The sequence below is a fragment of the Psychromonas arctica DSM 14288 genome, assembly GCF_000482725.1.
Classification (GTDB): domain Bacteria; phylum Pseudomonadota; class Gammaproteobacteria; order Enterobacterales; family Psychromonadaceae; genus Psychromonas; species Psychromonas arctica.
Genome location: NZ_AXWP01000001.1, coordinates 128,394 through 186,064, shown reverse-complemented (window position 1 = coordinate 186,064; position 57,671 = coordinate 128,394). Strand labels below are relative to the sequence as shown.

The window sequence follows — 57,671 nt, the reverse complement described above, 5'->3', positions numbered from 1 at the left end:
CTTTGACCTTGCTGGTCTTGTTGGTTCTGCTGATCCTGTTGCTGTTTTTGCTCTTGCTGCTCTAGTAATTTCTCAACTGCTTCTTTATTGGCTTTAGCTTGAGCAAAGTCTGGCTGGAGTGCTAATGCCTGCTGATAACTTTCTAATGCTTGTTGATACTTTTTCTGCATAGCTTGTGTATTGCCTAAGTTATAAAGTGTCGTTGCATTTTTGGGATCTACTCTTGTTTGTTGTGAATAAATTGCTTCAGCTTGTTTATATTGTTTATTCTTGAATAGTGCCGCGGCTTTCCAATCTGGATTGTGAAAGTTGTCACTGGCTTGTGTATAGTCGCCATCTCGCAAAGCCTGATAGGCATTCTGCTCACTATTTTTCCATATTGACGCTTCTACTTTCGGTGTTGTTAATGGCAAAGTGAGCGCTAATAATGCAACATAAAAAGTACCTTTCCTAAATAACAATAAAAATAGGGGGAAAAGTAATAAACTTAACCAATAACCATCATCAATCAATTGTTTACTAGCCATGTTTTTAGCATTTTTCTGGTTCTCTTTTACTGCTTTATTGGTGTCATAATGATTCGCTAGTAAAGGAATTTCTTGTCCCTTAGCATCGAAAGTTAAATACAAACCATCACTCATATTAGCGATCGGATAAAGCTTATCTGCTTCTAGTTTTGGTATAACGATATTACCCGCATCATCTTTTAATAAGCTGCCATCAGGTAATGTGATCGCAGCCCCTGCAGGTGTAGCCATTGCTAATACTGATACCATCCATTTTGTACCTGTAATGAGATCCTTCATTTTATTCAAACTTTGTTGATCAAACCCGTCACTAATAAAGACAATTTGTCCCTGTTGATACCCAGCATTTTCGAGTAATGAAATCGCTTTTTGTAGCGCGAGGTCAGGTCGAGAACCTTTCACTGGCATTAACTCCGGAGAAAGGTGCGGAATATGATTAATAATGGCATTACTATCTATGGTGATAGGGGTGATAGTAAAGGCATCACCGGCATAGGCTATCAGGCCTTTTTCACCTTCCGACCATTGTTTTAATAGCTCGATTGCTTTGTATTTAGCGCGGCTTAATCGGTTAGGTTTAATATCCGTTGCATACATCGAATAGGATAAATCGAGTGCAATGACTTGTGCTTTTTGTATTTCATAAACAGGTAATTCAACACTACGCAGGCTCGGCCCTGATAATGCAATACAGGCAATGGCAGATAATATAGTGATGACTAGGCGATTATTTTTGCTGGTTTCAGGCAAGGTAACCAAATGTTCACTTAAATGATTGGCAATAATACCGGTTTGTTTATGTTGACTTCGCTGATAACGCCATAAACTATAGACGGCGATAATGATTAACCCAATTAGCCAATAAGGACGAATAAAGCTTAATGGGCCAAAAGTGCTGGCTAAGGTGTCATTAAAGTTCATCTTCACCCCTTAGTTTTAATGAAATAATTACCATTGATAAAATCAATATTGCCAACGATAAAGGCCAAAAAAACAAGTTTTTCTCTGGTCTAAACTCTAAAAACTCACTATCTACGGGTTGTAATTGGTTAATCGTATCGTAAATTTTTTGTAAGTCTTCCTGGTTTCTGGCTCTAAAGTATTGCCCATTAGTTAATGTTGCAATCTTAGTTAATGTTTTTTCATCTAAGTCCGCAGAAGGGTTAACACGTTGGTTGCCAAAGAAACCACGTTTAATCATTTCATCGGCACCAATACCAATGGTATATATTTTAATATTATTTTTAGCGGCTTGTTGCGCTGCGGCAATCGGTTTAATTTTACCCGCTGTATTTGCGCCATCGGTCAGTAATATTAAAACACGTTGTTCATTTTTATTTTCTACAAAGCGCTTAATGGCCATTGCGATCGACTCTCCGATCGCGGTACGGTTCCCTACTAGGCCGATTTGTGTTTCATCTACCATGGTGGAAACAGTCTCCACATCAAAGGTTAACGGAGTCTGTAAATAAGCATGGTCGGCAAACAAAATAAGCCCTAAGCGATCACCTTGTCGTGTTTTAACAAAGTCTTTAACGATTGATTTTACTAAGGTTAAACGATTTACCGTTTTACCATTTAATGGCATATCCACTTCATCCATACTGCCTGATAAATCCAAAGATAAAATCATATCGCGGCTTTGTTGTTGAATGCGAATAGGTTGATCGTACCAAATAGGTTTAGCGATGGTGGCAAGTAATAAAAGCCATAACAACCAAGGAATAACAAAACTGATCAGAGGATTTCTTTTAGTCGTTTTTTGTTGCTGTAAACCATCAGCAAGCGGGATCCATACCTGTGTGTAAGATTGTTTTTTAGGGCTTAGAAAATAACGGACTAATAAAGGCAGTGGTAATAATAGAAAAACCCACCAGTATACAAATTCAAACATCTTTTTTACCTGCTAACTGCTTATTTTTTAAAGCTAACGTTTGACGTGCTTTAAACTGTGTTGGAAATGCTTGTATCCATTTTTTGGCAGAGAGAAAATCCTTTTCAGTACAAGAGGAGTTATCTTGATATAAACGACGGCAAAACTCATCCTGATTATTGAACAGAGTAACACCTTGTTGCGTATGGTGTGCTTGTAAAAAGTTAAACCATGCTTGTCCAGTAATCGATGCGATTTGTTCACGAGGGTAATAATGTAAACATAAGCCTTTTAATAATTGGTTTAATTGTGCAAAGCTGGCGTTATCCTTTTGTAATTGCTGCAATGATGCCAAGGCTTGTTTCACTATTCTTTTCTTTTTGATATAGCGTTTAACTAAAAAAAACGTTAACCAGCTAACGGCAATGACCGCAACCAAAATTAACCAATAAATAGGTGCTGGAGGCCAAGCAGACGGCACATCGACAGGCAATATTATTTGTTCAAATGGGTTATTGGGCGTAGGCATTAAATTGCTCCAATAATGGCACTGCTGCACTGATATGGTAATGTGCAATACCATACTTAAGTAAATTATTTTCCATTAATTGCTGACGTTGACTAGCAGCTTCTTGGTAAGATTGTTGTTGTCGTTGATTACGTAAAAAACCACTGCCCTTGATTGAATTAATTTTTAAACCCGCTTGTAACGCTTGTTTGGGTAAGTGAGATTCAAGAGGGTCACTAATTTGCCAGACAGTGACCTGATTATGCCGCCGCATTAAATTAATAAGTTTATAACAGGCTGAATCTAATTGAGAAAAGTCACTGATCAAATGAACTTGGCTACCTGTTTGTACTAAATGAGATAGCCGTTTTAGCTGTAAAAAAAGTGATTGTTGCTGTGCTGTTTTAAACGCTATTTTTTTACATAACGTTTGGCTTTGATGTAAAAATGCCATTAAGCCTTTATTACGTGATGTTGGTTTTAGCTCTGCAACCTGCTGTTGATTAAATACAATCCCACCCAAACGGTCATTTCGCTGCTTGGCTTGCCAACTTAATAGGGCGGCTAAATGGCAGGCTTGTACAGATTTGAATACTAATTGGCTGCCAAAAATCATACTATCGGAAACATCAACTAATAAAAAAACTGGGCGTTCTTTTTCTTCTTGAAATAATTTAGTGTGTGCTTTGCCTGTTCTTGCGGTTACAGCCCAATCAATGGCACGTACATCATCACCAGGTTGGTAATGACGTACTTCAGCAAACTCCATACCACGGCCTTTAATATTCGCTAAATAGTTACCAGAGAGTTGGCGTGTTGCTGGTAAGCGTTTTGCATTAAGCGAAAGTTTACCGTGCTGTTTATAACTGAGCAATTCAGTTAATTGCACATCCACCCCTGTGGTATAAGGCGTATTAGTAAAAATAGCGGGCACGTTATTATCCATTATCCTGCAATAGCCACCTGATTAACGATTTCTTGAATAACTTGATTGGCACTGACACCTTGCGCTTCAGCTTCATAACTTAAAATAAGACGATGGCGTAACACTGGGTATAAGTTACTAATGATATCTTCTGGCATTACATAGTCACGGTCATTTAACCAAGCGCGTGCTTTGGCGGTACGCATTAAAGCCAGTGTTGCACGCGGGCTCGCACCATAGCTTATCCATTGTGCTAACTGCTCACCAAAACGAGCTGGCTGGCGCGTTGCAATAATTAAATCAATCAGATATTGCTCTAGGTGCGGAGCAATACTCACTTTCATGACCTCTTCACGCATGGCAAAAATTTGTTCATTTAATAGGGGAGTAACTTCCGCTACTTTCTCTTTCAAAATCTCTTTTTGGTTCAACTGTAGAATCGCGCGTTCGGTTTGTGCATCCGGATAATCCAGTTGAATATGCATAATAAAACGATCTAATTGTGCTTCAGGTAAGGGATAAGTGCCTTCCTGCTCAAGCGGATTCTGTGTTGCCATCACTAAAAATAGCTCCGGTAACGGATAGGTTGTTTTACCAACGGTTACCTGCCGTTCTGCCATTGCTTCAAGTAATGCCGATTGTACTTTAGCCGGTGCTCGATTAATTTCATCAGCTAAGATCAGATTATGAAAAATCGGACCTTTTTCAAAAATAAATTGACCCGTTTCCTGACGAAAAATATCAGTACCTGTGACATCAGAAGGTAATAAGTCGGGGGTAAATTGAATACGGTGGAAGTCACCTTCAATACCATCAGATAATGCATTGATAGCACGTGTTTTTGCTAAACCAGGTGGGCTTTCAACTAAAATATGTCCATCGGCTAATAAGGCAATTAATAAGCTATCAACTAACTCGCTTTGCCCTAGTATCATTTGATTTAAATAGTGACGTAATTGATTTAATTGTTGTTTTGCCATTGTGAGTATCTTCATTAATTTATTTTGAGGAAAATATACTGCCTATAAAGGGCAAGTTCAAGACCCAAAAGTTCAATCCTTATAAACAATAAGTTACAATTATTTCTTTAAAGTACTTAAAAATATTGTAATAGATCAAAAGCTTTGCTGAAAAAAAATTTTTATTGTTTTATTTAGGCTATATTGATTGTATTACTTTATTCATTAATTATTTAAGGGAACCGCTATGAGTCAATTAGAATCAATCATTTGGCATGTACTAGGTTATATGGCTATGCCAACTATTTTTGTAGCTGGTTTTGTTGCTGTATTTATAGGTGCTGTTGCTATTTTAAAAATCTCAGGTGATACACCTGTCGAAGATTAATCAAAGCATGTTAATGCTACCTATAAAGATAGCTATCAATTGTTTATAATGATTAAGCTCCATTTAATGTAATGGGGCTTTTTTTTGCTCAGGAGAAATAAGTTTATGCAGATATATATAATGCGCCACGGACAGGCAGAGATGATGGCTTATTCAGATGCTGAGCGTAATTTGACCGATATCGGTCGTTTAGAGTCTGAATTAATGGCTAAATATTTAGTGGAACAGGATGTGTCACTAGATGCCGTATTAGTCAGTCCCTATGTTAGAGCGCAGCAAACTTGGGAGTCTGTAAGCCCATTTTTTGAAGGGGTTACTAACATTCAAGTATTGCCTTGTTTGACCCCTAGCGGCAGCGCCCGTAAAACGGTGGATGAGTTATTAGCAATGCAAGCGCAAGGGGTGAAGTCAGTGATGATTATTTCTCACCTACCTTTAGTGGGTTACATTGTAGGGGAACTTGCACCTGCGGCTGGCGTACCTGCTTTTTCAACGTCAGCGGTTGGACACCTTTCTTTGAGTGATGAAGATGGTTTTGCCGAGTTATTAAGTTTGACAACGGTTCCTCAAATAAGCGATTAAGATTGCTCAAACAAGAGTAATGAATAACAACTGTCTCAGCCCTAAAAGTGTGTTGCTGAGATGGTAAGTTATTATTATTCCAATCAATAGATTTGCTCGGTTTAAAATACCCGAAATCCGAAATCCGAAATCTTAAAGTATTAAATCAATTGTCTAGCCATCTCTTTTGCGAGCAAGGCTGATTGTTTTATCCCTCGAGTGTGAGCCATCACAATCGCCCCTTCAATCAATAAACCTATTTGGTCCGCTTTGTGGCTGTCTTGTTCTGCTAATTGCGCAGCGATAATATCTACAATCGCTTGTTTGTGTTTTGCAGCAAATAGATTGATTGGATGATTAGGATCGGCATATTCCGCACTAACATTAATAAAGTTACAGCCAAAGAAAGTTTCACTATTAAACCACTCATTTAAATCATCAAAAATAGCCAATAGTTTTTCACTAGCTGCTTTATCCGTTGCCGCATTAGTTGATGCGTTATTCATGAGTTGTTGGTCCGTTAAGTCATGCTTTAACTGTGATTTATTACTGTCATCAATGGTTGATTGAAGTCTTGTAATCACTTGTTCATGACGAAGTTGTAGCGCAGCTAAAATTAACGCCTCTTTACTACGAAAATGTTTGTATAGGGTTGCTTTGGAAACCCCTGATTCCGCTAAAATCAAATCAATACCCGTTGCATGGTAGCCATATTGATTAAACAGAGTCAGCGCAGTTTCGATCAAATGTTGTTTTCTTGGTTGCATATTATCGCTAGTCCTTTAGACCACCATTTTATTTTTAGTAAGTATAACCAATTTAAACTTGACGTAAACAGTTCTGTTCACCTATAGTAAGTGAACAGATTTGTTCACTCTAATTTATAAAACTAAAAGGGCTTCATTATGTGCACTACTTCATCATCAAACACAGCATCAAACACAACTACAAACAGCGGTGTAACGGCTATTACTACTTTAGGTATTCACCATCTTGGTCTGAGCGTTACCAATATTAAAGAGGTGGCCAGCTTTTTCATTGAGCAATTAAATTTTAAACAGGTCGGTGAAAAACCTGACTACCCAGCTATTTTTATCTCTGATGGTACGGTGATGTTGACGTTATGGCAGATTAAAGATGTTGATAATAGAGTGGAATTTGACCGCACAAAAAATGTAGGCCTGCATCATTTTGCCTTGAAAGTTAGCACTATCGATCAGTTACAAGCCGTTTATCAAAACCTGACTAAACTCGATAATGTTGAGATTGAATTTGCACCAGAAGCCTTAGGTGCTTCACCTTTTCAACACATGATGTGTTTGATCCCAGGTGGCATTAGACTTGAACTTATTAGTGAATAGTAAGTTAACAAAAAAATCTAATTATAAGTGAGCTAATCAAATGAATAAACTAGTGGTCAATAGCTGGCATCAAGGTGAATTATCGGTACAAAAACGTGCGGGTACAGCGCAAAAAATGGCAGAAATTGGCCCTAAATTTATTCGAGAATTTATGCCACAACAACATCGTGATTTTTTTCAATCTCTATCGATGATATATATCGGTTATAGTGATTCAAAGTCGGAAACTCGCGCCAGTCTATTATTTGGTGAACCCGGCTTTATAACTTCTTCCAGTGAAACCACCTTGCAGATCAATACACAATATTCACTTAATGATTTTAATAATAATCATCTTAATGTGGGTGATAGGATTGGGTTATTGGGGATTGAGTTTATCAGTAAAAGGCGCAATCGACTCAACGCGGTGATTACCGATATCAACCAAAAAAATATTCAAGTTAAGGTATTACAAAGCTACGGCAATTGTCCTAAATATATTCAACCTAAAATACTGGTAACGAATCCACATTATGATGCTCAATCAACTAGTTCGACCGTATCACTAACGCAAAACATTCAAGAATTGATAATTAATGCAGATGCCTTTTTTATTGCCAGCCGCTTTGATGATGGACAAGCATTAAATAATCGAGGTGTTGATATTTCTCATCGTGGTGGTGTGCCTGGTTTCATTACCATTAATGAAAAAGGACAGTTATTAGTGCCTGATTACGTTGGTAATGGTTTTTTTAATACCTTAGGTAATTTGTTAGAAAATCCTATCGCGAGTTTATTATTTTGCGATTGGCAGCAGGGACATGCCTATCAAATAGCGGTATCAAGTGAAATTTTGTGGTCAGAGCAAAGCCTGCAAAGTATTCAAGTGAATACGCAGAAAAAAATAGCACGCACACTTTGTTTTACTCCAATTAAAATAGAAAAATTAACCGATAGCTTGGCGTATCGAGTTATTTAATCGTGATGTTTTATTATCTCCTATTTGGTTAAAGTATTAATTAATTCATATTTCTGTCATAGAACCTCCATACTATTTAATCTGAAAAACAGCTTTGTCTCAGCTGAAACGTTAACTTTCTGATATTAAAAAATATTCACGTTTATTATTTCTGAAATTATTTTCTTAATTTTTTCGTTGAAATATTATTCAATTAACTTAATATATATGGATATTCGTATATGTGGATGTAGATATGTTACCCAATCAGTTTTTTAAAATGTTATCCGATGAAACACGTTTACGTTGTTTGATTTTAATTGCGCGTGAAGATCGGGTCAGTGTCGGCGAATTATGTATCGCGCTGGAACAAAGCCAGCCCAAAATTTCAAGGCACTTAGCTATTTTAAGGCAGTCAGGTGTGTTACTTGATCAACGTGAAGGGCAGTGGGTGTATTACAAAGTGAATTCGGAGTTGCCTGGATGGATGCGTAAAGTCATTAGTGGGTTAACTGCATCCAATTGTTTGAAAGCAGAATATCAACAAGATATTGAAAAATTTCAACTTGCGAAACAAATCGCTAAAACAAGTTAGTCGCTAAAAATAACTTAAAATTTAATGGGTAACGCCTGTTTTTAATGCAGGCTAAGTTTAAAACAACTCAATGCTAATAAAAGCTTAATTTATAAAAGTGAGAAATGTAATGACAATTAAAGTAGGTATAAATGGGTTCGGACGTATCGGTCGTTTAGCAATGCGTGCCGCATTTGATTGGCCAGAAGTAGAATTTGTATTAATCAATGATATCGCAGGTGATGCCGCAACATTAGCGCATCTATTAGAATTCGATTCAGTGCAGGGACGCTGGCAGCATGAAGTCACTTGTACGGAAAACACCATGCAAGTTGCCGGTAAATCGATTGCGGTGACGCAGCAGGGTGAAATTGATGCAGTTGATTGGTCCGCTTGTGATGTAGTGATTGAGGCAACGGGCGTAAATCGCGATAAAGCATTATTAGATAAATATATTCAACAAGGCGTGAAACGTGTGGTGGTATCTGCACCGGTTAAACATCCTGACATCGCAAATATTGTCGTCGGTGTGAATGACCATGTGTTTGATCCGCAGTTGTATAAAATTGTTACTGCTGCGTCATGTACGACTAACTGTCTTGCGCCGATCGTTAAAGTTATTCATGAAAAAATAGGTATCAGCAATGCCGCATTTACCACTATTCATGATTTAACCAACACCCAGACTATTCTTGATGCTCCGCATAAAGATCTACGTCGTGCCCGCGCCTGTGGCATGAGCTTGATCCCAACCACAACGGGTTCAGCAAAAGCGATTGTAGAAATATTTCCAGAATTAAAAGATAAAATAAATGGCCATGCAGTGCGTGTTCCCTTAGCTAATGCCTCATTAACTGATATCGTATTTGAAGTCGCGCGTGATACCACAGTGGAAGAAGTTAATCAGTTATTAGCAGAAGCGGCTGACGGTGAACTGGCTGGTATTTTAGGATTTGAAATGCGCCCGTTAGTATCCATTGATTACCGAGGCGACCAACGTTCAACCATCGTTGATGGGTTATCTACCATGTTAATTGGTAAGCGCATGTTAAAAATCTACGCTTGGTACGATAACGAAATGGGCTATGCAACCCGTACCGCTGAGTTAATGAAAAAAGTCGCATTAGCTTAGTCGGCTTACATCGCAGGAAGCATTAGGAATAGTAGCAATGAAGTGGTTTTTAAAGCTTGATAAATCCTTAAGACAGTATCTTTTAGTGACATTTAATTACTGGAACTTCACTATCACCGATGGCGCATTACGCATGTTGGTGGTGTTGTACTTTTATCAATTGGGTTACAGCCCATTAAATATCGCATTATTGTTTTTATTTTATGAGATTTTTGGTGTGGTGACTAACCTCGTTGGAGGTTGGTTAGGTGCAAGGATAGGCTTAAATCGCACCATGAATATCGGTTTAGGTATGCAAGTGTTTGCTTTGTTGCTACTTACCGTCCCCAGTGAATGGTTAACTATCCCTTGGGTGATGATGGCACAGGCCTTGTCCGGTATTGCCAAAGACCTGAATAAAATGAGTGCCAAAAGTTCCATCAAAACCCTTATTCCTAATAACCAACAAGGTAAGCTTTATCATTGGGTTGCGGTACTAACTGGTTCTAAAAATGCTTTAAAAGGCGCAGGATTTTTCATTGGCGGTTTACTGTTAACGCTGGTGGGATTTCAAGTGGCCTTGATGATCATGGCGGGTGTATTAGCGGTGGTTTTTGTAATGAGTTTATTGTTCCTAGAAGGGGACTTAGGCAAAGCAAAAACTAAACCAAAATTTAGCCAGATGTTCTCCAAATCAGGCCCTGTGAACATATTGTCAGCGGCGCGATTATTCTTGTTTGCTTCACGTGATGTCTGGTTTGTTGTGGCTTTACCTATTTACCTGGCTAGCATTTTTGGCTGGTCACATTCAATAGTTGGTGGTTTCTTGGCTGCTTGGGTGATCGCCTACGGCATCGTGCAAGGCTTTGCCCCTAAGATCACTGCGTTCTTTGCTAAAGAGGGCTCAGCGCCAGGCGGTAAACATGCCATGTTATGGTGTGCATTATTAGCCGTTGTGACAGGTGTATTGGCAGTAGGCATTCAGCTTGAGTGGCAAGTACAAACATTGATTATCGTAGGATTATTGATTTTTGGTGCGATCTTTGCGATTAATTCATCACTTCATTCCTACTTAATCATCAGCTATGCAAAGCAAGATGGCATGTCATTAGATGTAGGTTTTTACTATATGGCGAATGCCATGGGGCGCTTAGTAGGCACCGTATTATCCGGCTGGATTTACCAAGCCTACGGCTTTGCCGCTTGTTTATGGATAGCTTTTGTATTCTTGCTGATCACTAGTGTGATCTCACTAAAGCTGCCTGTATCGGGTAATAAAGAGCGTAAATTTAACGAGTGAAAATTGCTATTTATTATCTTTAAATAAGGGCAGATGACTTCCATATATTATTAATAAGTTAATATTTATTTAGGTTCGTTTTGATTGTTTGCAAAATAAGAAGTTGTTTTTATTGAAAATAATAAACATGAAAACTCAATAATATTAATGCATCTGTTTTAGTTATAGCAATTTGCTAAATTCTAATAAGATAAATTTATAAAAAGGAGCGACTTGACACTGAATTATTATTGTAAAAGCGCTTGATCAATACAATCATGATTGCGAGTTATCCGGTGCATATCCGGCGGAATAAATTTTGTGACTTTTATTTCTTAAGCTAAAACTAGAGTGCAGTTAACAAAGATTGAATTCATCTATAATGTTTGCTAAATTAGTGCAACTCTTTAGCGTTTTTTGGATTAAATTCAAATGCTTTAATCTAGTTTGGCGTTGCGCCAAACTCTAACTTATTGAGCATATTTATAGTTGCGGAACAAAATTTCTGAACCGCAATACGTTGCTCATACTTCACATCCGCTTACGGATCAGAAATGTTGTTCCGCTAGCTTCTAGGTAAAGAGTCTTAATCACGATGTTGTGAATGCGCATCGTGATTTTCACCCCTAATTGCAAGGTAATACAAGACCTCTATATGGATTTAAATTTATATCAAAGGCTTGAGACAGATAATTGTAATCTTAATAAATTATTAAGCTCTTTACCTTCAACACATTATAAAGTTTATAAGATACCTAAACGAACAATTGGTTTTAGAACAATTGCACAGCCAACTTCTGAGATTAAAGATATTCAGCGTAAGATCATCGAAATACTTTCTCCCAAAGTACAGCTTCATCCAATTGCAACTGCCTACATTAAAGGTCAGAGTATTAAGTCTAATGCATTAAAACACGTTAATTCTGAATTTTTAATGAAAATAGATCTTGAAAATTTCTTTAATAGTATTAATCCTGAAATGTTGATGAAAGCTCTATCCAAACAAAAGGTAGAAATATCTTCAGAAGATGAGAAAATACTTAGAGAGTTGTTATTTTGGAATCGGAGTAAAAGGATAAACGGTAAAGTTGTATTAAGTGTAGGTGCGCCGAGTTCGCCATTTATATCGAATTTAATAATGTATGAGTTTGATAGTAAACTAGAATCTATGTGCACAAAAAGAAAAGTAATTTGTACAAGGTACGCGGATGACCTTACTTTTTCTACTTGTGACAAAGGGGAATTGTTTTCTTTACTACCCGAGATTAGAAAGCTGCTGTATAGAACATTTGGGAATCGTCTTGTAGTTAATGATTCTAAAACTGTTTTTTCATCAAAAAAACACAATAGGCATGTAACTGGGATTACTCTTACTAATAGTAATCGGCTTTCAATCGGACGAGAAAAGAAAAGATATATATCTGCATTAATACACAAATTTAAAAATAAAAAGCTTGATGAGCAAGACATAATGCATTTGAAAGGCTTGTTGTCTTATGCTGTCCATATAGAGGATATTTTTGTTCATAGAATGGGTAAAAAATATGGTTATGAAACTTTGGAAGCGATCAAGAAGTTTTCATTAGGAGAGTGCAATGAATGATTACGAGCCTAGAGGTATTAGAGAGTTAATAAGAAAGTCTAAAGCAGGTCATTATACATCCTCTTATCAGCTTATTGAGATCTACTATGAAGGTATTGCGGGTATTAAGAAGGACTTGGATAAAGCTCAGTATTATAAGGAACTCTTTATTCAGCAATTTACTCATTACCAATTTAGACTTGCCTCAATTAAGTTAGTCAATTTTAAAGGGTTTAATGATTTAGAGCTTGATTTTTCTGTTAATAATAACACAACAGTGTTGGTCGGAAATAATGGGAGTGGTAAGTCTACTATTCTCGATGCAATACAAAAAGTTTTAACCCATATTTCTTCAAGGTTAACAACTCGCTCGTATAATGGTGAACAGATTGATGAAATAGAGATCAACAATAATGCTAATTTTACAACGGTGACTCCAGTATTTTCTATTGATGACCGCTTATTTAAGATGGAGTTGTCACAAAGCAGGGCACTATCAACTCCTAAAGTAAAAAGTAAATATACTGAAATTAATGACTTAGGGAAATTTTTAGGAGAAGCAAATTCCATAGATAAAAAATTCCCTTATCCCTTGCTGGCGTGCTACACGGTGGAAAGGGCAAATGATGTGACGACTAAAGACATAGAAAATTCAGATGAGATATTGGATAGTCATATATGGGATAAATCTAAAGGATATAGCAAGAGTTTAAGTGGAAAGGCTGATTTTAAGTTGTTTTTTAGATGGTATAAAGAACTTGTCGAAGCTGACAATGAAGATAACTCTGAAATCAAGGTATTGAAGGCTAAAATAAAATCAAAAGAAGAAGAGTTTAATAGTCCTTTGCTGAAAGAGCTAATTGCTAATTCTAAAGACTCTGATACTAGCCGGGCTCTGGTCGCTCGGCATCATGAAGACATAAAAAAACTAACGTTTGAATTGAATAATTTTTCAAATTTAACTACACATACTCTGGAATTTGTATCTAAGGCTATTTATATATTTCTGCCCGGATTTTCAAATCTAAAAGTGCAAAGAAAGCCTCTTGATTTAACTATTAGAAAAAATAATAAAGAATTAAGTGTTCTCCAGTTATCTCAAGGGGAAAAAAGTATATTAGCGTTGGTCGCAGATATTGCGAGAAGACTTACACTATTGAATCCTGCTAGTGATAATCCATTAAGTGGAACAGGGATAGTCGCGATAGACGAGATAGATTTACATTTACATCCTTCATGGCAACAAAAAATAATTTCAAGATTAGAGTCTACGTTTGAAAATTTACAATTTATAGTTACGACGCATAGTCCTCAAGTATGTCATACCATTGATAGCGAATATATTTGGTTATTAAAAGAAGGTAGAAAATATCGAGCACCTAAGGGAGTACGAGGAGGGGTGTCATCTTGGGTATTAAAAAACCTTTTTGAAGTAGAAGAAAGACCTCCTGAAGATAAATTTACTCAATTGCTGTCAGAGTATAAAAAACTAGTATATGAGAATGAGTATTCTTCAGAAAGAGCTGTCAGTATTCGTCAAAGATTAAAAGAACACTTTGGTCATGACTATGATTACTTGGTTGAATTAGATATGTATATTGAAAACCGAGAGTGGGAAAAAACCTTTGATCAGAATTAATAAATCTACTGAAGAAAATGCTTTAATTAGGTTTGCATTAAGTGACCCTAATGCAACATGGGATGATTTTCGAGGAATTGATCAAGGTAATCCTTACAATTCAACTAAGAAGTTGTTATTTAAGGAGCAATCTGAACTCTGTGCGTATTGTGAAGTTAGTTTACAAGATTGCAGTGAGAACACTAAAAGGATTGAACACTTTAAATCTAAATCTGGAAACTCTAACCTAGGTGAAAATTTGCATTTAGATTGGTTTAATCTTTTAGGTGTGTGTATTGGTGGTAGTGATTTCAAAAACAAGGAAACTTATGATCTTCCCAAAAACTTGAGTTGCGACTCTCATAAAGCTCGTATCGAAGAAGTAGAAAAAATTGCAGATAAAAACTGGCTTGGAAAAGTATTATTTCCATTGGATTTACAAGAAAATAATAAACTATTTAATTTTGATAAGTCCACTGGTATGTTGATTCCTAATACAGAATATTGCGCCAATAATGAAATTCCCCATAATAAATTTGAAAGTACCTTCCAATTGGTTGAAGAAACGATACGAATTTTTAATTTGAACTGTGATAGGTTGAATAAAGCACGTCTTGTTATTTTTTATGATTTCGAAAGACAAATTAAGATTGCTAGGGGAAAGAGCGATATCAATAGAATAAAATTTTTAGCCTCAAACTGGTATGGTAGACCACCAAAGTCATTTCAGACTACAAGAAATTTTTTATTGCGAGATAATTTGATAACATCTAAAATTATAAATCTAGATTAGAGGTAGCTCTGAAGAGATATCTCTAATCCACTCATCGTTATTTCTTTATCAGTTAAACTGATGATCTGATTAGAGGCTTTTAAGTTTTCTTTCTCTGTTGTTAATACAAAGTAGTTGTGCAAGTAGTTGTGGACACCCACAAACTTTGACTAATATTCAGGCCAATTATGTGAACATCGCCGTCAATGGATGGTGGAACATTAATCAACTCAAGTTGATTTTTAGTATTAATATTTGTGTGCATGTTGCGTTATGTGCTGTTTTCTCAAGGAGGTTGGGCTGACGTGGTATCTTTAATCATAATGGCTTCAATGATTACTTTGTTTTTTACGATCGTCGCGCTGTTCTTTAAATTGAAGTATGTATTAAGCCTTTATGTCATTGGTAATATATTGGTATTTTTTATATTAGATTGGGTTTTACACCCTCTACAAAGTAGCTATATGTTTATTTATAGCCAACTACCAGCATTAATTTTATCTGTAACTGGGATTTATATCAGTCATAAATTTCAACCCCATGTGATTAATAAAGTGAAGCGTATGCAGTTAAAGTTGTTCTGTAGTTCAAAGGAATAAATAACTGGGATCAGATTAAAATTAGATAGTTAAATCTCTAAACTTAGTTTTTGATAAGTGTGGGTCGGCTACGCTCATCATTTAGAATAGATATTTCCAGCTTTGTATTTCGTCCTAACGGCGTGTTACTTTCTTTTACTTGCCCAAAATAAAGTAACCAAAGAAAAAGATACCCAAGCCATCTTTTTGATCTTGTATTATTCAACGTCTTTTTAACGCACTACTCAAAACAGCACATCCATGTGCTGATTTGAGCTATACCTGACGTCCTGTTGAACATAGTACGAAAGTACGGGATGTCCATATATGGAAACTAAGAATTCCAACTAATTATTATCAATAGCTGCATAGGTCGTACAACGGTCGGAGTGAAAGAGACTAATGCGATTAAGGCATACTTTGAACCTTCATTGTCCTAGTTGTGGACATCAATTCCTTTATTAAGTATTCCGAAACAAGCTATCTTATCGCTGAATAGTTTAAATACTAATCTTTATTAATCCAATATATAACCACTTCCTGCTTTCCCCATTGGTTTGCTTTTTCGACATTCTCTCCCATGTAGATATCAATTTTATTGGTCCAACGTTTATTCATTTTATCTAGTACTGTGTATTTTCCATCAAATCCTTCGATTCTTACTTCTTGTTGGTGAGTTAACCCCAATTTTATTAAGTCTCTTGATACTGCGATTGATTTCATTCCTGGTTTCAAGGTATCACCCCATGCCGCTAAGTTTGGTGTTGAATCAGTTTCACCCATAGTTGAGGTATAGGCACTTGCTGTTACCGTTAAAGATTGCTCTGCTTCAGCACAACCCATGATAGAGATGATGCTCATTATGGTCATAAAGTAAAAGCTTGGTTTCATAAAATGTTGTCTCTTGTAAAAATAAAGCATGTGAATCTGCTAAGTAAGTCTAGTAAGTAAACCTATTGATGGCGAGTATTTCATCCTTTCCATTTTGTAGTTCTACTTTCCATTGACCGTGCATTGTTGGCTGAATAAATTTGCTTGAGTGGCTTCTCCAACGATTACCGTTGATATTTAATTTAACTTTGGCAATCTGTTGACCATCAACACTCCAGATATAATAGAGTGTGCTATCTTTTAAGTTTTTAACTTCTGAAAATGCATAAACGGTTGCAATATTATTTTTGAAAATAATATTGTTGATTTTACCAATGGGCTCATTTTCAATAACTGATGAAGCAATAACAAAACGCGTGACATTATTCGACAGTATTTCAACATCAGATTGAGAGAATATAGCCGTATTGGCTGTATTTTCTATGCTCGGTATAGTCGAGGGGACTGATATTGGCTCAGCTTGGGTTAAACTTTTACCTTTATCTTGATTACTGTTATCGGTAGATACTGCAGTTTCGCCGTTTATTGGTTTAGCTACTTGTGCTGTAATTTCAACTTTTTCGATTTTAGCTTTATCGGATATTGTAAAGGAAGGATTGGAAGTTTCATCTTTTTCTACAGCGCTATGAGTGATGTTGTTTGTCGATGTTAACTCTGAGTTACTTGCCACAGGCATTGTCGGGTTTTTATCATTAAGGTTATTTTGCTCGGAATAATATCCACTAGCAAAAATGAATGACAAAATAGCAATGACGACAAGCAACAAAACCCCTAATATTCTCCCCCAATGATAACCATGAGTGTCTTCGTCCTGCGCTATGTTGCTCTGTTTTCGATTAAAGTTAACACGGATGGTAAATTTTTCCGATTCCATCATATTGTTATTCTCACTGAAGTTTGAGAAATAGATTGTTGTATTTAAAATGCGCTTTAAATTCAGCTATTATTTCGGGTTGTTAAAGTATGTTTTGCTTTTATTTTTCTGGTTTATGCAAATGCCTGCATCGCCCAGTGTGCTGACCCATCTAATGTGCGATCAAATATTACGATCAAGCGCTACCATCAAGGACTGCCATAAAAAGTTGCTATCAAACGTTGCCATAGGCGGGTATGTTTTTAAATATCCATAATTGTATATTTGCTGTTTTTTAAGCGCTTTAGCCATATTTATTACTTTTTGGGTGAAGAAGGGGATCACTATGAATACCCTTCTTTGATCACCATAACCCATAACGACTAGGCTCAAATATAACGTTATTCTTTACCGTAAACGTTATTTTCTTGCTCTTGCACGCGAATAAACGTCGTACGTTTAGTCAGTTCTTTGAGCTTAGCGGCGCCTACATAAGTACAGGTGGAACGAACGCCACCCATGATATCTTCAATGGTTGCGTTGACGCTGCCTTTATACGGAAGCATTACTGTTTTTCCTTCAGCTGCACGGTATTTAGCGACACCACCAGAATGTTTTTTCATTGCGCTTTGTGAAGACATGCCATAAAACTTCATGAACTGCTTACCATCCTGTTCAATTATTTCACCGCCGCTTTCTTGATGGCCTGCGAGCATTCCACCTAACATTACAAAATCAGCACCACCACCAAACGCTTTTGATACATCACCGGGGCAACTACAGCCGCCATCACCAATGATCATACCGCCTAAACCATGAGCAGAATCTGCACACTCAATAATGGCAGATAGTTGAGGATACCCAACGCCTGTTTTTACGCGTGTGGTGCATACTGAGCCAGGCCCAATACCGACTTTTACAATATCAGCACCTGCTAAAATAAGTTCTTCAACCATGTCTCCGGTAACAACGTTACCTGCACTGATGACTTTGTCAGGGAACTCTGCTCTAACACGCTCAACGTAGTCAACGAGGTGTTCAGAATAGCCATTTGCAATATCAACACAGATAAAAATGAGGTCATCTGTTAATGCCATAATCTGTTTAGTTTTTTGAAAGTCCGCCTCAGAAGTCCCTGAAGACACCATCACATTATTTAATACATTAGTATCGGTTTTATTAATAAAAGTAGCCCATTCTTCAACACTATAATGTTTGTGAATAGCGGTCATTACATTATGGGAAGCTAGCGTTTCAGCCATCTCAAAGGTTACAACTGAGTCCATATTAGCGGCAATAATAGGTACGCCTGACCATTCACGTCTACTATGTTTAAAAGTATAAGAGCGAGTCAGCTCTACTTGTGAGCGGCTTTTAAGCGTGGATCGTTTAGGACGAAAAAGTACATCTTTAAAGCCTAACTTTAAATCTTGTTCAATACGCATGGTTATTCCTTTTAAGATCAGCCTTTAATAATAATGCCTATGTCTTGATCGGCTAAAAATCGAAACACTAAAAAATGGGCAAAAAAAACCGGGGCATCTGATATTTATCAAAGGCCCCGGTTTTCAGTATTGTACGGTGTAAATTAATTATGGCAACTTATAACATGCTATTAAACAACTTGTTAATTCGTTAATTTGAAGGAGGTAACCTAATATTTACTGAAAAATAATATTTTTTTAACTAGCATAACGTCATTTTTGATTAAATTTTTCTACTTTCGGTTCCGCCTCTCTTATATGTAATGCCCCCCTCAAGATCGAATTTTTATTAATAGTACTCCTTAATATTCAGTGACAGTAAGTGAAAATTTTAAGCATGATAAAGGTGATGAAGTTCATATTATTTAAAATGAAGTTAGCCCGTTATTGATCTTAAAATACAAATATGAAAAGCTTACCACGTTGTGTGAAAAGGTTTTCACATTTTTGTTTACGTGAGGTTACAAATGAATAATGACATCGCAGGATCGTTGCTAAAATCATTGGGCGGCAAAGAAAATATAAGAGCTATGGAGCATTGCTCAACTAGATTACGAATTGTGGTTGATGACAACAGCTTGGTTGATCCCAAAGCAATCAAGAAAGTAGAAAAAGTAGCGGGTTACTTTTTTCAATTTGGCCAGCATCAAATTGTTATTGGTACAGGGTTGGTCAACGAAATTTATAGTATTTTAAAAAATATGGTCGGTGAAACTGACGATAATGCAAAAAGTGCAGCTTACGATGACTTAAATATCTTTCAAAAATCACTGCGTGCTTTAGCAGATGTTTTTGTACCATTGATACCTGTTTTAGTTGCTACTGGTCTATTTATGGGCTTACGTGGATTTGCTCAGCAATTAGGCATTACATTCTCGAGTGACTTGCTTGTTATGTCACAAATGATCACTGATACCGTCTTTATATTTCTACCTGCTCTTGTTGTATGGTCTGCGTTTAATCGATTTGGTGGTACACCGGTTATTGGTATTGTGCTTGGTTTAATGTTGATAGCACCTATGTTGCCAAATGCGTGGGACGTGGCGAGTGGTAATGCTGAAGCACTCACATTTGGTATATTTAAAGTGCAAGGTTTTCAAGGGACAATTATTCCAGCCCTTATCGTTGGTATTTTCGGGTCGTATGTAGAACGTTGGATTAAATCTTGGATGCCATCTGTCGTCGCCCTTGTATTCACTCCATTTTTAACCATTATTATTGCCGTATTTGCTGGGTTGTTAGTTATTGGCCCTGTATTTAATGTTGTAGAACATGGGGTAATGATTTCAGCTGATGCGATTATTAACTTACCATTTGGCCTAGGCGGCGCTATCTTTGGTGGTATTCAACAAGTATTGACAGTGACTGGCTTGCATCATTCATTAATGGTTGTCGAGCTTGACTTCCTTTCTTCCATTAAAGGCGTTAATCCGCTCAATGCTTTCATTACTGCTTCGATGGCTGGGCAAGCTGGTGCAGCTATCGCTTACACTATGACCATTAAAGATAAAAAAGAAAAAGCACTTAAATACTCTTCGATAATACCTTGTTTCTTTGGGATCACCGAGCCGCTACTTTTTGGTGTCACATTAACAAACTCAAAAGTATTTATCTCCGGTATTATCGGTGGCGCAATTGCAGGTACATTTGCTGCAATTACACATATTGCTCCAGCTGTAATGGGCGTTACTTTTTTACCAGCAATACCTGCGTATCTAGGTCACGGGCTAGGAATGTATTTAGCAATGATTGTTATCGGAATGGGAAGTGCAATGATTTTCACTAAAATATTAGTAAGACCAAATACGAATAGATAGGGTGCATGGCTCACTATTTAGTGAGCCATTTTTCTATCCATAGATATTTTTATCAAGCAATAAATAGCTAATATATTTATAAAGGATCAAACATGAAAGTGGTTTGTATTGGAGAGTTGCTGATCGATTTTATTTGTACAGATACAAATAAGCAGTTGCATGACGGTGTTCATTTTATCAAAAAAGCCGGTGGTGCACCTGCTAATGTTGCTGCAACCGTCAGTAAGTTAGGAGGTAAAGCAGAGTTCATCGGAAAAGTAGGAAATGATCCTTTTGGCACTTTTCTAAAGCAGGTGTTAACTGATGCTAACGTCGGAACTAAGGGGCTCTCATTTGATGCTGAACATCCTACCACATTAGCCTTTGTTTCGTTAACTGATGACGGAGAACGTGACTTTGTGTTTAATCGAGGTGCGGATGGAGAGCTTACTCGTACAGATGTATTGATAAAAACTAATCAGTCAGAAATTTATCATTTTGGCTCAGCGACGGCTCTTTTGCCTAGTGTTACACGATATACTTATATCAGTGTTATGGAAGAGTGCTCATCAAAAGGTGAGTTTGTTTCATTTGATCCTAATTACCGTTCAGCACTTTGGTTGAACGAAGATGCATTTAAAGCAGCCGTTCTACCCTGTTTAAAGTGGACACATTTATTAAAAATCAGTGAAGAAGAGTTAGTTCTTTTAGGGGGCAACAATGATAGCTCTATCGGGCTTGAATATTTACATGGGCTTGGTTGTCCTTTTATTCTGGTGACACTTGGAAAAAAGGGAACATTGGTTTCTTATAATAACCTACAAAAAATAGTACCCAGTATTTCTATCAAATCTATTGACTCTACCGGTGCTGGAGACGCTTTTATTGGCGCAATATTATATCAACTAGCAAAACATAAAAAAGTGAGTTTTGATCATTCTGAGTTATGTCAAATGGTGACGTTTGCAAACAAAGTAGGCGCATTAACTTGTACTCAAATGGGGGCAATTTCTGCCATCCCAACATTAGAACAACTAAAGGAAGTAAAATAGTATGGTTGATTTGCTATTAGAGGCAGATATCGCTGCGAGTGCTGCTCACTGTAATATTGAAGATCCATTTCGTCTTAAATACCATATAACCCCAGCAGTTGGTTTACTCAACGACCCTAATGGTTTTATAGAGCATAAAGGTATATATCATCTATTTTATCAATGGAATCCATTTGAATGCGCACATGGAAGTAAGTTTTGGGCACATTGTATTAGTGATGATTTAGTTAATTGGCGTTTGTTACCTACAGCAATGGCACCTGATCAGAATTATGATAAAAATGGTTGTTATTCTGGTAGCGCGTTTGTTAATAATGAAAAGTTGATGCTATTTTATACTGGAAATGTAAAAAATAAAGATGGGACAAGGCTATCAACTCAGTGTATTGCAGAAGCGAATAGCTTAAATGACAAGTTTATAAAAAAGGGGCCTGTGATCGATAGTCCTCCTGCAGGTTATACTGCACATTTTCGTGATCCTAAAATTTGGCATGATAATGGAGTTTGGTACTGTGTCATTGGCGCACAAACGATCGATAAAAAAGGGCAGATATTATTATATCGTTCTATCAATATAAATGATTGGGAGTTAATGGGGCCATTAGCAGGCAGTGGGCTTAATGAATTGGGTTATTTTGGTTATATGTGGGAATGCCCAGATTTCTTTGAACTCGATAATAACTACATTTTGATATGCTCACCTCAAGGGATAGAGAAGGAGGGAGATAAGTACCACAATAAATATCAATCAGGATATTTTATAGGCTCATATAATGTACAAGCTCATGAGTTTAAGCATAATGAATTTATAGAACTTGATCGCGGTTTTGAGTTTTATGCTCCGCAAACTACTACTGACTCAAAGGGACGGCGCTTAATGAGTGCGTGGATGGGAATACCTGAAGAAGATCAGCAACCCACATTAGCGTATAACTGGCTACATGCACTAACACTGGTTCGTGAGCTTAAAATTAAAAATGGTCGTTTATATCAGTACCCAGTTGAAGAATTAAAACAATTACGTCAAAACCAATTGAGTTATCAAGACATTGTAGTTAGCAACTCACAATCATTCACTCAAATACACGCACCTTGCTGTGAAATTGAAATCGAATTAAATGACATTCAGGGGGAATGTGGCGTTCATTTTAATGCTTATGAGCATTACCATATTGACCTTACATTCAACCCTAACAATAGTAAATTAAGTTTAGACCGAAATTCAACACCAAATCAATCAGGTGTACGCAGTTGCACATTGCTATCAAAGCAAAGTTTGAAGTTGCATATGTTTCTAGATAAGTCATCTATCGAAATCTTTGTTAATGATGGAGAAGAAGTTTTTACCAGTCGAGTGTTTCCATTAAGTGAAGCTCGTAATATTAGTATTTACTCCCATGGATCTTGTACAATAACAAAATTTGATAAATATGACTTATCATGAGGTAACAGGTTGACGAAAAGTATTTTGAACCTAAAAGATATTGCTAATCTAGCACAAACATCACCTTCCAGCGTATCAAGAGTGATCAACTCTTCTGGTTATGTAAAAAAAGAAGTACGTGATCGAATCCAAGTCATACTCGATGAAACAGGGTATCGGCCTAATGCATTTGCTAAGGCACTTCATAGTAAAAAAAGTCTTACAATTGGTGTTATTTTACCAAAAATTAATGCAACTTCATCCGGTGAAAATATTGCAGGTATTGATGATTATTTTTCAAAGCAAGGTTATAGCGTTATTCTCGGCAACACGAACCATTCTGTAGATAAAGAATTTGAATATCTTGACTTGTTTAAAGAAAAGCAAGTTGATGGAATCATTTTAATTGCAACAACACTCACCCCTGAACATCAAGCTCGTATTAAACGACTTCATATTCCTATTGTTATTATGGGACAAAAATCGTTAGATGGTACGCCATGTGTTGTGTTTAATGAAATAGAAGCTGCTCAAGAGTTAACCAATTATTTACTCGACAACCAACATCATAATATTGGTTATATAGGGGTTAGCGAGGAAGATATTTCAGTAGGAGTTGAGCGTAAACAAGGGTATTTGAATGCACTTGAAAAACATGGCATAAAGAAAGATGAACGACTACTCAGCATCGGAGCATTTTCTGTTATAAGTGGCTATGATGCTTGCCAGCGTATATTCGAACAATTTGGTTCTGCTCCTGATGCAATATTTGCTGCAAACGATAAGATGGCAATAGGTGCAATAAACTATATTTTGGATCAAGGCCTTTCTATACCTGAAGATGTTAGCGTATGTGGGGTAGGTGGTGGAGTGTTTGCCCAACACTACAACCCAAAAATAACCTCTCTTTTTTATGATTCTAATTCAGCCGGAAGAATAGCTGCAAATTTGTTATATCGCTTGATACAGAGTGACGAAAAAGATTTATTAAAAAACCATATTGAATTCGTTCAATATAAGTTAGTGATCAGAAATAGTGTCAAATTAAACAGTAATTGATTATCCGAAGTTATTACAACTTGTCTACCTAGATCAGCAAGTAGTCTTGTCGTGTTATATCAATAAACACCCTTTAGCAATCAAAATGCATTATTCAGTCGCTCGCTAGGATTTCAAGACAAGGCGTAACATGATGACAATGGCTAGTCCTATCGAATGTTACAATTTAGTCTTGGTTTTCGAGCTAGGGGCCGATACACTGCGCTGAATTGGTCAATATACGTAAAATATACACATAAAAACGACACTTAATCCTGCCATTGATTTCACACTAACTTTGACTAATGAAGAGTCTAACGGATACCGTTCACAAGGCTGATAAGTTATCAAAAGATGCTCTGGTTGTTTTAGTTAAAGCAATGCATCAATAAATGATTAAGTAACCTCGTTGTCGATAAGTAAAGTAAATTGTGGTGTGCGGCCACAAAAAAACCAATAAACATTTTGCATTAGCTAGGATGGCCTGCACTTTGATACTAGGCGGCAGCGCTATAGGAATTATAGATTGTTAATCGCATTATGTTTTCAACTATACTATCGACTCTTTCATTACCATTTCTGGTATGTTTTTTTTGGCTATTCTCTTTTGTCTCAAGGGAATGATTCGCTCGGAAGAACTCGATAAAGTTAAACCTGAAACACTCAAAAGTCTTGGTAAATATAGGTAGATTATCACCGTAATTTTAATCGGGTTAATGATGACACTTTATGGATAATAGTAATATTGCTCCGTACTCCTTGTGGACATGAACCGATGTAAGTTAATGAGCAAGCACTTGAAGATTAATCTGACTTTATTTTTTGTCTGGTGGAATAGGACCATGTGCTTTGGAGTGACGCATCACGACTAAGGTTTTAAAGTTTTTGACACTATTATCTTTATGAAGCACCTGTTGTGTGAATTGATCAAAGGCTTCCATATCTGCTGCGATCACTTGTAAAACTAAATCATAATCGCCTGTTACAAACCATGAGTCGATAATTTCTGGTTGTTTATTTATTCTGCTTAAAAATGCATTGACGATAGTGCTATGATCTCGTTCCAACTCAACCAATAACATCATACTTAATGGCCAGCCCATATTTTTAGGTTTGATGATGGCCATCTCTTTTTCAATAACACCACTTTTGCGTAACTCTCTTACTCGACGATAACAAGCAGGTTCAGATAGACCGATTTGTGCTGCAATCTCCGCAATCGATGCCCTAGCATCGGTTTGTAGTTGGTGAAGAATCTTAAGATCTATGTTGTCCATAATTACAAGGCCTTTTTTAAGTTAATAATGATAATTTTTATCATATTACTCGCTAAATAAACAATATTAATCACTCACTATTGATAAATTTTATCATGTAGATTTTTTAATCAAAGTGAGAAGCCTATGCGTTCTTTAATCAATCAAAATCAAACTCTGTTCGCTGTTGTAGCAATAATAGTTGCGATGCTATCAATCACAGTGGGGGCGTCATTGGCGAAGTCTATATTTTCTTTTATCAAGCCTGAAAGTGTTACTTTTATGCGCTTGAGTATGGCTGCTGTTATGTTGTTCTTTGTATGTCGTGTGTGGGAGGTTAAAATAACAGGTCAAAATATAGGCTCAGTGTTTGTTTATGGTCTCACCATTGCTGGTATGAACTTATTTTTTTATTTGGCCATTAAAACTATCCCCATTGGTGTTGCATTGGCCGTTGAATTAATTGGCCCGTTATTGGTTGCAATCTTATTTTCTAAGCACAAAAGTGATTTTGTGTGGGCGATACTCGCAGCCATAGGTATTTACCTGCTGATCCCTAATGCTTCAAGTAATGTCGTCTTGGATAGTAGGGGGTTAGTGTACGCGGCAATGGCTGGCTTCTTTTGGGGGAGTTATATTATTGTGGGTAAAAAAGCAGGATTTCAACATGGTGTTAAAGCCCCTGCATTAGGGTTAATAGTCGCGTCAATGGCGCTATTACCGGTAGCCATAGATACCTTTTCTTTAAGTGATATGAGCATTGAAATAATGGGATTATTGATTGCCATTGCATTGTTATCGAGTTTAATCCCTTTAGTTTTGGAGATGCAAGCATTACGGCATTTACCGACCAAAACCTATGGTGTACTCACAAGTGGGGAGCCTGTTTTAGGTGCACTGGCAGGTTTTTTTATTTTAAATGAGCAACTTGTTATTACACAGAGTATTGGTATTAGCATCATTGTGTTTGCCTCCATCGCTTCTGTGTTATCGCCTTCGGTTATGACGACCAAGAACGTGGCGCTAAAAATAAACGACAATAATGCAGGAGAAGTCAAACCAGTGGCAGAAAGCTTGAAGTGAGATTGTTGATAAAATAGGAGGGGAATTAATAATTTTCATTTTAATCTTACCCTCGCTATTTTTTAGCTGAGAGTCTTTGTCATTGAAAAGTGGGAATATTTGCTATAACTTGAAATGCTGCTTACAGCTTGATTATGATTGTTATATTTTTGCCGTAATAAGTTTATTTTCATTATGAGGTGGAACATTGTTAGCTAATATCCCTTTTTCATTATTAGAACTTGCGCCGATGCGCGAAGATGCAAGTGTTTCAGAAACACTTCAAAAAAGCACTCAGTATGCGCAACATGCCGATCAGCTTGGCTTTCATCGTTTTTGGCTTGCTGAGCACCATAATATGCCTGGTATTGTTTGTGCTGCAACATCGATTTTAATTGGTCATATTGCCGGTAATACCCAAAAAATCCGTGTGGGTTCAGGTGGTATTATGTTACCCAATCACTCCACCTTAGTTGTCGCAGAGCAATTTGGTACTCTAGAAAGTTTATATCCAGGACGAATTGATTTGGGGTTAGGTAGAGCACCGGGCAGTGACCCAGTAACTAGCCAAGCATTAAACAGTGATTTACGCCGTGCAGATAATTTTCCTGCTGAAGTGAGTGAGTTACAACAGCTGTTAGGTCCCTATGATGGGAAGCATGCAATTCGCGCTATACCCGGTGAAAATACAAATGTGCCGCTGTGGTTGTTAGGCTCTAGTTTATTTAGTGCACAATTAGCGGCACAAAAAGGGCTGCCTTATGTGTTTGCCGGCCATTTTGCTCCTCGATTTTTGCACGATGCCGTTGCGTTATATCGACGTGAATTTAAACCCTCTGATACCCTCAAAACGCCTTACTTTATGCTGGCATTGCCACTCGTTGCTGCCGCAATCGATGAAGAAGCTGAATATTTATCCACCACTTCAAAGCAACGTGTATTGGCATTAATGCGTGGTCAAGGTTTATGGTTAAAAGCACCTGTTAGTAGCATGGATAATTTATGGAATACACAGGAAAAAGCACAAGTAGATAACTTTTTAAGCCTTAGCGTGATAGGAAGCCCTACGAGTATCAAACACAAACTGGAAATAATCGCACAGCAATTAAATGTCGATGAATTTATATTTACAAATGATCTTTATGATAGCGAAAAACGTCATCAAGCATTGGATATATTGATGTCAATTAAGCAGTAGTTATATAGCCAGATGCTAAGAATCAGATGAATTCTGTTCTCCAGTATGTTCTATTAGGGGATGCTAAAACTTCTCAAGATGGATTCACTGATGGTTTCGAGATTGACGGCGTAACATCTCATGAAGTGAGCGCTGGTATCAGATACAACTTCTAAAGCCATTAATGTATGCCTGTAAAAAGCAGGCATACTATATTAATAAAGCTTAAAATCGGGAATGTATATTTTCGTTTTTAAGCTTAAACACTTTTCTTTAGCTGTGCTCTTTAAGTTCTCCAGCTTAACAGTCTGCGCTCTAATACACCAACAAACCAATTTATAATCACGCCCAACACAGATAAAATAAACACACCTGCAAAAAGACGTTCTAAATCATAAAGTGAGCCTGCTTCAAGTACATAAGCACCGATTCCATAAGTTGCGCCCAGCATTTCAGCGGCAACTAACAGGATGATTGATATTGCAAGAGAGATTCTGAGTCCTGACAGAATACCAGGAAGTGCACCCGGTAATACAATCTTACGCACAATCGAAACCCATGACAGTCCGAAACTTTGCCCCATGCGAATATAACCTCTATCCACATTATCGATTGCAGCATAGGTAGCAACCACAGTAGGAGTGAAAGATCCTAATGCGATTAATGCATATTTTGAACCTTCATCAATCCCGAACCAAATTACAAATAAAGGTAAAAGAGCAATTTTTGGAACCGGAAATAGGGCTGCAACTACGGGCAATGCGCCGGCTCTTACTAGATTAAATAGCCCAATTAATAATCCTACCGCAATGCCTGCCGTTATACCCATTAGCGACCCCATTAGTAAACGGGTTAATGAAGGTAGTAGGTGCTTAAATAAAAGACCAGAATGGTAAAGGTCAACAAGAGTCTGCGCTACGCCAGATGGACGAGGCAATGTTAAGTCTGAAATCCATCCAGTACTTGTTCCCCATTCAAGCAAGGCGATGATAAAAACAAAAACGAGTGGGCCAACAAAAAGGAGCGGTTTATGTGTAAAACCACCTCCTCTGAATGGGACTTCTTTGTTAACTTGATGTTTGTTAGTCGGCATTGATAAGCTCCTTGTCGGCAAGCAATGCTTCTTCTCGCATCAGGTTCCATAGGTATTTTTGTTTTTTATCTAGTTCATCTGTGTGGTTTTTTCTTTCATTTAATGGAATGTCGATCGTGACAACTTCGCTAATCGTGCCGGGCCTACGACTGAGTACGACAATTTTGTGGCCAAGGCGTACCGCTTCACTTAAATTGTGTGTCACATAACAAGCAGTAAATTTTTCTCTATCCCAAAGCGAAACTAAGTCATCCATCAATAATTCACTCGTTTGACTATCTAGTGCTGAAAGTGGCTCATCCATCAGTAAAACCGCAGGGCGAACACTTAACGCTCTGGCAATGGCGACTCTTTGTTTCATGCCACCACTGAGTTGTTTGGGCATTGCGTTGGCAAATTCACTGAGTTTGGTTCTAGTGAGCACATCATCCACAATATTTTTTATTTCTTTTTTACCAATGCCATGATCTTCAAGCACCAGTGAAATATTGTCATACACATTTCGCCATGGCAGTAGCGCAAAATCTTGAAATATATAGGTGAGCGGGTTAATGGAGTTTTCTGGTGGGCTCCCAATTTGTGTTACTTGACCACTGGAAGGCTTTTCTAAGCCCCCAATAAGTCTCAGTAATGTTGACTTGCCACATCCTGAAGGGCCAACTAAGCAAACAATCTGATGTTGATTGATTTCAAGGTTTATATTTTCTAGCACATTAACGTTGGAGTAACTATGCGAAATATTGTTGATATGTAAGTTCATAAATGACTCTAATTTAGTAGCTATCTACATAACGAGGATCCACTAACATATCCATTGTTATATTACTTTTAACCAACTTTTCTGTTTTAAACCAATTTAATTGATCCTCGATACTGGCGATGTTTAATTTTGCACCTTGATTAAGTCGCATTGCCCCATTGATGATAGAAGGAGCGGCTTTGTCATAAGGTTTATCGCTGTAAACATACTTGTGAATTAATGTAACCATGTCTTTAGAGGCTTGTTCGCCGGCACTTTTGTCAACCAGTGCAGCATTGAAATCAGCGCCTCCCTTTGAAAATGCACTAAGAAATGATTTAACCAGTTCTGGTTTGTTTCTAGCCGTGTTAGATGAAGTAAAAACGGTGGTGACTTGGTAGTTGGGAATATAGTCTGACATGTTACCAATCAACATAATATTTTTATTTTTAATCAGTTCTTTAGCAATGTGAGGTACCACCGTCCAAGCATCAATTTGTTGGGTTTTTAATGCGCCAATAATAGCCCCAATCTTTTGGAGTGGTTTCATCTTAATATCTGAGTCTAAAAAGCCTTCTTTTTGTGCTATTTTATGTGCCATATAATGAAAAGATGAGCCAGTTTGAGTGATGCCAAAGGAATGCCCTTTTAAATCTGCAGGTGTTTTAAGCCCCGCGTCATAGGCTTTTTTAGAAGCCAGGATCATTTGCCCATCGATACCATCCTCTTCATTTAATACGCCACCGATCACTTTTATAGCGCCTTTTCCTGCTAGGTTAATCAACCCACCAGAAACCGCTGTGATACCAAAATCGACATCCCCAGAAGCGATAGCGATGGCCATCGGTTGTGCGGCTTTAAAAAATTTAAATTCAACATCCAAACCCGCTTCTTTAAAGTATCCGCGTTCATAAGCGACAAAACTCGCCGCATGGGATGTCCAACGTAGTGCTCCAACCCGTATTTTTTCACTGGCTTGGGCTGCATTTATACTTAAAATAAAGGTAAGTAGGCCTAAGAGAAGTGAGCTTTTATTTATTTTTCCTATCATGGTAACCCTTAATATTAGAGTGATTTATCTATTTTTAGCGAACCTATCTAGAAAACCTATCTAAATAAGTAAATTAAGTAAATTAAGTAAATTAAATAGATAACTTAATTTATATGTGAAAGATTGGATGGTAAAAATGATGACTTTGCTATATCAAAAATTAATTTATTTTATATTAATTTACAATACATTAAACGCGCTTCATTGAGTTATTTGATAGTCGATCAAACTTATTAACTAAGTATCCGTTGCTGTTGTTTTAAACTGTGATGCTTAAAACAGATATTATGGTTCGATATTTTTAAGTATTTCCAGTTCAGCAACTGTGATTATTGAAGCAGAGGGGAAATGGTTATTGAAATAGAGAATAAGCTGTCAATGAGATAGAGAGTACTCAGTACTTTTCCCCTAAGCGAGTATTAGTTGACTTAATATCAATTAATGAATATTGATACCGGCTTGTTTACTGAGATAACTTTATTTGAGCAGCACTGCATAAATAGTACTGTATGGAATTATTTACTGGGTCGAGTTGTTTAAAATTTGTCCTTTTATGATGTTAGCCTAAACTTACATCATCATAATTTGGGCTTTATTAATAACCCCATTAAATATTAAAATAAATTCAAACAACAAGTGGACTTTTAATGACGATTAATAAACAACTCTCTATTTTAATGCTGCTTATATCGTTATTTTCTATTATTGTTGTCGCCTGTGCTTTTAAAATTTCAGATGCCGCAAGATTCCACCAACTTAATAGCCAACACTTCAATTATATCATCGAACTCAATGAGCTTATTGCTCGTTACCCTAATGCATTGCCAGAGACAGAAGCACTTAAAGCCGTCGTAATAAAAATTCAAGATCAGCCTGAAGCCTGTGTTGCACTACCTAGCAGTGTTGATCGTTTTTTAATGAGAATGATTAATGCTGAAAGTATCATCACCATTTGTAAAAAAGATATTAAAATAGCGGACGATTTATTAGAAAGCATTAAGTTGTTTGAGCTGGGGTTGATCACACCATCAGCAATGAAAATCGACCTTAATATAGGTAACAAAAAATTTAGAAGTAACTCAATCGAGTTTATTGGACCGGTTGATAAATTGAGTTACTTTATTGTCAAAGCCTCAACGATGACGACAGTGATATTATCGATTTTTCTTTTTCTAATGGCTCTGACCATTGCGCAAGCGATTTTAAAAGTGGTTAAAAGAATGCAAGAAACAAAAGATAAACTCGTTATTAGCGAAGAAAAAAATAAACAGCTTGCTCATAAAGATTCATTGACTGGATTGCCAAATCGAAATGCCTTAGACAAACAAATAAACAAAAATATTTTGATGTCCAGTATTGAAAAATTTGCCGTTTTTTTTATTGACCTAGACCGCTTTAAAGATGTGAATGATACAAGGGGCCATGCTCAAGGCGATAAATTACTGAATATAATCGCTAATCGTTTAGAGAAAGCGATGGAAGATAATGGTTATGTCTTTAGGTTCGGTGGCGATGAGTTTGTTGCTATCGTGAATTTTTCGACTGTTCAACATGACGTTGAAAAAATGGCCTCACAATTCATCAAGACGATTGCTGAGCCAGTCTTATTAGAAAACACCGATGTTTATGTTACTGCTAGTCTTGGTATTTCAATTTATCCAAGTAATGCAGATGATGCAGAATCTTTAGTTAAGTACGCTGATACAGCAATGTATGAAGCTAAAAAAGAGGGTAAAAACCAATATCTATTTTATCAGGATGCTTTTAGTCAAGAATATACTCGCCGCTTATCTTATGAATCACAATTGAGATGTGCAATAGAGAAAGATCAATTACATATTGTTTATCAGCCTATCGTTAATCTAAATAATTTTGCTACTCAAGGCACAGAAGCTTTACTGCGCTGGCAACTAAACGAAGAGACGATGGTATCTCCAGATATCTTTATTCCTATTGCTGAATATTCAGGGCAGATCATTGAGATAGGAGAGTGGGTATTGAGGAATGCTTGCCAACAGAATAAATTATGGCGTGAGAGTGGTGCGAGTAAGTTAAATATCGCGGTGAATGTTTCCCCTTATCAATTATTTAATCCCCATTTTCCTCAATTAGTACAAAAAATACTGGCTGAGTTTGATATACCACCACATTGTTTAGACCTCGAGATTACAGAAAGTATGACTGTTTCTGATAATGCGGTTTTTTTGAGAACATTAAATGAACTGTCAGAGATGGGCGTTAGATTGTTGATGGATGATTTTGGTACGGGCTATTCGTGTTTGAGTTATTTAAGACAACTTCCCTTTGACGTATTAAAAATCGATAAGAGCTTTGTCAGTGATTACGATACGATAGCCTCGACTATTATTGCCATGGGCAAACAACTAGACATGAAAATTATAGCCGAAGGGGTAGAAACCCAAAATAGCTTGGATACTCTTACACAACAACAGTGTGATTTTGCCCAAGGCTATTTTTTCCAACGCCCAATTTCAGCAGAGCAGCTCGACGTATTTAAAATATATAACAATCTAAAAAGCACTCATAATACGCATGATACAGCTTATTAAACTTTAGTTATTACATTCTAGTTATTACATTCTAGTTATTGGATCTAATTTATTAATTCTAATTTATTGTAGTCAAGTAACTAACAATTTAATTTACTAAAAATCGGTTTTTATTAATGGTGAGTGACTGTTAATAAAGGTCTTTGTTAATGATGGATATTTGTGTTTTACCCTGTTTTGTAATCTACAAAAACAGGGTGTTTTAGTTTAGCTTAGTTTGTTAACGTTAATCTTGCTAGCTTAGTATGGCAGGTACACGCACAATAAAAGCTCTGGTGTGGTCATAGATTAAGTTATACAAAAATGCATAAATTGTAATGCAAATAGTGACGCTAATATCCATCATAAGTGCTTGCCAGAAACTGATGTTCAACATCAATGCGATCACAGGGATAGTTACCACTAATAAACCCGCTTGAAATATGATCGTGTGAACAATGCGTAATGGGACTGTTCGTTTTGTTTTATCGCCTGTCACCATTCGGTCAAAACCCCAGTTATAGATAAAATTCCATGTCATTGCAATCGTTGCTACAACTATCATTGTTCCTGATAGTGATTCTGCATCATGGTTTGTAAATATGGTCAGTATAATAATCGCTAATGCGACCGCTAACACTTCAAATAATACAGCATGAAAGATACGTTCAATCGGTTTCATTCTCTAACATTCTCTCTTTAAATTTGTTGATGTAAAAGGCTCCTACACTTGCAGGATAATTAATTATAGTGATATCTATCACACAATAAAATTAACAGCCATCACGAATGGTGATAGCATGAAGGGGGGTTAATGAGAGTAAATATGATGTATAGCCTTGAACAATTAAAAATATTTGTTGCCGTTTGTGAAACGGGATCTTTTTCCGCTGCCGCTCGTCAGTTAAAGCGTGCTCAATCGGGGGTAAGCCAAGCGATTGCTAACCTAGAAATCGCGATCGACAAAACGTTATTCAGTCGAGATAAAAACATACCGAGTTTGACGCCACACGGTGAAGCCTTACTACCGATTGCAAAATCTATTTTACATCAACAACAATATTTCGATCATAAGGTTGAATCATTGGCTAAGGGTGATGAATATGAATTGGTTATTGCGATCGATGAAAGTGTCATTAATGATCAGCTAATGAAGGTAATATCGTCATTGGCTAATCAATTTCCCATTACCGAATTTGAGATTATTACTACCTCTACTTTTGATGTGGAAGAGTTAGTGAGAACGGGTGTCGCACATATAGGCATTATCTATGTTAATGGTGAATTGAAGTCCGATATGGATTTTTTTACGTTAGGGCATGCACGATTTTTAACTATCGCATCACCACAACACCCACTTTCCGCTTTGCCTTTAGTGTGTGAGGCTGATTTAAAAGCACATCGACAATGCGTACATCGTAGTGCTCAAAAAAAGGAGTTGTGGTTTAGTTATAAAATAAGCCCGACGGCTTGGTATACAAATACGCATATGAGCTTGATTGAACTTGTTAAAAACAATATTGGTTGGGCTGTTGTCCCAGAGTTATTAGCTCATCAACAGATCCAAGAAGGACATGTTATTTCATTACCTGTCTCACATGAATATGATGGTTGGCTGACCGTTGTGGGGTGTTTGGTTTCTCGCAGCCATGCATCAGGTCCGGTGTTAGAGAGCGTGATCAACCTGTTAAAAGGCTATTGTATGCTCAATAAACATTGGGTTATCAAGCAATAACCCTTTTCTATTAGCGTTTTCTTTCTTCTTTCATTTGCCAATCGGCTAATTCAACTAATACCGATAATGCCCCTTGTCCGCCGAACTCAAGCGGCGCTTGATGAAAAGCTAAAATATCAGGGTGCTGGGCTAACCATAAAGGGACTTGCTTTTTAAGTATATGTTTACCCATACCATGAATCACACTACAGCAATATAATCCCTCTTTTTTACAGCAGCTAATCAAGGCTGCTAACTCATTTTTTGCTTCCTGCTGCGTCAAACCGTGTAAATCAAGAATGATCTCTGGCGTGAAATCGCCACGACGTAATTGCTTCACCAAATATTTTTGTGCATCGGTTCTGCTATAACGTACTGGGCCTTCTTCAGGTAAATGTGGTTCAAAGGCGTCTGAGAAGTGGCTTTGCTCAAAGTTTTGTTCGCGTTTTTCTTTAATGACCGCTTTATTCTTGATGTTTTTCGGTGGCAATTTTATGGTATCCTGTAGCAATTTTTTTATACCAGCAAATTCTGCACTAAACAGTGAAAAATCATCATCATTATTTTTATCGGTCATGTTTTTTCCAAAACTAGGTAGTTGAATGTGCGAAGTTTACCTCAAGTGGAGAATAAATTGGATACGATTTTTAGTGATGAAGCGGTTGACGAACTAGTAACCATTCAAGATGTTGTACGTTGGGCGGTGACCGAGTTTAACCGTGCGGGTCTATTTTTTGGCCACGGCACTGATAATGCGTGGGATGAAGCAGTGCAATTGATTTTGCCATCGTTGAATATTGAACTGCAAAGTAATGTCATGATTTTACAATCACGTTTAACTAAACGTGAGCGTCAAATGTTAATTGATTTAGTGGTTATTCGCATTGAACAACGTATTCCTGTTCCTTATCTAACCAACAGTGCGTGGTTTGCTGGGTTAGAGTTTTATGTTGATGAGCGTACATTAGTGCCTCGTTCGCCGATTGCAGAATTAATTGAAGCTAAGTTTGAACCTTGGGTTAAAACACCACCAAAACGTATTTTAGATTTATGTACAGGAAGTGGCTGTATAGCGATTGCTTGTGCTTATGCTTTTCCTGATGCTGAAGTTGATGCGGTTGATTTATCTGAAGAGGCGTTAGAAGTTGCCGATATTAATATTCAAAATCATGGTGTTTCACAACAAGTTTTCCCTATCCAATCTGATTTATTCAGCGGTGTTGAAAACGAAAAATATGACTTAATTGTATCTAACCCGCCTTATGTTGATGCGGAGGATATGGCTAATTTACCAGAAGAATACAAGCATGAGCCTGAATTAGGGTTAGCCTGTGGTAATGATGGATTAGATTTAGTACGTAATATGCTACGTCAAGCAAGCTCAATGTTAAATGAAGAAGGGGTGTTGTTTGTAGAAGTTGGTAACTCTCAAGTTCACTTACAAGCTGCTTACCCAGAAATACCTTTCCAATGGATTGAGTTCTCTATCGGTGGGCATGGCGTATTTGTGTTAACGAAAGCACAGCTAGATACAATTAAAATCTAACAACAGCTAATTAACGCTAGGCAAGTTCTTAGATTTACTCTAAATTTCAATCTATGTGCAATTTGAGTTGTAATCTATGAAGCATTGCAACTTATAAAAAATTAACTGAAAAGGTCGAATAAAGTACCTTTTGATTTCAAAATTTATAAAGTGGGAAATTTAAAATGGCAGGAAGCAGTATTGGTCAAGTTTTTAAAGTGACAACTTTTGGTGAAAGCCATGGTGCAGCATTAGGTTGTATTATTGATGGTATTCCACCAAATTTAGAAATCACAGAAGCTGATTTACAACACGACTTAGATCGCCGTCGCCCAGGGCAATCTCGTTATACAACGATGCGCCAAGAAGGTGACCAAGTTAAAATCTTATCCGGTGTATTTGAAGGTAAAACGACAGGCTGTAGCATTGGCTTGATCATTGAAAATACAGATCAACGCTCTAAAGATTATTCTGCGATTAAAGATTTGTTTCGTCCAGGACATGCTGATTACACTTATCATCAAAAATATGGACACCGTGATTACCGTGGCGGTGGTCGCTCATCTGCACGTGAAACTGCGATGCGTGTTGCCGCTGGTGCAATTGCTAAAAAATATTTAAAAGAGCAATTTGGTGTTGAGATACGTGCTTACTTGAGTCAATTAGGTGACATCACGCCAGATATCATTGATTGGGATGAAGTAGAAAATAACCCATTTTTCTTCCCTGATGTCAGTAAAATCCCAGCACTTGAAGATTATATGAAAGCCTTAATTAAAGAAGGTAACTCAGTAGGCGCTAAAGTAACGGTTGTTGCTTCAGGCGTACCCGTTGGATTAGGCGAACCAGTATTTGATCGTTTAGATGCTGAATTAGCACATTCTTTAATGAGCATTAATGCAGTTAAAGGCGTTGAGATTGGTGATGGTTTTGCTGTTGCGAATCAAAAAGGCACTGAACATCGTGATGAAATGACACCTGAAGGTTTCTTATCTAACCATGCTGGTGGGGTGTTAGGCGGTATATCAACAGGGCAGGATATCATTGCTTCTATTGCATTAAAGCCAACATCAAGTTTAACCATTCCTGGCCGTACTATCACAACAGATGGTAAAGCAACTGAAATGATCACAAAAGGGCGTCATGATCCATGTGTAGGTATTCGCGCAGTGCCAATTGCTGAAGCACAAATGGCGATCACGTTACTTGACCATGTGTTACGTCACCGTGCACAAAACTTACATGTAACAACAAACACACCACATATCAAATAGCTTTATTTACTGGTTGTTTATGCTTAAGTTAAAAATCAGAATCCGATGCTCAAAAAGCATCGGATTTTTTATGCCTATAATAAAATCTACTGAATATTTCACCACCAAGGAAAGTCCAATAAGCGCATATTTGAACAGAATAATCCCAGCTTTTAGGCTTTCTTCTTTTACTTCGTATCTTCGTGGTTAATCGGTTTTTTATTTTAAAACCCAGGCACCAAGCCGTTGAGCTGCACAGAGAGCACCAAGAAAAGAACAAGCAGAAAATATTGAATGGTATTTATTCTCGTATTTTTTAAGGTTCCTTCTTCTCCCTTCGTGCCTTAGTGGTTAAATCGCTTTTGATTTTAGAAACAAAAGCAACCACGAAGGCGCTGTGCTGCACAGAGAACACGAAGAAAAGAACAAGCAGAAAATATTGAATGGTATTTGTTCTCGTAATTTTTAAGGTTTTCTTCTTTTCACTTCGTGCCTTCGTGGTTAAATAGCTTTTTATTTTAGAAACAAAGGTAACCTCAAAGCCGCTGTGCTGCACAGAGAGCATGAAGAAGAGAATAAACAGAAAATATTGAATGGTATTTGTTCTCGTAATTTTTAAGGTTTTCTTCTTTTCACTTCGTGGTTACATCGTTTTTTATTTTAGAAACAAAGGTAACCACGAAGCCGCTGTGCTGCACAGAGAGCACGAAGAAAAGAACAAGCAGAAAATATTGAAAGGTATTTATTCTCGTACTTTTTAAGGGTTCCTTCTTTAACCTTCGTGTTGAATTAGCTTTAACTGATATTTAATCCAAGTACTGCTTAAATTTTACAATTTTACCTTGGTCAGTTATTTCTATTCCTTCTTTTTCCAATAACGATTTTTGCCTGATAAATGCCTCGCCTATTAGCGATATTTTACCTTGCGAATTTACCACTCTGAACCAGGGTAAGCGGGAATCTTTAGGTAGCCTCGCTAGTACCTTGCCAACATGGCGGGAATGAAGAGGAAAGCCGGCTTGTTTCGCTAGTTGCCCATAGGTTATTAATTTACCTTCGCCTAAATAAGACAAAATGGTATAGATATTTTGTGCAAATTCTTCCATCTTTTAGGCTTCTTTTGTTTGATAAGTAAATTCATTGCCCTTTGAAGGGTTGTTAGGAATGAGAAAAGAAAGACCTAAAGAACAAAGTGCAAAACCTGCACCACAGTAAAATACCCACGAGGGATTGACTATCCACACTAAACCTAATAATACCGGGATCACTACTGCTGCAATATGATTAATAGAAAAACTAATGCCGGCAGTCGCGGCGATATCTTCAGGATTCGCTATTTTTTGGAAGTACGTTTTAATCGCAATTGCTAAAGCAAAAAACAAATGGTCGATGACATATAACGAAGCCGCAAGAGTACTGTTTTCTACTAAGCCGTAACAAATAAATAAGATAACCAATCCGATATATTCAAATAACAAAACTGAGCGTTCTCCAAAGTGACCGATTAATCTGCCAATTTTTGCCGCAAAGAGCCAATTGAAAACATAGTTTATTAAGAATAACGCGCTGATTTCAGCGACGCTGTAATGGAATTTTTCTACCATTAAGAAACCGGCAAACACGACAAAAATCTGTCGACGTGCACCACTGAAAAAAGTCAGTGCGTAATATAACCAATAGCGTTTTTTTATAATAAATTTTTTGCTTTGTTCAGTAAGTGGCGGAAATTGTTTAAAAGCTGAGGCTAAAATGAGAGTTAATACTAAGCCTAACCCACCAAATAATAAATAAGTCACTTCATAACTAACGTTAAAGTAGTCCATCAAAATCCAAACACTGGCATAAGCAAGCAATGAGGCGATGGCTTTAACAGAAAGTATTCGGCCCATGAAATGGGCAGCTTCAGATTTATTGATCCATTGCAGGGTGAGTGATTGATTAACTGTTTCGAAATAATGAAACCCGATCGACATTAACATAGTCGTCAAATATAACCCCATCACTTGTGGAAAGTAGCCTGTGATGGCAACCCCTACCGATGTTATACCTAAAGAGAGGATAGCTAAGCGTTGTTCTTTAATAAATAATAGAACGTAAATAACAGTAAAAGCTAAAAAGCCGGGGATTTCACGTAAACTTTGTAAAATTCCTATTTCAACACCTGTAAAGGCTGCTTTTTCAACCACAAAGTTATTCAATAGCACCATCCATACGGAAAATACTAATGGCATGATAAAGGCCATCACAAGTAATAAACTTTCAGGTTTTTGTAAAAAAGGATGCGTTTTCATTGGATAGCCGTGGTTTAGGATAAAAAAACATTTTACGCTTTTTGCTGTCTAAAGCGAATATTGTCTTTATCGAAACGGTCATTTAGTTAATGACAATAAAATCTAGCCGTTAAGCATATTATGGTGATATCTTTACTTTATCAAACAGCGTTAAGTTAGTTTTTTATGAATTTATATGCATTATTCGTAAATATAAATTCATGAAGTAAGCGCTTTATAACGTTTGAGTCTACCTTTGTTAGTAGTTATCTTTATCATTGTCTTTAGACGTCATCTCCCATCTCGCTTTATTCCTAGTGGATCATAGGCTTTAACAGGGTGATAACAAGGGTTCTGATGCAGTTAACATTGCTTTAACACGGGAGTGCGGCTGAAGTGAATAAGAAAATTGGATTTTATGCCGCTTAAAAGATAGAATACAGACAAAATTACACCTTTAACAGTAGGGTGATTTCAAGAAATAATGTATAAGTCCTGTGCTTATACTGCTTTTATGCGCGTTATTTCTTGGTCAAGGGAGTTTTTGTTAAGTGCACTTTTCATAAGAAAGTAGTTTCCTTTACAAAAAAAGTAAAAAAATTAATTGCTTGTTTTTGGTAACTCAATTACAAGTCGTGTGTAGCACTTCGAAAACATTAGATCTTACAGTTAAGTAACATTACTGTTTTATCTTGAAGGACATGTTTATGACTAATATAGAGCAAAACGCTCAAGGCCTTTATGTGCCTGAACTGGAACATGATGCTTGTGGTATCGGTTTCGTCGCACATCTAAAAAACAGCAAGTCTCACAAGATTGTGACACAAGCTCTAGATATGCTAGCGCGTATGGAACACCGTGGTGGTCAAGGTTGCGATCCATGTAGTGGTGATGGCGCGGGTATTCTTTTACAAAAACCACATGAGTTTTTAGTAACAGAAGCATTAAAAGAAGGCATTACCCTTCCTAAATTTGATCAATACGGTGTAGGAACCATTCTATTCCCTAAAGATGAAAATCATCGTGATCATTGTCGCGAAATTTTAGCAAGAACTGCTGAACGTCTTTCTCTTGAAGTGATTGGTTACCGTGTATTACCTACCGACAACTCAATGATAGGTGCTGATCCATTAAGCAGCGAGCCACAATTCGAACATATGTTTGTGACTGGCGGTCCTGATATGGAGCCTGCTGTATTAGAACGTAAATTATTTATTCTACGTAATTATGCAACACGTATTTGTTTAGAGTCAGTTCAAGGTATCGAAGATAACTTTTACATTAATACTTTCTCTTACAAAACGATTGTATATAAAGGTCAATTAACCACTGAACAAGTGCCACAATACTTCTTAGATTTACAAAATCCAAGTATGGTGACTGCACTTGCACTGGTTCATTCTCGTTTTTCAACAAACACATTCCCACGTTGGCGTTTAGCGCAACCGTTCCGTTACATTGCTCACAATGGCGAGATTAATACGGTTCGCGGTAATATCAACTGGATGAAAGCGCGTGAAGCTTTGCTTGAAGCTGAGTTTTTCACTCGTTCAGAATTAGACATGTTAATGCCAATCTGTACTGATGGTATGTCTGATTCAGCAAGCTTTGATATGGCATTAGAATTATTAGTGCTGTCTGGACGTAGTCTGCCTCATGCATTGATGATGATGATCCCAGAAGCTTGGCAAGAAAATAAAAACATGGATCCAAAGCGTCGTGCTTTCTACCAATATCATGCAAACTTAATGGAACCATGGGATGGCCCAGCTTCTGTTTGTTTCACTGATGGTGTTCAAGTAGGTGCAACACTTGACCGTAATGGTTTACGTCCATCTCGTTACACTGTGACTAAAGATGACTTCCTAGTAATGGCATCTGAATCAGGTGTTGTTGAAATCGATCCTAAGAACATTAAGTTACGTGGACGTTTACAACCGGGTCGTATCTTTGTTGCTGACCTTGAGCAAGGCCGCATTATTTCTGATGATGAAGTAAAAGACGGAATTGCCGCTAGAAAACCTTACGAAACTTGGTTAGCAAACAACCTTGTTAAATTAGAAGATCAACCTGCTGCGCTTGAACGTAATATCCAACCAGATGCTGGTAAGTTATTAAAACGTTTACAAGCTTTCGGTGTGACTTCTGAAGAAGTAAATGAAATTATCTTACCGATGTTCCGTGACGGTAAAGAGCCGTTAGGTGCAATGGGTGTGGATTGGCCGTTAGCGGTTCTTTCTCATCAATCTCAACATTTATCGCATTACTTTAAACAGTTGTTTGCGCAAGTAACTAACCCACCAATCGATCCGATTCGTGAGCGTATGGTTATGTCGCTAAATACTTATTTAGGTAAAGACAAAAACTTATTGGCAGAAACGCCAGAGCATTGTCATAAAGTTGAACTTGAGTCGCCTGTATTAAGTAATGCTGAATTACAAAAAATTAATGCATTAGATGACAAACATCTACAAGCTAAAACATTAGAAACCTTCTTTTTAGCAACAGGTGAAAAAGGTAAGCTTAAGAAAGCATTAGCACGTATTTGTCGTTATGCAGAAGATGCGATTCACGATGGTTACTCAATCATCATTCTTTCTGACCGTAATGCAACGTCTGACCATGCGCCAATTCCTGCTATGTTAGTAACAGGTGCAGTGCATCACTACTTAATCAAACGTGGCTTGCGTGCTATGTGCGACATCGTAGTAGAGACAGGCGATGTACGTGAAACACATCATTTTGCAACAGTAATTGGTTACGGTGCTTCTGCCGTAAATGCTTACTTAATTGAAGAAATGATTGTTGATCTACAAAATAAGAAACGTTTACCAGCTGATAAATCTGTTGATGAGATCTTTAAATCTTACAAATATGCGATTGATGCAGGTCTGTTGAAGATTTTCTCAAAAATGGGTATCTCAACGATTCAGTCTTATCAAGGTGCGCAAATATTTGAAGCATTGGGTATTAGCAAAGCAGTGGTTGATGATTACTTCAAAGGCACTGTAACGCGTATTCAAGGTTTATCAATTGATGATATTGCACATGAAATCCTAGTGCGTCACCGTTTTGCTTATCCATTACGTGCAGTACCTGCGCAACGTTTAGATGTGGGTGGTGTATACCAGTGGAAGCAACGTGGCGAAAAGCATTTATTTAACCCAACAACGATCTCATTATTGCAAGAGTCTACTCGTAACAAAAATTACGAGCAGTTCAAACAATACGCTGAAGCCGTTGATAAACAGGGTGATGATGCCGCGACTTTACGTAGCCAATTTGTATTTGTACCTAAAGAAACAGGTCCAATTTCAATTGACGAAGTAGAGCCAGCTGAATCAATTCTAAAACGTTTTGCGACAGGTGCAATGAGCTTTGGCTCTATCTCACATGAAGCTCACTCAACACTTGCGATTGCAATGAACCGAATTGGCGCGAAGTCAAACTCTGGTGAAGGTGGTGAAGATCCAATCCGTTTCAAACCAAAAGAAAATGGTGATTGGGAACGCTCTGCAATCAAACAGGTTGCATCGGGTCGTTTTGGTGTAACTTCTTATTACCTAACTAACGCAGCTGAAATCCAAATTAAAATGGCTCAGGGCGCAAAACCAGGTGAGGGTGGTCAATTACCTGGCCACAAAGTTGATGACTGGATTGGTCGTACACGTCACTCTACACCAGGCGTTGGCTTGATTTCGCCACCACCGCATCACGATATTTACTCAATCGAAGATTTAGCACAGCTTATCTACGATTTGAAAAATGCGAACCGTGAAGGCCGTGTTAACGTTAAATTAGTATCAGAAGCGGGTGTTGGTACGATTGCATCGGGTGTTGCTAAAGCGAAAGCTGATGTTATTTTGATCGCTGGTTTTGACGGTGGTACAGGTGCGTCTCCATTATCATCTATTCGTCATGCTGGTTTACCGTGGGAATTAGGTCTATCTGAAGCACATCAAACGCTAATGAAGAACGGTTTACGTAACCGTGTTGTGTTACAAGCTGATGGTCAGATGAAAACACCACGTGACTTAACTATTGCTGCGTTACTAGGTTCTGAAGAATGGGGCGTTGCAACCGCTGCTTTAGTAGTTGAAGGTTGTATTATGATGCGTAAGTGTCATTTAAATACTTGTCCTGTTGGTATCGCAACACAAAACAAAACATTACGTGAGCGGTTTGACGGTCGTGTCGATGATGTTGTTACTTTCTTTGGTTACATGGTTCAAGGCATGCGTGAAAACATGGCGATGTTAGGTTATAAATCAATCACTGAAATGGTTGGCCAAACACAGAACTTGAAAGTACGCGAAGATGTGACGCACTGGAAATATAAAAACTTAGATTTAAGCACTATTCTATTCAAGCAACAGGGTAAAAAAGAAGATGGGATGTTTAACCAAACAACTCAAAATCATAACCTTGAAGCAGTATTAGATAGAAAATTAATTGAGTTAGCAGCACCAGCGTTAGAGAAAGGCGAAGCAGTATCGGGTGAATTCCCTATCACTAATATCGACCGTTCTTGTGGCACCATGCTTTCTAATGAAATTTCAAAAGTCTATGACGACAAAGGTTTACCAAAACCGATGCAAGTTAAATTCAAAGGCTCTGCGGGACAATCATTTGGTTGTTTCCTTGCTAAGGGTGTTGAGTTTACTGTTGAAGGCGACGCAAATGATTACTGGGGTAAAGGTTTATCTGGTGGTCAAATCGTGGTTTATCCATACCGCTCATCAACATTAGTTGCTAAAGATAATATTATCGTCGGTAACGTATGTTTTTATGGGGCAACATCTGGTCAATCATACATTAATGGTATGGCTGGTGAACGTTTCTGTGTACGTAACTCGGGTGCAGAAGTGGTTGTTGAAGGTGTCGGTGATCACGGTTGTGAATACATGACTGGCGGTATAATGATCAACTTAGGGTCTACGGGTCGTAACTTTGCGGCGGGTATGAGTGGCGGTGTTGCTTATATTTGGGACCAAGATGATAAGTTTGCTGCTAATTGTAATATGGAACTGGTTGACCTCGATCCTCTTGATCAAGCAGATAAAGACCTGTTAATTGCCAAAGTCACTAAACATTTAGAGCTTACGGAGTCTAATATGGCGGCTAAGTTCTTAGCAGATGTTGAAGCAAGCTTAGCAAAAGTTGTTAAAGTGATGCCTCGTGATTATAAAGCGGCATTAGCAGCTCGAGTGAAAGGAGAAGCAGCATAATGGGTAAGCCTACTGGATTTTTAGAATTAGGTCGTGAACTTCCACCGAAATTATCGGTTGAAGAGCGTCTAAAAGATAATAAAGAGTTTGTACAAAACGGCGTGTTTGGTAAAAAGATTAATGACCAAGCCTCTCGTTGTATGGACTGTGGCGTACCGTTTTGTCATAACGGTTGTCCAATTGGTAACATCATTCCGGAATTCAACGATGCGGTTTACCGCGAAAGTTGGTTAGAAGCTTGGGATATTCTAAGCTCAACGAATAACTTTCCTGAATTTACTGGGCGTGTTTGTCCTGCTCCATGTGAAACATCATGTGTTTTGGGTATTAACCAAGATCCAATTACAATTTGTAATATTGAAAAAACAATTGTAGAAAAAGCATACGAGAATGGTTATGTTCAACCAAAAATACCAAGGTCTCGTAGCGGTAAAACCATTGCTATCATCGGGTCGGGTCCTGCAGGTCTTGCAGCGGCAGAGCAATTAAACTCAGCAGGTCATACTGTGACGGTTTATGAGCGCGATGAAAAAATAGGTGGTTTGTTACGCTTTGGTATTCCTGACTTTAAACTAGGTATGGACATTATCGATCGTAAGATCGCAGTAATGGAAGCAGCTGGTATTAAAATGGTTGTGAATGCACACATTGGCGTTGATTTTGATGCAAAAGATTTGCGCAAGCAATTTGATGTTGTGTTATTAACAGGTGGTTCTACGGTTCCTCGTGACCTACCAATCCCTGGTCGTGACTTAAAAGGTGTTCATTTTGCAATGGAATTCCTAGGTCAAAATAACCGCCGTGCAAACGGTATGGATCTTAAGACTGAAGAAATTCATGCTGCAGATGACCATGTTGTAGTTATCGGTGGTGGTGATACAGGTTCTGATTGTGTAGGTACTTCTAACCGTCATAAAGCTGCGTCTGTTACGCAAGTGGAGATCATGCCGATTCCACCTGAGAAACGTACCGTTAACATGCCTTGGCCTTCGTACCCAATGATCTTAAAAACAACTACTTCACATGAAGAAGGTGTGGATCGTCATTGGTCAATCCTAACCAAAGAATTCATCGGTGATGAAAATGGTAACGTTAAAGAGTTAGTGGTTGCAGATATCGAATGGGAAGAAGCGGCACCGGGTCAACGTCCTAACTTTAAAGAAATTGAAGGTTCTGTACGTTCAATTCCTTGTACTAAAGCATTCTTGGCAATGGGTTTCTTACACCCAGAACCAACAGGTGTATTAGCACAGTTAGCAATTGGCTTAGATGAGCGCGGTAACGTTAAAACTAACGATTACCAAACTACGCAAGCAGGTGTATTTGCTGCAGGCGATATGCGTACAGGTCAGTCCCTGATCGTACGTTGTATTAATGAAGGGCGTGAAGCTTCACGTGCTATCGATACATACTTGATGGGTAACTCTAACCTTGAATGTATCAATGATTCATTAATGATGGCTAATTAAAACAGACCATTATTGGTTGTTTGTTAGGCAATATACTAACAACATTACTTAACATGCAGTTTTAGTGTTAATAAACCCCCTCTCTTTTTAGAGCAGGGGGTTTTTTTGTTTTAAAAGTAGGTTAAAATCCCGTTCCCTTAAATTCGGTATTTTGTACCGGTCATATTAAAAACATTTGAAAGTCTGCTGTATCGTACAGTTTATTTTCAAATGTAGAACAAAGGAAAGATTAATGTCTTTAATCGATTTTTCAGCTTCTACGCTGTCGATTTTACCTGCAGTGGTTGCACTGGGGTTAGCTATTCTTACTCGTCGAGTTTTGTTGTCGTTAGGTTTAGGTATTATATTAGGTGCTTTATTACTGGTTGATTTTTCAGTGGTAGCAGCAGGAAGCTACATCTTTAACACAGTCAAAGGTGTGGTAGTTGAAGATGGCGGCTTAAATACTTGGAATATGAGTATTGTCGCTTTCCTATTATTACTGGGCATGATGACGGCGGTATTAACGCTTTCTGGTGGCACGCGTGCTTTTGCGGATTGGGCGCTAGATCATATTAAAGATAAACGTGGCGCTTCGTTATTAGCAGCTTTTTTAGGTGTGTTTATCTTTATTGATGATTACTTTAATAGCTTAGCCGTGGGCTCTATCTCTCGTCCTGTTACTGACCGCTTTAATGTGTCGCGCGAAAAATTAGCTTACATACTTGATTCAACAGCTGCACCAATGTGTATTCTGATGCCTGTTTCAAGTTGGGGGGCCTACATCATGACCATTATCAGCGGTATTTTAGTCAGTCATGGTATGACTGAGTATTCGCCGTTAGGGGCTTATGTTGCGTTAATTCCAATGAACTTTTATGCGATATTCACTTTATTAATGGTATTTGCAGTGATTATTTTCAAGCTCGATATTGGGCCAATGAAAAAACATGAAGCAATGGCAGAAAAAGAGATCACCAAGGGTGAGCAAGACTATATCGATTTACAAGATGAAATGGGTATTGAAGAGCATGAACAAGGTAAAGTTGGCGATTTAATTTATCCAATCATTGGCTTAATTATCGGTACGTTATTTTTTATGCTTTATACCGGCAACGCTGCATTAGCCGAAGCGGGTCAAGCTTTCTCTGTATTAGGTGCCTTTGAGAATACCGATGTCGGTGCTTCTTTAGTTTACGGTGGTTCAATCGGCTTAGCGCTTTCTTTATTGACAGTAGCAAGACAAAAGCAAACCTTTGCAAATATTAGATTTGCCTTGTGGGTTGGTGCAAAATCAATGTTTGGTGCCATTATTATTCTATTTTTTGCTTGGTCTATTGGTACTGTGATTGGCGATATGAATACAGGCACTTATCTCTCAAGTTTAGTACAGGGTAATATTGGATTACATTGGTTACCGGTTATTCTATTTGTACTTTCCGGCGCAATGGCGTTCTCAACAGGGACTTCTTGGGGCACCTTTGGCATTATGTTACCGATTGCCGGTGATATGGCTGGCGCAACGGATTTAACCATGATGTTACCGATGTTAAGTGCGGTATTAGCGGGTTCTGTATTTGGCGACCACTGTTCTCCGATTTCAGATACCACTATTTTATCGTCAACGGGGGCACGTTGTGAACATATTGACCACGTTGCAACACAATTACCCTATGCGCTTGCAATGGCATTCGTGTCTATTGTTGGTTTTGTGGTGATTGGCTTTACTGGTTCAACGATAGGGGCTTTAGTTGCCTCAGCCGCTGCCTTTGTGACCGTGATTGTGGTGATGAAAACATATTTAATTCGTTCTTCAATTTCTTCGCCCATTCTTCAGTGATAAAAACTAAACCTTGAATAAAACTAAAAAGCAGGCTTGCCTGCTTTTTTTGTGCCTATAGAATGACACTCAATGCTATCGCTGCAATACCTTAACTTCAATATTTTAACTTCAATACCTTAACCTAATAAGAGCCTTTAATGCCTCACCTTATTCAACTTCAAGGTTAACCGACTTTGCATCATTACAGTTCATTGAGGGGCTATTTAGTTTACCCAATAATAAACAAGCCTTCGTGACTATCCTTTTTCGAGTAGCCTTGCTAGGATCACTTTTTTGTTTCTGCTAGGTAATTGTTTTGACCATTTCTGCTACTGCTTTAAAAGACCATTTAAATGACGTGTTATACAAAGATCAATTCCGTTTAAAACGTAGGATTGATGATCTTGCTAACTTAAAATCGCCTGAAAAAGTAGAACAAAGTCTGACTAAAATCGCCATTGATATACAAGTATCAATGGATAAACGTAAGCAACGTTTAGATAACCTGCCAGAAGTGACTTATCCTGACCTGCCCGTTAGCCAGAAAAAAGATGAAATAGCGAAAGCCATTGCAGAAAACCAAGTAGTGATTATTGCCGGTGAAACAGGCTCTGGTAAAACCACACAGATCCCTAAAATATGTTTAGAACTAGGGCGTGGAGTATCGGGCCTAATTGGTCACACTCAACCGAGACGTTTAGCCGCTAGAACTGTGGCAAATCGTATTGCTGAAGAGTTAGATTCTGAGCTTGGCGAAACAGTAGGTTATCGTGTTCGTTTTACTGACAAAGTCAGTGAGCTGTCTTATATCAAACTAATGACCGACGGTATTTTATTAGCTGAAATACAAAATGATCGCTTCTTAAGTCAATATGACACCATCATTATCGATGAAGCCCACGAACGTAGTTTAAACATCGACTTCTTAATGGGCTATTTAAAACGTCTATTACCAAAACGCCCAGATTTAAAAGTTATTATCACTTCAGCAACCATCGACCCAGAGCGTTTTGCACAACACTTTTCAGATAAACGTGGTAAAGCCGCGCCAATTATTGAAGTCTCCGGCCGTACTTTTCCCGTTGAAACCTTGTATCGTCCTTTAGAAGAAACCGCCGCAGGCGACCAAATTGAAGGTATCTTTCAAGCAGTTGATGAATTACAACGTCTAGGTCGTGGTGACATTCTTATCTTTATGAATGGCGAACGTGAAATTCGTGATACCGCAGAAGCATTAACTAAACGTAAATTACGCGATACAGAAGTGCTGCCGCTATTTGCTCGGTTAAGTATTGCAGAGCAGAATAAAATTTTCCAAGGGCATCGTGGTCAACGTATTGTATTAGCGACTAATGTGGCAGAAACCTCTTTAACCATTCCGGGTATTAAATACGTTATTGATACCGGTACCGTGCGTATCAGCCGTTACAGCTACCGTACTAAAGTTCAACGTTTACCGATTGAAGCTATCTCACAGGCCAGCGCGAATCAACGTATGGGACGTTGTGGCCGTGTCAGTGAAGGTGTGTGTATTCGGTTATTCAGTGAAGAAGACTTTAAAGGTCGCCCAGAGTTTACTGACCCTGAAATACTGCGTACTAATTTATCTTCGGTAATTTTGCAGATGTTATCGCTAGGGTTAGGAGAATTAAATAAATTCCCCTTTGTAGAGCCACCAGAAGATAGAAATATTAAAGATGGTTTGAGCTTATTAGAAGAACTAGGCGCAGTTAATTTAAAAGCCAAAGACCCACGTAAAAAACTTACACTGTTAGGGCGTCAACTCGCTAAATTACCAGTAGATCCGCGTTTAGCGCGTATGATTTTAGCGGCTAAAGAATTTAACTGTGTGCATGAAGTGATGGTGATCAGTGCGGCTTTGAGCATTCAAGACCCACGCGAACGCCCGATGGATAAACAGCAAGCATCCGATGAAAAACATCGTCGTTTCCAGGACAAAGATTCTGATTTTATTACCTATGTAAACCTGTGGAATTATATCAACGAACAGCGTGAAGAACTTTCTAGCAGTCATTTCCGTAAAATGTGTCAGAAAGATTTCCTCGCGTATATGCGTGTTCGTGAATGGCAGGATATTTACACACAAATCAAGCAGGTAACCGACGAGTTAGACATTAAAGTGAGCAGTACACCCTCTAACTTTGATGATATTCACCAAGCATTGCTAGCTGGGCTACTATCGCATATCGGTTTAAAAGATAAAGATGCAGAATACTTAGGTGCACGTAACAGTAAGTTTTACATGTTCCCTGGCTCTGGTTTATTCAAAAAACAACCAAAGTGGGGCATGTTTGCCGAATTAGTTGAAACCTCAAAACTATTTGCGCGTGTTGCTGCACGTATTAAACCGGAATGGGTTGAACTGCAAGCACAGCATTTAATTAAACGCAGTTATGCCGAGCCTCATTGGCAGAAAAAATCCGGCGTAGTGGGGGCGTTCGAAACACAAATGCTGTATGGCATTCCTATCGTTAGCAAGCGCAAAGTTATTTACACCCATATCGACCCCGTATTATGTCGTGAATTATTTATTCGTCATGCCTTGGTTGAAGGGGAGTTTGAAACGCGCCATCAATTCTTCAAAGATAACCAAGCGTTATTAAACGATATTGAGGAACTAGAGCATAAATCACGTCGTCGCGATATTTTGGTGGACGATGAAACCCTGTTTTTATTCTACGATGAAATCGTGCCGCAAAACGTATGCAGTGCCAAACAGTTTGATAGTTGGTGGAATAAAGAGAAACAGCAGCAGCCACAATTATTAAATTATCAACGTGACCAAGTGATGGCGCATGATGCCGACAAAGTCACCGCGAATGCTTACCCAGACCATTGGCAACAAGGTGATTTCCGCTTACAACTTGAATATGCCTTTGAGCCAGGTACTGCGCAAGATGGTGTGACGGTAAATATTCCGCTAGCGCTATTAAACCAAATATCAGACCAAGGGTTCGATTGGCAAATTCCGGCCTTACGTGAAGAGCTTTTAGTGGCGCTAATCAAAACTTTGCCTAAACCTATTCGTCGTAACTTTGTGCCTGCACCTAACTACGCAGAAGCGGCCATGGCAAATTTAGTGCCTTTACAGGGGCCGTTATTAGAAGCTTTTGAAAAGCAATTGCTGCGCATGACTGGTGTGCGAATTCCTGAAGATTCATGGGATCTATCGGCATTACCGACGCATCTGCGTATCAAGTTTAAAGTGATTGACGATAAGCAAAAAAGTGTTGCTGTCGGTACCGATTTAAAATTATTGCAGCACGACTTAAAAGGTAAAGTAAAACAAACATTATCTAAGGTTTCAAAACAAGGAATTGAAAAATCAGACTTAATTGAATGGGATTTTGGTAAATTACCTACCTCATTCAAAAAAGATCACGGTGGTTATGAAGTAAAAGCTTATCCTGCATTAGTGGATAAAAACAAAAGTGTGGCAATCGAGTTATTTGATAGTGAAGCGAAAGCACAACGTTATAACCAAGCAGGTGTGCGTCGATTAATTCTATTAAACGTACCATCACCGATTAAATATTTACAACAAAGTTTACCGAATAAAGCCAAATTAGGGCTGTATTTTAATCCTTTTGGGCAAGTTAAAGACTTAATTGATGACTGTATTAGTTGTGCCGTTGATGCGATTTTAGATGGCGAAATTCATCCACAAGAAGCGCCTGAATTTGAACTACAGAAAGAAAAAGTACGCGCGGAATTAGCTGACAAAACCTTACAAATCACACAACAAGTAGAACAAGTCTTAACCCTTGCACATGCCGTCAATAAGCAGTTAAAAGGTAAAGCGGATTTAAGTATGTTAGTGGCTAAAGGGGATATTAAATCGCAGTTAGAGCGCTTAATTTTCCCAGGGTTTGTTTGCCAAGTGGGTGAGGGAAAACTTAACGACATTAAACGTTATTTATTAGCGTTACAAAAGCGTTTAGAGAAGTTACCGGTGAATCCAAACCAAGACCGATTAAATACCATTGAGTTACATGATCTTGAAGAGCGCTATCGTGCGTTATGTAAGCAGTTATTGAGTAATGAAAATGAGCATGAAGGTTTAGCTGAAGTATATTGGATGATGGAAGAGTTAAGGGTGTCGTTGTTTGCACAGCAGTTGGGGACACCGTACCCAGTATCAGCGAAACGTGTGAGATTGAAGTTGACTGAGTTAAAAGGTTAACGCTAAAAGGGTAGCTATTGCCCTTTTATTTTTAGGGCTCGTCTATGCTCATTCAGTTTTCTTTTAACTGTTAAATATTGTATTTACAGTGAGTTTAGCTCGTCTGCGCTCGTCCAGTCAGTTTGATGTTTATTTACTTGGTCTTTCGCCCTTTCGGCGACTTTACTTTTTCTTAGTCAGAAGAAAAAGTAAGCAAAAAGACTGACACCGAATCGCTTTCTAATCCAATCCATCAATACCTTTCCTAACGCACCAGTTCATACGGCACGTCCGTGTGCCGAATGAACTTACAGCAAACGTCCTGTTTGCTGTTGCTGAAAGGAATTGTTCGTTTGGGAAAGCTCAACGGTGGGGATGGATGTAGCCAATCTGGGTAAGGTTTTAATCTTAACTGTTTAATATTGTTAATATCAATTTATGTCCAGTTCTTTTTTGCAGTTCTTTTAATCACAGAAGAAACCATCGTGCTATTCATTACCAATACACTACAAGCGCATTGATGGTTAATCTTTAACTGTTTTTTATTTGAATTTTTAAGATGTCAATTTACTTGAATTCGGCTAATAGGTCTGATAGTGGACTTCTAACACCATTCGCGCCAGCTTGAAGTACATGGGTGTAAATTTGTGTTGTACGTAAATCTGAATGTCCAAGCTGTTCTTGTACCGTACGAATATCAGCGCCTCGTTGTAACAAATGGGTGGCAAACGAATGACGTAAAGTATGGCATGTTACTTTTTTGTCAAAGGCCAATTTACGTGCGGTGTTCTTGACTGCTCGTTGCAAGCTAGATTCATGGATGTGATGTCGTCTCAAGCATTGCGTTGCTGGCTCAACACTTAAATTGGATGAAGGGAATAAGTAATGCCAACTTAGTTCAGTTGGCGCACTAGGGTATTTAGCTGCAAGCGCATAGGGTAAATAGACTCCTTTGTATTTGGGATTATTCATATCTTGTTGATAGAAAATTTTGGCTCTTTCAATTTGGTTTTTTAGCGAGGGGACTAATTCTTTAGCAAGCGTGACCCTGCGATGCTTTCCACCTTTTGCGTTCCATATTTGCAATGATAAATAATTAAAGTCGATGTCATGTATACGGAGTCTTAATACTTCCATCAGTCGAAGGCCACTACCATATAAAATCTGTATCGGGAGTGATAGTGAAACAGGGATATTATTGAGTAATAATGAAACCTCTGAAATAGTTAATACAACCGGCAATTTAGGTTGCACAGTACTTCGGTTAAATTTTAGATCTAATGTGAGTGGGTTACCTAAAAACTCTTTATACAAAAATACTAATGCATTTAAAGCCAGTGATTGTGTTTTAGGTGCTACATTTCTCTGGTTTGCTAAATAAGATAAAAAAGATTGTACTTCATCATCGTGGCATTCATTGGGGTGTTTCTTTTGGTTGTAATAGATAAAAGAGGTGATCCAATAAAGGTAGGCTTTTATTGTTTTTTCTGCGTAGTGCTTCATTCGCATATTTTCAGTTACTGCACTCAAAAATGGAGAAGGCATATGTCACTCCTATCTTTTAAATTGGTGTTTTTATATACAGTATAGCCATGTTGCAGTATTTTCACCGTAATTATTGCAATTTGTCGTCTTTTCCCATGATATTAGTTTTATGTTTTACCTGTAATTACTTGTTGAACGAAGCCGCTGTGCGGCAGAAAAACAAAATACCAATAACGTTCATACTTATATCTATATCACTTTTCGGTGATATCTAATAGGAGTATAAGCCATGAACACTTCAGAGCAACAACACTTTAACCTTTTATATCAACAGCATTTGACCAACCTAACACTGCAAGGCATGAGACCTGCCACGATTGATGCCTACTCTCGTGCAGTACGTAGAATAACTACCTTTTTTGACCGCACACCTGACACATTAACCAAAGCAGATTTAAAGTGTTACTTTGCACAACTCATTCAAACTCACTCATGGAGTACCATTAAATTAGACCGAAATGGATTACAGTTTTTTATAAACATACTCTCGATAGACAGTGGGAATGGCTCAATATTGTCAAACCACCACAAGTAAAACGCATTCCAGACATTCTCACGCCACAACAAATTGGATTGATGATTAGCCACACTCGTGCGTTACGTTATCAGGTGTTTTTTCTTGTTTTGTACAGCATGGGATTACGCTTAAGTGAAGCCCTTGATTTGACGGTGAACGACATTGATAGCCATACCATGCAAGTGCATATTCGCGAAGGTAAAGGAGGCAAAGACCGTTTACTCCCTTTACCCAAACGAACACTTTCTGCATTACGTTGCTATTGGTCAACGCATCGTCATACGCAGTTGTTATTTCCAAGTATTGGTAAAAATACACAAGTGCCGATGGATAAAGGCAGTGTGCAGAAAGCGTTGAAAAAAGTAATGACTGAATTGGGTATTAATAAATCTATCAGTCCACATTCATTACGACATTGCTTTGCAACTCATCTCTTAGAGCAAGGTATTGACCTACGCTCTCTGCAAATACTATTGGGACATCACAGCCTGAATACGACAGCGAAATACACTCAACTTACCCCACTCAAACAAAAAGATAATGTCACCGCCTTGAACCAATTAACCAACAGGTTATCAATTCAATGGGAGGCATCATGAGCCAATTTATTGCACTACTTGAGCGCTATCAAGCAAAACTGGAGCAACAATATGGTGGATTGTTGAATCAAGATATTCGTCGCGCTATCACTGATATGCTGCACTGTAAAAACGATGTAAATCGAACGACCCAATGGCATTGTGGCCATTGTCAGCATGACCAACAACTCCCAGCATCCTGTGGGAATAGAAGTTGTCCACAATGTTTGCATCAAACCACTTCAAATTGGTTAGCTAAACAGACCGATAAACTATTACCCGTGCACTATTTTATGGTCACCTTTACGCTACCTTATCAATTGAGAGTACTGGTTCGTCAACACCCCAAAGCACTGTATCAATTGATGTTACAAGTGACGGCGGGCATATTAAAAGACTTTGCCAAGCGAGAGAATAAAGGCAGTTTAGGATTTACTAGTGTATTGCACACACATAATCGTCGCCGAGAATGTCACCCTCATGTGCATATTATTGTGCCCTGCGGACGATATAATGCTGTGAAAAAACAGTGGTGTAAAAGTGATAAGCAATATCTGTTTAATGAATTTGCACTCGCTAAAGTATGGCGAGCAAGAGTCATTGATGCGATTAACCAGAGCGCGAAGTTAACCATGCCCACTGACACGCCTAAAAAATGGATGGTAGATTGCCGTAAGGTCGGATTTGGTGCTTCTGCTTTTAAATACTTATCACGCTATCTGTATCGTGGCGTGTTACCCGATAAAGACATTATTAATCTATCCGAAGAAATGGTCACATTTAAGTATAAAGAAAGCAGCACTAATATGACTAAAGAACGTACTTTACCTGTGCTCGAATTCTTGTGGTTAATCTTACAACACGTGTTACCAAAAGGTCTGCAACGGGTGAGAGATTACGGGTTTTTAAGAGGCAATGCCAAACAATTGCGACTACAAATATTGCTGATATTGGGGAGCGATATAAGCACAATGGCGACACCAGTAAAACGCAAGCGTGCTGTCTGTATTTGCCCATGCTGTCACCATGAAATGCATTTTATGGGCTTAAGTCGACTGAGAAACTAATGCGTGAAAACGTACGGTCTTAAACAGATAATTGACACAAATGAAAGATTAACAAGCCAGAGAGGTGATATAGCATCCAACATATAAAATATAACATACTGATATAATTGAGGTATCAATTGTATATTAGTGAGACTCGCCTTAAAGAAAGTTGAATTATTGAGCCAGCCCAAAACCCATTCCACTATTTACTATATAAAGCAAAGAGTCTCATTCGGGCTTGTCCAACACCCAGATAAGGTGTCGGCTGCGCGACACCTATCCTTGTTTGTTATAGAAATAAATTAACGTAAGATTGAAATTATTTTTTATCATTAGCTTATGTAGTGTTTTTACCTCAAAAATGACATTTTGTAAGTTAATAAGCTGTTAGCTATTCGCGTTATCCACAAAGTTTATAAGCTCGTTCGAGTCATCAGGAATAATAATGGAAAGAAATCAATTTACTTTCATTCAAATGAATACTTCAGCTCATTTACTTAATGCGTATGACGAGTTAGCTTTAACTATTAAGAAAAAAGCATATATACCAGGTGAAAGTAACCCTTTTAATATACCTTTCGATAAGCACAAACAAAGTGCAGAGTGTGTTGGACTTAATTTAGCCTTAATAAACATAAATGCAGCTGTTTTAGAAGGATCTCTTCGTTCTCTTCTTTGTGAAGTAATACAACGAGACTCTGAAAAACTAGGTGAACACACTATATCTAATACTGATCAGCCTCAATACAAGGTATTAACTAGATCTTATGATCTACTTAAGAGTTTTCAAGAAGAGGTCGAATTCCAAGGAGGTTGGGATAAATTAAAACGCCAATATAAAGAGTATTTAGACGTAAATTTAGATAAAGCCCTAGATAAAGAAAAAACCTCAGCAATAAACTCAATTTTTACTCTTAGGAATATCGCTGCACATGGGACCACTTATGTGGTACCTAAAGATACTTTAACCGATGATGATAAAGGTACTTATCTTTTTAAGTGGCAATGTAAAACTCAATCGCTAACGATTTACACAAAAAAAATATTTAATCTAGATGTTCTAAGTGCCTTACAGCACCCATGTTTTGCATATCATTATATGGAGCTAACCAAGGAATTACTCAATAAAATTCAAAGCGACAGCTTCCCTCCTAATGCTAAGATGCTACTCAAGAATATTCGAGATTATTCATTTGGCTATAGAAATTTCGGTTCTTTAGTATTAGAAAATAGCTAATCGGGTAGCCGGAGGTATCTAACCTCCAGCCCCCACACCACCCTGCATGCGGCTCCGCACAGGGCGGTTCATCTTATGATGAATAGTGAATATTAATCCACAGATCCTTTAATGATATCAAACCTTGTCTAGCTAAAAACTCATTACTGATCGCTATATTGATCCCTTTGGTTTTCGAACTACGGCAAGGTCCTTTGCTGGTGAGCCCACAGGAAACAGCTAAACGTTCACTGACTCCCAGTTTGATCAATGATCTCACTTTCGTCCGTGGTTTTCGCCATTGCC

General features: G+C 37.9%; 46 protein-coding genes and 1 pseudogene (1 of these 47 only partly in view). 28 read left to right on the top strand and 19 right to left on the bottom strand.

Going from position 1 to position 57,671, the window contains the following annotated elements:
* The 5 genes in view from H592_RS0100805 to H592_RS0100785 are tightly spaced (each overlapping or abutting the next) and all read right to left on the bottom strand, a layout consistent with a single transcriptional unit that may run on beyond the window.
* Positions 1-1,448, bottom strand: partial view of a vWA domain-containing protein gene (locus H592_RS0100805; protein WP_051368845.1) — the 5' portion only. The gene continues 556 nt to the left of window position 1, outside the view; only the first 1,448 of its 2,004 coding nucleotides appear in the window; its start codon is at positions 1,446-1,448; its stop codon lies beyond the left edge, outside the window.
* Positions 1,438-2,421 carry a VWA domain-containing protein gene (locus H592_RS0100800; RefSeq protein ID WP_028867055.1) on the bottom strand — a complete coding sequence of 328 codons (984 nt, stop codon included), beginning with the start codon at positions 2,419-2,421 and terminating at the stop codon, positions 1,438-1,440. The genes H592_RS0100805 and H592_RS0100800 overlap by 11 nt, the downstream gene beginning before the upstream one ends.
* Positions 2,414-2,929 carry a DUF4381 domain-containing protein gene (locus tag H592_RS21235; protein WP_051368843.1) on the bottom strand — a complete coding sequence of 172 codons (516 nt, stop codon included), beginning with the start codon at positions 2,927-2,929 and terminating at the stop codon, positions 2,414-2,416. Before H592_RS21235 ends, H592_RS0100800 begins: the two co-directional genes overlap by 8 nt.
* Positions 2,913-3,854 (bottom strand): DUF58 domain-containing protein, encoded by a 942-nt coding sequence (locus H592_RS0100790; protein ID WP_028867054.1) that lies wholly within the window; start codon positions 3,852-3,854, stop codon positions 2,913-2,915. Before H592_RS0100790 ends, H592_RS21235 begins: the two co-directional genes overlap by 17 nt.
* Positions 3,854-4,813, bottom strand: coding sequence for an AAA family ATPase (locus H592_RS0100785; RefSeq protein WP_028867053.1), 960 nt, complete (start codon positions 4,811-4,813; stop codon positions 3,854-3,856). The genes H592_RS0100790 and H592_RS0100785 overlap by 1 nt, the downstream gene beginning before the upstream one ends.
* 226 nt (positions 4,814-5,039) lie before the next feature.
* On the opposite strand from H592_RS0100785, the gene H592_RS23490 reads away from it, so the two are divergent.
* Both H592_RS23490 and sixA read left to right on the top strand, forming a co-directional pair.
* Entirely contained in the window at positions 5,040-5,180 is a 141-nt protein-coding gene (locus tag H592_RS23490; RefSeq protein ID WP_084296167.1) for a TIGR02808 family protein, read from the top strand.
* Between the two features lie 105 nt (positions 5,181-5,285).
* A complete protein-coding gene (gene sixA / locus H592_RS0100775; RefSeq protein WP_028867052.1) occupies positions 5,286-5,762 on the top strand; it encodes a phosphohistidine phosphatase SixA in 477 nt (158 codons plus the stop codon).
* 140 nt (positions 5,763-5,902) lie between these two features.
* On the opposite strand, the gene H592_RS0100770 is transcribed toward sixA, so the two are convergent.
* On the bottom strand, positions 5,903-6,508 hold the full coding sequence (locus H592_RS0100770) for a TetR/AcrR family transcriptional regulator (RefSeq protein WP_028867051.1): 606 nt from the start codon (positions 6,506-6,508) through the stop codon (positions 5,903-5,905).
* A gap of 138 nt (positions 6,509-6,646) precedes the next feature.
* On the opposite strand from H592_RS0100770, the gene H592_RS0100765 reads away from it, so the two are divergent.
* The 8 genes from H592_RS0100765 to ptuB all read left to right on the top strand — a co-directional run bounded on the left by H592_RS0100765 (position 6,647) and on the right by ptuB (position 14,996).
* The gene (locus tag H592_RS0100765) at positions 6,647-7,102 is read left to right on the top strand and encodes a VOC family protein (RefSeq protein WP_084296166.1); all 456 of its coding nucleotides are present in this window, start codon (positions 6,647-6,649) and stop codon (positions 7,100-7,102) included.
* A 40-nt stretch (positions 7,103-7,142) separates the two neighbouring features.
* Complete coding sequence (locus H592_RS21230; RefSeq protein WP_051368841.1) at positions 7,143-8,060, top strand: pyridoxamine 5'-phosphate oxidase family protein; 918 nt, start codon at positions 7,143-7,145, stop codon at positions 8,058-8,060.
* A 223-nt stretch (positions 8,061-8,283) separates the two neighbouring features.
* On the top strand, positions 8,284-8,634 hold the full coding sequence (locus H592_RS0100755) for a metalloregulator ArsR/SmtB family transcription factor (protein ID WP_245600343.1): 351 nt from the start codon (positions 8,284-8,286) through the stop codon (positions 8,632-8,634).
* Positions 8,635-8,743: 109 nt separating this feature from the next.
* A complete protein-coding gene (locus tag H592_RS0100750; RefSeq protein WP_028867048.1) occupies positions 8,744-9,745 on the top strand; it encodes an ArsJ-associated glyceraldehyde-3-phosphate dehydrogenase in 1,002 nt (333 codons plus the stop codon).
* Between the two features lie 28 nt (positions 9,746-9,773).
* Positions 9,774-11,024 carry an organoarsenical effux MFS transporter ArsJ gene (arsJ, locus tag H592_RS0100745; RefSeq protein WP_028867047.1) on the top strand — a complete coding sequence of 417 codons (1,251 nt, stop codon included), beginning with the start codon at positions 9,774-9,776 and terminating at the stop codon, positions 11,022-11,024.
* A 634-nt stretch (positions 11,025-11,658) separates the two neighbouring features.
* Positions 11,659-12,606 carry a retron St85 family RNA-directed DNA polymerase gene (locus tag H592_RS0100740; RefSeq protein WP_028867046.1) on the top strand — a complete coding sequence of 316 codons (948 nt, stop codon included), beginning with the start codon at positions 11,659-11,661 and terminating at the stop codon, positions 12,604-12,606.
* Entirely contained in the window at positions 12,599-14,224 is a 1,626-nt protein-coding gene (gene ptuA / locus H592_RS0100735) for a retron Ec78 anti-phage system effector ATPase PtuA (RefSeq protein ID WP_028867045.1), read from the top strand. Before H592_RS0100740 ends, ptuA begins: the two co-directional genes overlap by 8 nt.
* Positions 14,211-14,996, top strand: coding sequence for a retron Ec78 anti-phage system effector HNH endonuclease PtuB (gene ptuB / locus H592_RS0100730; RefSeq protein ID WP_028867044.1), 786 nt, complete (start codon positions 14,211-14,213; stop codon positions 14,994-14,996). Before ptuA ends, ptuB begins: the two co-directional genes overlap by 14 nt.
* A 1,064-nt stretch (positions 14,997-16,060) precedes the next feature.
* Here the strand turns inward: ptuB and H592_RS0100720 are convergent.
* From H592_RS0100720 to H592_RS0100705, 3 genes are all read right to left on the bottom strand, one after another.
* Positions 16,061-16,444, bottom strand: coding sequence for a 3D domain-containing protein (locus H592_RS0100720; protein ID WP_028867042.1), 384 nt, complete (start codon positions 16,442-16,444; stop codon positions 16,061-16,063).
* 49 nt (positions 16,445-16,493) lie between these two features.
* Positions 16,494-17,321, bottom strand: a complete 828-nt coding sequence (locus H592_RS0100715) for a DUF2914 domain-containing protein (RefSeq protein ID WP_084296164.1) — start codon at positions 17,319-17,321, stop codon at positions 16,494-16,496.
* 377 nt (positions 17,322-17,698) lie between these two features.
* On the bottom strand, positions 17,699-18,742 hold the full coding sequence (locus H592_RS0100705) for a GMP reductase (RefSeq protein WP_028867040.1): 1,044 nt from the start codon (positions 18,740-18,742) through the stop codon (positions 17,699-17,701).
* A gap of 506 nt (positions 18,743-19,248) precedes the next feature.
* Between H592_RS0100705 and H592_RS0100700 the strand changes: the two genes are divergently transcribed.
* The 4 genes from H592_RS0100700 to H592_RS0100685 all read left to right on the top strand — a co-directional run bounded on the left by H592_RS0100700 (position 19,249) and on the right by H592_RS0100685 (position 24,111).
* The gene (locus tag H592_RS0100700) at positions 19,249-20,598 is read left to right on the top strand and encodes a PTS transporter subunit EIIC (protein WP_028867039.1); all 1,350 of its coding nucleotides are present in this window, start codon (positions 19,249-19,251) and stop codon (positions 20,596-20,598) included.
* 92 nt (positions 20,599-20,690) lie between these two features.
* Positions 20,691-21,629, top strand: coding sequence for a carbohydrate kinase family protein (locus H592_RS0100695; RefSeq protein ID WP_028867038.1), 939 nt, complete (start codon positions 20,691-20,693; stop codon positions 21,627-21,629).
* Between the two features lies 1 nt (position 21,630).
* The gene (locus tag H592_RS21225; protein WP_051368839.1) at positions 21,631-23,073 is read left to right on the top strand and encodes a glycoside hydrolase family 32 protein; all 1,443 of its coding nucleotides are present in this window, start codon (positions 21,631-21,633) and stop codon (positions 23,071-23,073) included.
* Between the two features lie 24 nt (positions 23,074-23,097).
* A complete protein-coding gene (locus tag H592_RS0100685) occupies positions 23,098-24,111 on the top strand; it encodes a LacI family DNA-binding transcriptional regulator (protein WP_169727630.1) in 1,014 nt (337 codons plus the stop codon).
* 794 nt (positions 24,112-24,905) lie between these two features.
* On the opposite strand, the gene H592_RS0100680 is transcribed toward H592_RS0100685, so the two are convergent.
* The gene (locus tag H592_RS0100680; RefSeq protein WP_211235597.1) at positions 24,906-25,367 is read right to left on the bottom strand and encodes an Lrp/AsnC family transcriptional regulator; all 462 of its coding nucleotides are present in this window, start codon (positions 25,365-25,367) and stop codon (positions 24,906-24,908) included.
* Positions 25,368-25,493: 126 nt separating this feature from the next.
* Here H592_RS0100680 and H592_RS0100675 point away from each other — a divergent pair, with 126 nt between their 5' ends.
* Both H592_RS0100675 and H592_RS0100670 read left to right on the top strand, forming a co-directional pair.
* Entirely contained in the window at positions 25,494-26,429 is a 936-nt protein-coding gene (locus H592_RS0100675; RefSeq protein WP_028867035.1) for an EamA family transporter, read from the top strand.
* A 187-nt stretch (positions 26,430-26,616) separates the two neighbouring features.
* The gene (locus tag H592_RS0100670) at positions 26,617-27,606 is read left to right on the top strand and encodes an LLM class flavin-dependent oxidoreductase (RefSeq protein WP_028867034.1); all 990 of its coding nucleotides are present in this window, start codon (positions 26,617-26,619) and stop codon (positions 27,604-27,606) included.
* Between the two features lie 265 nt (positions 27,607-27,871).
* Here the strand turns inward: H592_RS0100670 and H592_RS0100660 are convergent, their stop codons facing one another.
* The 3 genes from H592_RS0100660 to H592_RS0100650 are packed head-to-tail and all read right to left on the bottom strand — an operon-like array spanning position 27,872 to position 30,468.
* On the bottom strand, positions 27,872-28,678 hold the full coding sequence (locus H592_RS0100660) for an ABC transporter permease (protein WP_028867033.1): 807 nt from the start codon (positions 28,676-28,678) through the stop codon (positions 27,872-27,874).
* On the bottom strand, positions 28,668-29,438 hold the full coding sequence (locus H592_RS0100655; RefSeq protein ID WP_028867032.1) for an ABC transporter ATP-binding protein: 771 nt from the start codon (positions 29,436-29,438) through the stop codon (positions 28,668-28,670). Before H592_RS0100655 ends, H592_RS0100660 begins: the two co-directional genes overlap by 11 nt.
* Positions 29,439-29,451: 13 nt before the next feature.
* On the bottom strand, positions 29,452-30,468 hold the full coding sequence (locus H592_RS0100650) for an ABC transporter substrate-binding protein (RefSeq protein ID WP_028867031.1): 1,017 nt from the start codon (positions 30,466-30,468) through the stop codon (positions 29,452-29,454).
* Positions 30,469-31,115: 647 nt separating this feature from the next.
* On the opposite strand from H592_RS0100650, the gene H592_RS21220 reads away from it, so the two are divergent.
* The gene (locus H592_RS21220) at positions 31,116-33,038 is read left to right on the top strand and encodes a putative bifunctional diguanylate cyclase/phosphodiesterase (protein ID WP_051368835.1); all 1,923 of its coding nucleotides are present in this window, start codon (positions 31,116-31,118) and stop codon (positions 33,036-33,038) included.
* A gap of 235 nt (positions 33,039-33,273) precedes the next feature.
* On the opposite strand, the gene H592_RS0100640 is transcribed toward H592_RS21220, so the two are convergent.
* Complete coding sequence (locus tag H592_RS0100640) at positions 33,274-33,699, bottom strand: PACE efflux transporter (protein WP_028867030.1); 426 nt, start codon at positions 33,697-33,699, stop codon at positions 33,274-33,276.
* 147 nt (positions 33,700-33,846) lie between these two features.
* Here H592_RS0100640 and H592_RS0100635 point away from each other — a divergent pair, with 147 nt between their 5' ends.
* Complete coding sequence (locus H592_RS0100635) at positions 33,847-34,752, top strand: LysR family transcriptional regulator (protein WP_028867029.1); 906 nt, start codon at positions 33,847-33,849, stop codon at positions 34,750-34,752.
* 10 nt (positions 34,753-34,762) lie between these two features.
* Here the strand turns inward: H592_RS0100635 and smrB are convergent, their stop codons facing one another.
* Positions 34,763-35,308, bottom strand: a complete 546-nt coding sequence (smrB, locus tag H592_RS0100630) for an endonuclease SmrB (protein ID WP_028867028.1) — start codon at positions 35,306-35,308, stop codon at positions 34,763-34,765.
* Between the two features lie 57 nt (positions 35,309-35,365).
* Here smrB and prmB point away from each other — a divergent pair, with 57 nt between their 5' ends.
* A complete protein-coding gene (gene prmB / locus H592_RS0100625; RefSeq protein WP_028867027.1) occupies positions 35,366-36,277 on the top strand; it encodes a 50S ribosomal protein L3 N(5)-glutamine methyltransferase in 912 nt (303 codons plus the stop codon).
* A 164-nt stretch (positions 36,278-36,441) separates the two neighbouring features.
* The gene (aroC, locus tag H592_RS0100620) at positions 36,442-37,530 is read left to right on the top strand and encodes a chorismate synthase (RefSeq protein WP_028867026.1); all 1,089 of its coding nucleotides are present in this window, start codon (positions 36,442-36,444) and stop codon (positions 37,528-37,530) included.
* Between the two features lie 785 nt (positions 37,531-38,315).
* On the opposite strand, the gene H592_RS0100615 is transcribed toward aroC, so the two are convergent.
* Positions 38,316-38,615: an MGMT family protein gene (locus H592_RS0100615; protein WP_028867025.1), complete on the bottom strand. Its 300-nt coding sequence runs from the start codon at positions 38,613-38,615 to the stop codon at positions 38,316-38,318.
* Positions 38,616-38,618: 3 nt separating this feature from the next.
* Positions 38,619-39,800, bottom strand: a complete 1,182-nt coding sequence (locus tag H592_RS0100610) for an MFS transporter (RefSeq protein WP_028867024.1) — start codon at positions 39,798-39,800, stop codon at positions 38,619-38,621.
* 686 nt (positions 39,801-40,486) lie between these two features.
* On the opposite strand from H592_RS0100610, the gene gltB reads away from it, so the two are divergent.
* The 4 genes from gltB (at position 40,487) to hrpA (ending at position 52,481) form a co-directional block, all read left to right on the top strand.
* Entirely contained in the window at positions 40,487-45,007 is a 4,521-nt protein-coding gene (gene gltB / locus H592_RS0100605) for a glutamate synthase large subunit (RefSeq protein ID WP_028867023.1), read from the top strand.
* The gene (locus tag H592_RS0100600) at positions 45,007-46,476 is read left to right on the top strand and encodes a glutamate synthase subunit beta (protein ID WP_028867022.1); all 1,470 of its coding nucleotides are present in this window, start codon (positions 45,007-45,009) and stop codon (positions 46,474-46,476) included. The genes gltB and H592_RS0100600 overlap by 1 nt, the downstream gene beginning before the upstream one ends.
* A 232-nt stretch (positions 46,477-46,708) precedes the next feature.
* Positions 46,709-48,295 (top strand): Na+/H+ antiporter NhaC family protein, encoded by a 1,587-nt coding sequence (locus H592_RS0100595; protein WP_028867021.1) that lies wholly within the window; start codon positions 46,709-46,711, stop codon positions 48,293-48,295.
* Between the two features lie 298 nt (positions 48,296-48,593).
* Positions 48,594-52,481 (top strand): ATP-dependent RNA helicase HrpA, encoded by a 3,888-nt coding sequence (gene hrpA, locus H592_RS0100590; RefSeq protein WP_028867020.1) that lies wholly within the window; start codon positions 48,594-48,596, stop codon positions 52,479-52,481.
* 546 nt (positions 52,482-53,027) lie between these two features.
* Here hrpA and H592_RS0100585 read toward each other — a convergent pair.
* Positions 53,028-54,005, bottom strand: a complete 978-nt coding sequence (locus H592_RS0100585) for an integron integrase (protein WP_028867019.1) — start codon at positions 54,003-54,005, stop codon at positions 53,028-53,030.
* Between the two features lie 229 nt (positions 54,006-54,234).
* On the opposite strand from H592_RS0100585, the gene H592_RS24520 reads away from it, so the two are divergent.
* The 4 genes from H592_RS24520 to H592_RS0100570 all read left to right on the top strand — a co-directional run bounded on the left by H592_RS24520 (position 54,235) and on the right by H592_RS0100570 (position 57,386).
* Positions 54,235-54,540, top strand: a complete 306-nt coding sequence (locus H592_RS24520) for a site-specific integrase (protein WP_245600339.1) — start codon at positions 54,235-54,237, stop codon at positions 54,538-54,540.
* A 41-nt stretch (positions 54,541-54,581) separates the two neighbouring features.
* Positions 54,582-55,121: a tyrosine-type recombinase/integrase gene (locus H592_RS24515; RefSeq protein ID WP_245600338.1), complete on the top strand. Its 540-nt coding sequence runs from the start codon at positions 54,582-54,584 to the stop codon at positions 55,119-55,121.
* Positions 55,118-56,167 carry an IS91 family transposase gene (locus tag H592_RS0100575; protein ID WP_028866992.1) on the top strand — a complete coding sequence of 350 codons (1,050 nt, stop codon included), beginning with the start codon at positions 55,118-55,120 and terminating at the stop codon, positions 56,165-56,167. Before H592_RS24515 ends, H592_RS0100575 begins: the two co-directional genes overlap by 4 nt.
* 427 nt (positions 56,168-56,594) lie before the next feature.
* Positions 56,595-57,386 (top strand): hypothetical protein, encoded by a 792-nt coding sequence (locus H592_RS0100570; RefSeq protein ID WP_028867018.1) that lies wholly within the window; start codon positions 56,595-56,597, stop codon positions 57,384-57,386.
* A gap of 73 nt (positions 57,387-57,459) precedes the next feature.
* On the opposite strand, the pseudogene H592_RS24860 reads toward H592_RS0100570, so the two are convergent.
* Positions 57,460-57,671: pseudogene (locus tag H592_RS24860) on the bottom strand (hypothetical protein); the annotation flags it as partial.

Excerpts from the sequence above, each read along its gene's own strand:
- H592_RS0100800 (WP_028867055.1), bottom strand. The coding sequence starts at position 2,421 with ATGTTTGAATTTGTATACTGGTGGGTTTTTCTATTATTACCACTGCCT.
- H592_RS21235 (WP_051368843.1), bottom strand. The coding sequence starts at position 2,929 with ATGCCTACGCCCAATAACCCATTTGAACAAATAATATTGCCTGTCGAT.
- H592_RS0100790 (WP_028867054.1), bottom strand. The coding sequence starts at position 3,854 with ATGGATAATAACGTGCCCGCTATTTTTACTAATACGCCTTATACCACA.
- H592_RS0100785 (WP_028867053.1), bottom strand. The coding sequence starts at position 4,813 with ATGGCAAAACAACAATTAAATCAATTACGTCACTATTTAAATCAAATG.
- H592_RS23490 (WP_084296167.1), top strand. The coding sequence starts at position 5,040 with ATGAGTCAATTAGAATCAATCATTTGGCATGTACTAGGTTATATGGCT.
- sixA (WP_028867052.1), top strand. The coding sequence starts at position 5,286 with ATGCAGATATATATAATGCGCCACGGACAGGCAGAGATGATGGCTTAT.
- H592_RS0100770 (WP_028867051.1), bottom strand. The coding sequence starts at position 6,508 with ATGCAACCAAGAAAACAACATTTGATCGAAACTGCGCTGACTCTGTTT.
- H592_RS0100765 (WP_084296166.1), top strand. The coding sequence starts at position 6,647 with ATGTGCACTACTTCATCATCAAACACAGCATCAAACACAACTACAAAC.
- H592_RS21230 (WP_051368841.1), top strand. The coding sequence starts at position 7,143 with ATGAATAAACTAGTGGTCAATAGCTGGCATCAAGGTGAATTATCGGTA.
- H592_RS0100750 (WP_028867048.1), top strand. The coding sequence starts at position 8,744 with ATGACAATTAAAGTAGGTATAAATGGGTTCGGACGTATCGGTCGTTTA.
- H592_RS0100740 (WP_028867046.1), top strand. The coding sequence starts at position 11,659 with ATGGATTTAAATTTATATCAAAGGCTTGAGACAGATAATTGTAATCTT.
- ptuA (WP_028867045.1), top strand. The coding sequence starts at position 12,599 with ATGAATGATTACGAGCCTAGAGGTATTAGAGAGTTAATAAGAAAGTCT.
- H592_RS0100720 (WP_028867042.1), bottom strand. The coding sequence starts at position 16,444 with ATGAAACCAAGCTTTTACTTTATGACCATAATGAGCATCATCTCTATC.
- H592_RS0100715 (WP_084296164.1), bottom strand. The coding sequence starts at position 17,321 with ATGATGGAATCGGAAAAATTTACCATCCGTGTTAACTTTAATCGAAAA.
- H592_RS0100705 (WP_028867040.1), bottom strand. The coding sequence starts at position 18,742 with ATGCGTATTGAACAAGATTTAAAGTTAGGCTTTAAAGATGTACTTTTT.
- H592_RS0100700 (WP_028867039.1), top strand. The coding sequence starts at position 19,249 with ATGAATAATGACATCGCAGGATCGTTGCTAAAATCATTGGGCGGCAAA.
- H592_RS0100695 (WP_028867038.1), top strand. The coding sequence starts at position 20,691 with ATGAAAGTGGTTTGTATTGGAGAGTTGCTGATCGATTTTATTTGTACA.
- H592_RS21225 (WP_051368839.1), top strand. The coding sequence starts at position 21,631 with ATGGTTGATTTGCTATTAGAGGCAGATATCGCTGCGAGTGCTGCTCAC.
- H592_RS0100680 (WP_211235597.1), bottom strand. The coding sequence starts at position 25,367 with ATGGACAACATAGATCTTAAGATTCTTCACCAACTACAAACCGATGCT.
- H592_RS0100675 (WP_028867035.1), top strand. The coding sequence starts at position 25,494 with ATGCGTTCTTTAATCAATCAAAATCAAACTCTGTTCGCTGTTGTAGCA.
- H592_RS0100660 (WP_028867033.1), bottom strand. The coding sequence starts at position 28,678 with ATGCCGACTAACAAACATCAAGTTAACAAAGAAGTCCCATTCAGAGGA.
- H592_RS0100655 (WP_028867032.1), bottom strand. The coding sequence starts at position 29,438 with ATGAACTTACATATCAACAATATTTCGCATAGTTACTCCAACGTTAAT.
- H592_RS0100650 (WP_028867031.1), bottom strand. The coding sequence starts at position 30,468 with ATGATAGGAAAAATAAATAAAAGCTCACTTCTCTTAGGCCTACTTACC.
- H592_RS21220 (WP_051368835.1), top strand. The coding sequence starts at position 31,116 with ATGACGATTAATAAACAACTCTCTATTTTAATGCTGCTTATATCGTTA.
- H592_RS0100640 (WP_028867030.1), bottom strand. The coding sequence starts at position 33,699 with ATGAAACCGATTGAACGTATCTTTCATGCTGTATTATTTGAAGTGTTA.
- H592_RS0100635 (WP_028867029.1), top strand. The coding sequence starts at position 33,847 with ATGTATAGCCTTGAACAATTAAAAATATTTGTTGCCGTTTGTGAAACG.
- smrB (WP_028867028.1), bottom strand. The coding sequence starts at position 35,308 with ATGACCGATAAAAATAATGATGATGATTTTTCACTGTTTAGTGCAGAA.
- aroC (WP_028867026.1), top strand. The coding sequence starts at position 36,442 with ATGGCAGGAAGCAGTATTGGTCAAGTTTTTAAAGTGACAACTTTTGGT.
- H592_RS0100615 (WP_028867025.1), bottom strand. The coding sequence starts at position 38,615 with ATGGAAGAATTTGCACAAAATATCTATACCATTTTGTCTTATTTAGGC.
- H592_RS0100610 (WP_028867024.1), bottom strand. The coding sequence starts at position 39,800 with ATGAAAACGCATCCTTTTTTACAAAAACCTGAAAGTTTATTACTTGTG.
- gltB (WP_028867023.1), top strand. The coding sequence starts at position 40,487 with ATGACTAATATAGAGCAAAACGCTCAAGGCCTTTATGTGCCTGAACTG.
- H592_RS0100600 (WP_028867022.1), top strand. The coding sequence starts at position 45,007 with ATGGGTAAGCCTACTGGATTTTTAGAATTAGGTCGTGAACTTCCACCG.
- H592_RS0100595 (WP_028867021.1), top strand. The coding sequence starts at position 46,709 with ATGTCTTTAATCGATTTTTCAGCTTCTACGCTGTCGATTTTACCTGCA.
- H592_RS0100585 (WP_028867019.1), bottom strand. The coding sequence starts at position 54,005 with ATGCCTTCTCCATTTTTGAGTGCAGTAACTGAAAATATGCGAATGAAG.
- H592_RS24520 (WP_245600339.1), top strand. The coding sequence starts at position 54,235 with ATGAACACTTCAGAGCAACAACACTTTAACCTTTTATATCAACAGCAT.
- H592_RS24515 (WP_245600338.1), top strand. The coding sequence starts at position 54,582 with ATGATTAGCCACACTCGTGCGTTACGTTATCAGGTGTTTTTTCTTGTT.
- H592_RS0100575 (WP_028866992.1), top strand. The coding sequence starts at position 55,118 with ATGAGCCAATTTATTGCACTACTTGAGCGCTATCAAGCAAAACTGGAG.
- H592_RS0100570 (WP_028867018.1), top strand. The coding sequence starts at position 56,595 with ATGGAAAGAAATCAATTTACTTTCATTCAAATGAATACTTCAGCTCAT.